Genomic DNA, 56,973 nt, shown 5'->3' with positions numbered 1-56,973 from the left:
GCCGTCGTACCGCCGGGGTGGCCGCGGTGACGGCGCTGGCCGGGCTCGGCGTCGTGGGTGCCGTCGGGCTCGGCGGTGCCGTGCGACCGCCGGCCCCGCACCCGCCGTCCGTGGTGGCGGCGCCGACCGCCGTCACGTCGACCGCCGCCGGGGCCTCGCCGGTCACCTGTGCGGCTTCGTGGTTGCCGCAGCCGATCGGTGGTCCGATCGCGGTGGCGAACGGGGTGGACCCCACCGGGCGGTACATCGTCGGTGACATCGGCACCGGTGCGGAGGACGGCAGGGTCGTGCTCTGGGCCGACGGCGAGGCGACGGTCCTGCCTCCCGGGGCGCGGCACGCGGCGGCGGTCAACGCCCGGGGCGACGTGGTCGGCACCGGCGGCAACGGCGTCGGCTGGGTCTACCGGGCCGGAAAGCTGCGGTTCCTGACCACTCCGCCGGGGTACCACGCGGTTCTCGTGCAGGCGGTGAACGGCCGGGGTGACATCGTGGGCACCGCCCGTGGGGCGCGCGAGTCACATCAGGCGGTGCTGTGGTCGGCGGACCGGCCGCAGGACTACCGGCTGGTCGGGCGGCCGGGGTCCGCGGCGACCGCGGTCACCGAGGACGGTTCGGTGGTCGGCGCGATCGGCGATCTGCCGTACCGCTGGACACCGGGGGGCACCGCTGTCGCGTTGGCGGTGCCCGACGGTTTCCCGCGCGCCTCGGTGGAGGCGGCGCGTGGCGGGTGGGCGGTCGGCATGGTTCCCGGTGAGCGGCAGGACGATGCGGTGCGGATGCTCCCGGTGCGGTGGGATCTCACCACCGGTGCGGTGAGCCTGTTGCCGTTCCCGGGGATCCGTGGGGTCTCCGGCACCGGCGAGGTGCTGGCGGACGACGGCGCGCCGCTGCTCGTCGCCCCGGACGGCACGTCCCGCCGGTTGCCGGGTCGGCCGGAGGTCCGGGCGGACGAGGCGGGCACCTACTCGGCGAACGGGATCAGCGACGACGCGATGACGGTGGTCGGTGCCGTCTACGAGAAGAAGGCGTACCGCCCGTTGGTCTGGCGCTGCCAACGCTAGGGTCTGCTCCGTGCGGACGGTGCCCGCCGACCATCGGGTCGGCGGGCACCTCGTCGGGGACCGGTTACCGGCCGCAGGTCCCGCACGCGCGGCGGGTGCGCAGGTGATAGTCGCTGGATGCGGTGACCAGGCCGAGCCCGATGACGCAGTACGCCGACATCGCCGCCCAGAGGAACGCGTCGGAGAACTCGCTGTCCGATCCCGTCGCCACCTGCGCCAGCCCCATGCCGAAGTAGGCCACGATGCCCGTCCCGAGGCCGAAGCCGGGCACCAGCAACAGCAGGCGAGGAATCCGATGACCGGCGAGCAGCGGCACCCAGCCCGGCCAGACCTCGCCCCACCTGTGCACCAGCGCCAGCGGTAGGAGCGCACCGGCCAGCACCAGGCCGACCTCCAGGCCGATCACCGAGGCGTCCTCGGTGAGGCCGTCGAATCCCACGACGGCCTGGGCGGCGAAGCGGGCGACGAGGCCGACCACCGCGGCGTAGGCGGCCCAGCGTGCCCACCGCGCGGGGGTCCTGCGTCGCGGTCCGGGGCGGGTCGTGCGGCAGCACGCCGGGCAGTCGCCTCGGGTGCGCCGCTGGTAGCGGGCGGTGGCCAGCGCGAGCAGGACCGCCCCGGTGACACAGCCGAGCCGGCTGGCGAACCCGACCGGGTCGACGTGCGGGCCGACCGCGAGCAGCAGGAGACCCACCACCTCGGGTAGCAGGATCGCGGCTGCGGCGACCAGTGCCGCGGCGGTCGTCCAGGCGACCCCCGCGAGCACCGGCCGCCAGGTGCGCTGTCGGTCCAGAGCGACCGCCACCACACCCGCTGCCACGCACAACGCCACCGACCGCCAGCCGGTGAAGCCGAGCAGGTCCGACCCGAACCGCCCGGCGTCCGGTGCCTCGCCCACCGTCCACGTCAGACGCACGCCCCCGTATGCCACGGCCCAGCCGAGCACTGCGTACGTCAGGCCGTGTCCGGCCCGGCCGACGATCGGAGTCGATGTCGTCATGCCTTCAGATCGTCGCGGCGTCGGGCTGCGGTCGGTTCCCGCCGACAGGGGAGGGCCCTCCCTCGCGGGAGGGACTCAGGTGGCCGGGCCGGAATCCCGGCCCTGGTCGGTGCCGGTGATCCCGGCGGCCTGGCCGTGGGCTCGATTCAGGATGGTCTCCGCCTCCTGGCGGGCGGCAGCCACCATCTCCTCGCACTCGCGTGTCGCTTCGGCGCGGTGGTCGTTCGCCTGCTCCTCGGCGAGTCTGAGGATCTGTTCCACCCGGGGGGCCAGGCCGGTGAGGGTGGGTCGTTCATACAGCTGCCTCCGCGATTCGGCCGAGGTGTCCGCGCTCGTGCCCTTCCCGTCGCGGTCCACCATGCCGTCGGCCACCAGGTCGGGCTCGCTCTCGCCGACCAGGGAGAGGCCGATCCCGAGCACGGCCACCGCTATCCCGGACCACAGGGCGGCCGTCCCGAGGGACGGCCCGACGGCCGCACCGACACCGAGTCCGACCAGGACGGCAGCGGTCTTGACTGGCTTTCGCATGGCTGGACCTCGCGGCTACGGGGAGGAGGGCTTCTGGTTCCAGCATGCTGAGCCAGTCAACCCGTGGCCCCGCACGCGGACCGCCGGGGCCCGAGCTACCCGGCCCCGTGCTCGGTCGGCGGAAGGACGCTGCGCACCGCGACGCAGGGGTCCGTCGCCGGCGCGGCGGCGTGGATCGCGTCGGCGGCGCGGGCGGCGAAGTCGCGGAAGGTGTCGCGTTGGTCCTCGGGCAGCCCGCCCAGCACGTGGTCCTCGGCGTGCGCGACCCGCCGCTCCGCCTCGGCGAGTGCCGCACGCCCCCGGTCGGTGGCCACCACCCGGCGGGCGCGCCGGTCCTGGGGGTCGAGTCTCCGTTCGATGAGACCGGCGTTCTCCAGGTCGTCGATCACGTAGGTCAGGACGCTGCGGTCGATGGCCAGGCGGGTCGCCAGGGCACCCTGCGTGGGCACGTCCTCGTGTACGACGACGGCCAGGATGTGGTAGCCCCGGCTGCCGTGCGGCAGGTCGTCCAGCACCTCCTCGACGTACTCGTGCCAGCGGCGTAGCACCACACCCAGGGACCAGCCGAAGGTCGAACCGCGCTTGCGGTCGGCCGGCAGTTCGCACGGGTCGGTGGCGGACATGCACCGGACGCTAACAGGCGAGGTGGTGATCGAAACGACGTTCCGAAGCGGCCGGAATGCGGGGGTCGGCAACTACGTTGTGGGACATACGATCTGCTGAACAGATCATATTCTGGCAACATGACCACGGAGATGCTGACGCGATGCCTGATTACGGTCACGAAATCCAGTTCGGGACGTTCCTGACACCCGCTGCCCAGGACCCGGATCACGTGGTGGCGCTCGCCGAGCTGACCGAGGCGGCGGGCCTGGATCTCGCCACCTTCCAGGACCACCCGTACAACGCCGACCACCTGGACACCTGGACCCTGCTGAGCTGGGTCGCCGCCCGTACCCAGCGGTTGCGGATCTCGGGGAACGTCCTCAGCCTCCCGCTGCGCCCGCCGGCCGTCCTGGCCAGAGCCGCGGCGAGCCTGGACCGGTTGTCCCACGGCCGGTTCGAGCTGGGGCTCGGCGCGGGCGCGTTCTGGGACGGTGTCGAGGGCATGGGCGCCCGTCGGCTGACGGCGGGGCAGGGCGTCGAGGCGCTGCGCGAGGCGATCGACGTCCTGCGCGGGGTGTGGGACGACACCGCACCCGGGCCGCTGCGCCGCGAGGGGAGGTACTACCCGATCCCCGGCATGCGGCGCGGCCCCGTGCCGGCACACGACATCGACATCTGGCTCGGCGCGTACCAGCCGAAGATGCTCGCCTTGACCGGTCAGAAGGCGGACGGCTGGCTGCCGACGCTGGAGTACCTGCGGTCCCCGGACCGGGTGACCGCCAACCGGCTCATCGACGAGGCGGCGGTCGCGGCGGGACGCGACCCACGGCAGATCCGCCGGCTGCTCAACCTGTTCACCGTCGACGTGTCGTCGCGAAGTCGTGGCTTCCTTCAGGGGCCACCGGAGCAGTGGGTCGACCAACTCCTCCCGCTGGTCCTCGAGGAGGGTTTCAGCACCTTCCTGATCGGCCGCGACGACCCGCGACTGATCCAGGCTCTCGGGCAGGAGATCGCCCCCGCGCTGCGCGAGGCGGTCGCCAGGGAGCGTACGTCGAACGGGCCCGACACCGGGCGGACCGGCGCTGTCGCCGTCCGGTCCGAGCGTCGTCCGGGCCTGGACCGTGAGGCGCTGCCGGCATCGCTGGCCGCCCGGACCGTCGAGCCCGGCGACCGGGAGTACGAGGGTGTCCGCCACAGCTACAGCTATAAGGGGGCGCCGGCGCTGGTGATCCGACCGGAGAGCGCCGCCGAGGTCGCCGACGCCGTGTCCTATGCGCGGACCCAGGACGTCCCGTTGTCGGTGCGCAGTGGCGGGCACGGCATCAGCGGCCGGTCGACGAACGACGACGGGATCGTCATCGACCTGTCCAGGATGAATCGGGTGGAGGTGCTCGACCGGCCGACCCGTCGGATCCGGTTGGAGCCGGGTGCCCGCTGGGGGCAGGTGGCCCAGGCACTCGCTCCGTACGGCCTGGCGATGAGCTCGGGCGACTACGGCGACGTGGGCGTCGGTGGTCTCGCCACCACCGCCGGCATCGGATACCTGGCGCGTAAGCACGGTCTGACGATCGACCACGTCGTCGCCGCCGAGATCGTCACCGCGGACGGCAGCCTGCTGCGCGTGGACGACGAGCATCACCCCGACCTGTTCTGGGCCGTCCGGGGCGCGGGCGGCAACGTCGGCGTGGTCACCGCCCTCGAACTGGAGGCGTACGAGGTCGACACAGTCGTCTTCGCCCAGCTCGTCGTCGACGCGAGCGACGCCGCGCAGTTGCTCCGCCGGTGGGGTCGACTCGTCGAGGACGCCCCGCGGGAGCTGACGAGCTTCCTGTCCCTCTTCCCGGGGCGCCGGGGTGACCCGCCGATGGCCCAGGTCACCCTGGTCTACGCCGGTGACGACGTCGAGGCGGCCCAGTCCGTCCTGAGCCCGTTCCTGGAGATCGGCCCGATCCTCGATCAGCAGGCGCAGCTCGTGCCGTACCCGGCGGTCGTCGTCCCGCCCGGCAACCAGCATCGAGGTCAGGGGCTGCGGGACACCCGGAGCGGCCTGGCGCACCACATCACCCCGGAGGCGGCCGACCTCATGGCCCACATGATCAACTCCGGTGATGTGATGATCATGCAGTTCCGGTCCGTCGGCGGCGCGGTCAACGACGTCCCCCGCGACGCGACCGCCTACCCGCACCGGGACCAGAACTTCTCGGTGCTCGCCGCCACTGTCGAGGACCGCAGGCCCCAGCTCGACAAGCTGTGGGCCGAGCTGTACCCGCACCTCGACGGCATGTATCTCAGCTTCGAGTCCGACACGGACCCGGCGCGGCTGTTGGACGCCTGGCCCGAGCCCACCCTGGGTCGACTGCGCGCCATCAAGGCCACCTACGACCCGGACAACGTCTTCAACCGCAACTTCCCGATCCCACCGGCAGGCTAGAGCGCGCCGGACAGGTAGTCCCGGCGTCGCTGCGGTTCGAACTTCTCGATCGCGTACCGCAGCATCACCCGGGGCATGACGCGGTAGCGGCGGAGCAGGAACTCCTCCTCCGCCGCTCGGTCCCGGTTGCCCACCTCGCGCAGCATCCAGCCCACCGCCTTCCGGACGAGGTCGTGCGGGTCGTTCAGGAGCCGGTCGCTGAGGTGGAAGGTCCAGTGGAAGTCGTCGGCCCGGATGAAGGCGAAGCTCGCCATGATGGCGATGCGCCGGTCCCACACCAGGCTCGACCCGGCCAGCCGATCCAGGACGTCGCGCTCCTTGTCGGCGAGCCAGGGGCCGACGATGTACGGCGCCGACGAGTCCACCAGGTCCCAGTTGTCGAGGCGGCCGGTGTTGGCCAGGACGAGGCGGAAGATCTCGCCCCGTTGCCGCTCGTCGCCCTCGGCGAACTTGCGGACCAGGATGAGCAGCGACGTCAGCCGCTCCTCGTGCACCTCACCGTGCAGCAGGTCGGTCGTCTCCTCCAGGGAGAGGTCGCGCCAGTACCGGGCGGCGATCCGACGCTGGTCCGGCACGGTGACGCCGATGGCCCGGTCGCCCTCGCCGTAGCCGCCGGGGACCATCTGCAGGTATCGCCTCGACGCCTCGGCGCGACCTGGGTCGGCGAGGTCGGCGAGGTCTCGACGCACCTCGACGCTCGTGGCCATGACGTGCAAGCTACTGCCACCAGCGACAGTCGGTGGCCCTACCCGCCGCGGACCGCCGCAAACCAGGCCGTCGGGATGACGCGCCCGGGTATGGGCGCTCGCCCGAGGGGTACGGCCTCACCATGCTGAAACGAGCGGTGTGGCAGGGGTTGGCGGCGGGTCTGGCCGGCGCGGCGGTGATGACCGTCGCGGAGAAGGTGGAGCAGCGGGTGACCGGCCGGCCCGACTCGTACGTGCCGGCCCAGGTGCTGGCGCGGCTGGCCGGTCTGCCGGAATCCTCCGGGCAGCAGCAGCCCCGCTGGCAGAACCTGGCGATGCACTACGGCCAGGGAGCGGTGGTCGGCGTGCTGCGCAGCGTGATGGCCCAGGCCGGGCTGCGGGGCGTCTGGGCGTCCAGCGTGTTCACGGCGCTGCGACTGGCCAACGACCAGATCCTGGAGAACGCCACGGGTGTGGGGGCACCGCCGCTGACCTGGCCTCGCGGGGAACTCGCCATCGACGTGTTGCACAAGTCCATCTACGCGTTCGCCACCGGAGCGGTGGCGGACGCGCTCGCCGCCCGCGACGGCGCCGGTCCCGGGCAGCGGCACGCGGCGTTGCGCCCCGGTCGCCGGTCGGACGTCGGCCCCCTCCCGTACGAGCGGCGGCGCGACGGCCGCGTGCCGGCCGGGCCGAGATGACGTCGGTGCGGCGGTAGCCGGGTTCGGGGAAGGGCTCTGGCGGGCCCTTCCCCGAACGCTGCCGGTCAGACGGTGGCGAAGTGCTCGCGGTGGTCATCGGCGAACTCGGCGAAGCTTCGCGGTGCCCGGCCGACGACCTGCTCGACGTGGTCGTTGGTGAAGTCGCCCCAGCCGGAGCCGTAGGCCACCCGGTACTCGGCGAGGACCTCCGCCGACCACTCGTCGAGGCCGGCCTGGAGCAGGCCGTCGCGCGCCTCGTCCGGGCTCTGCGGCACGTACCGCACCGGCTTGCGGGTGGCGCGGGCGATGTCCTCGGCGGCCTGGTAGAGGGTGATGCTCTCCGGACCGGTGGGCGTGTAGATCCTGCCCTCGTGCCGCTCGGGCGCGGCGAGGATCGCCGCACCGGCCGCGGCGATGTCCCGGGCGTCGATCAGGCCGACCTTGGCCTCGCCGAAGAGCCCGTAGAGGTGTTCACCGACCTTGGCGGCGAGCAGGTTCTGCATGAAGTGACTCGGGCGCAGGATCGTCCAGCCGATGCCGGACTCCTGCACCTCGGCGTCGGAGAGCGCGTGCAGACGGCCGTTGCGGGTGGGCGCGTCGTGCGCGGCGCCGATCGCCGAGAGCCGGACGATGTGCCGCACTCCGGCCTGCCGGGCGGCCCACACCGCGTTCATGCTCTGGCTCGGTGCCATCGGGCCCATCGGGGTCAGCAGCCAGAGCGTCGTCACGCCCTCGAACGCCGGGGTGAGCGTGCGGGGGCGGTCGAGGTCGCCGACGACGACGTCGACGCCGTCGAGCCGGGGAGCGCGGGCGGGGTCGCGCACGAGGGCGCGCACCGACTGCTCGCCGGCGAGTTCGCGCAGCACCTCCCGCGAGACGGTGCCGTTGGCTCCGGTGATCAGAATGGTCATGTCGTCCTCCGGTGGGGTGGACCGCGGTCGGGCTGGCCGCTGGTCGACGCCCGCCACGTTATAGTCCAAAACTTGTACAGTCCAATGATTGGACCACTTTATGAAGCGCAGCACACTCAAGGAGCAGGACCCGGACCTCGGCATCCTGGCCGTGCAGCTCTCCGCGCGTGTTCAGCGGGAGATCTTCCGGCGGTCGGCGGAGCACGGGTTCGACGACGTCCGGCCCCGGCACGGGGCGGTGCTCGCCTACCTCGACGTCGAGGGCACCCGTCCCGGCGAACTGGCCCGGCTGGCCGGACGCAACAAACAGACGATGGGCGCGATCCTCGACGAGCTGGAGCGGCTGGGATACGTCCGGCGTACGCCCGACCCCGCCGACCGCCGGGCGAAGCTGATCGTGCCGACGGACCGGGGCCGCGAATTCATCGAACTCAGCGACGGCATCGTGGGCCAGATCGAGCGGCAACTCTCCGACACGCTCGGCGTCGAGCAGTACCGGGCCTTCCGGAGCGCACTGGGCCATGGCGTGACGGCCCTCCCGGCCACCGGTCCCGACACCGAGGGCTGAACAGGGGCAGCCCGTCGCGTCGGCATGTGACAGCGCAGATCGGGTAACCGGCCGTCGCTCACCAGCGGAACCCCCGGGTTCCACCGTCGTCAGCGCAGCCCGAGGAGCATCGACATGCCGATCGCCGGGAGGGCCCGACTCTCGCCGAGGGTCTCCCTGCTGCTGTTGGCGTCGATCCTCGTGTCGTTCCTGGCCGCCTCGGCCGCCCCGACGCCCCTCTACGGCACCTACCAGGAGCGCTGGCACTTCTCACCGGTCACGACCACCGTGGTGTTCGCCGTCTACGCGCTCGCCGTGCTGGCGTCGCTGCTGACGTTCGGCAAACTGTCGGACCACGTGGGTCGCCGCCCGGTCCTGGCCGTGGCGATCGCCGTGCAGATGCTCTCGCTCGTCGTCTTCATCTTCGCCAACGGCGTACCCACACTGCTCGTCGCCCGTCTGCTCCAAGGTCTCGCGGCCGGTGCCGCCACCGGCGCCGTCGGGGCCGGGATGCTCGACATCGACCGCGCCCGGGGCACGCTCGCGAACTCCATCGCGCCCGGCATCGGCACCGGGAGCGGCGCCCTGCTCTCGGCGTTGCTCATCGACTTCCTGCCCGCGCCGACGCGGCTCGTGTACGTCGTCCTCCTGGTGATCCTCCTGATCCAGCTCGTCGGGATCGCGCTGATGCCGGAGACGGTCACGCCGATGGCGGGCGCACGACGCAGCCTCCGACCGGAGATCAAACTGCCGCGCGCCGTACGCGAACCGTTGCTGGTCGTCGTCCCGGTGCTGTTCGCGGTCTGGGCGCTGGCCGGCTTCTTCGGGGCGCTCGGCCCGGCGCTGGTGCGCAGCCTCATGAACACGTCGATCGTGGTCGGCGGTCTGGTCCTCTTCGTCTTCGCGGTCTTCGGGTCGGTCGCCGTCCTGCTGATGCGCAACACCGCCGCCCGGACGGTGATCCTGGTCGGGATCGTCGCCCTCGTCCTGGGCATGGTCGTCACGTTGGTGTCGGTCATGGCGGAGTCCGTCCCGGGATTCTTCGTCGGCCTCGCGCTCGGCGGCATCGGCTTCGGCGGCGGCTTCCAGGGCAGCCTCAAGACGATCACGCCCCTGGTGGAGGCGCACGAACGCGCCAGCGTGCTGTCCGTGCTCTACATCGTCTGCTATGTCGGGTTCGGCCTCCCGACGGTGATCGCCGGCTTCCTCGTGGTCTACGCCGGTGGCCTGCCGCAGACCGCCGACGAGTACTCCGTCGCCGTCATCCTGCTCGCCCTGGTCGCCCTGTTCGGGGTGCGCAGGGCCACGAGGACCAGTCAGCCAGCAGCAGCGACCGGGAGGGGAACGCGATGAGCCCGAAGAGCGCCCAGGGGGACGCCGGCATCGAGAACGTCGACGTCAAAGTCGAGGTGATCGTCATCCCGGTGTCCGATGTGGACAGGGCGAAGGAGTTCTACCGACGCCTCGGGTGGCGGCTCGACCAGACACCGCCCGGCATCGTGCAGTTGACGCCGCACGGCTCCGGATGTTCCGTACAGTTCGGCCCGGGGCTCACCCCGGCGGCGCCCGGCTCGGCCATGGCGTACCTGGTCGTGTCCGACCTCGAAGCGACCCGCAACGCCCTGGTCGCCGCCGGTGTCGAGGTGGGCGGGCTCTTCCACGTCACCCCGGACGGGCCGGTCGACGGGCTGGACCCGGAGCGGCGCAGCTACGTCTCGCGCGCCACCTTCCGCGACCCGGACGGCAACACCTGGCTCATGCAGGAGATCACGACCAGGCTGCCCGGGCGCATCGAGGGCGGGCTGACGTCGTTCGGCTCGGCGAGCGACCTGGCCGGCGCGCTGCGGCGCGCGGCCGCCGCCCACGGCGAGCATGAGGAGCGCACCGGGCAGCGGGACGAGAACTGGCCCGACTGGTACGCGACGTACATGGTCAGCGAACAGTCGGGAGCCGAGCTGCCCGAGTAGGTTTCGGCTCCTCCCCGTCGATCGGCGCGATGCCGGTGGGTCATTCCGATGACCCACCGGCATCGGCGTCTGCGCATGTCGCCGCACCTCGCACACCGTTCGTACGCGCGATGTACACGGGTTGTACGCCGAGGGCCGTACCATCCCCGGACGCGATGATCTCCATCAATGCGGCGGACCCGGCTTCAGAGCCGAAGTCGGTGGACGTGCCGTACCTCGTCGCCTGTGCGCGGTCGCCCCGGCCGCCGATAGGGAGGAGACCTCGATGACGAGTCCTGGTGCGGGCGGTGCGATGCCGTGACGCGGGTACGGTTCCTCGCCCTGGGCCCACTGCACGCCGAGGTGGGCAGGACGTTGCTCGATCTCGGTCCCGTCCGGCAACAGGCGGTGTTCGCGATCCTGCTGTTCAACGCGGACCGGGTGGTCACTCCGGCGACGATCCTGCAGGGCGTCTGGGGCGAACAGACCCCGCCGACCGGCGCGAAGGTGATCCCGCCGTACATCTACCGGCTCCGGCGCACCCTGCAGGCGGCAGGCGTCGGCCACGACGGCCCGGCGATCGACAGCCTGCGCATCGGCTACCGGCTGCGTCTCGGGTCGGCCGGTACCGACGTGGCGGACTTCGACGAGGCGGTCGACCGGGCCGCGGCGGCCGAGCGGGCCGGGGACCTCGCGGGCGCCGCCGAGCTGCTGGCCGAGGCCGAGCGGAACTGGGCGGGCGAACCGTTGGCCGGCCTGACCGGGCCGTACGCCCAGAGTCGCCGCCAACACCTGCTCGAACGCCGCGTCGTCTGCCTGGAACACCGGCTGGAACTCCATCTGCGGCTCGGAGACAGCCGTCGGGCCATTCCCGCGCTGGTCGCGTTGCAGGCGGAGTACCCCCTGCGGGAACGGCTGACGATCATGCTGATGGCCGCCCTGTACCAGGCCGGTCGGCAGGGTGAGGCGATGGATGTCTTCAGCGCGTTCCGGACCCGTCTGGCCACCGAGTTGGGCGTCGAACCGACCCCGGCGCTGGTCGCCGCGTACACCTCGATGTTGCACGGAGCCCTGGGCCTGCCCCCGATGCCCGGCGGCCCTGCGGAAGGAAATGCCCGCGCGCGGGCGGCCACCACCACGTGAGCGCGGCGACGCCGCGCAGTGAGGCGGAAGCAGATGGACGACGGCCCTGCCCCGGTGCAGCCGGGGGATGCCGCATGGTTTCTGGGTCACTCCCTCGGGGAGCGGCTGACCGGCACGGAGCCGCTGGGCGCCGTCGACGAGGATCTCGGCCGCATCCGGCTGAAGATGTGGTTGGACGAGCCCGTCCACAGCAGACGGCCGGAGCTGTTCGCGCAGCGGTTGGCGCAGCACGGCCTCGACGAGGGCGAGCTGGTCCGGATCCTGGGTGAGCGGCCGGACACGGTCCGATCCCGGTTCGACGAGGCCCCGGACTACGCCCGCCGGTTGGTCGACGCCTGGCGCCGACACCCGGACGCCACGGCCGGTCCCGACCACACGGCCGGTCCCGACCACACGGCCGGCCACGACGAGGCGGCCGGGCACGACCACTCAGCCGGGTCCGACGAGTCCACCGGGTTCGCGGTCGTCGTCGCGCCGCTGATCGCCGAAGCGCTCGAACGGCTGGCCGCACGGGTGCGCGAGCTGGTCGGCAGCCACCGGCACCTGACCGCCGAGGCGCTGATCACCAGGCTGGGCGGCGGCCCGGTGGACACCGTCAACATGCTGGTGGCCCGGACGATGGCGTTGGAGCTCAACGTCCTGCGCATCCAGGGTGAGCTGGCCGGCGACACCCCGCACGAGCGTTTCCACACCTTCCTGCACCGGCTCCGGCAACCGCGGCACGCGTTGGGCGTCCTGCGCGACCACCCGGTGCTCGCCCGTGACCTGGTGCGGACCGTGGACGACTGGGAGGCCAGCCGCCTGGAGTTCGCCGAGCGCGTCGTCGCCGACTACGCGGAACTGGCCGACCGCTGCGGCGGCCCGGACTCGCTCGGCGACCTGGCCGACGTGAGCTTCGGTGCGGGCGACAACCACCGGGGCGGTCGCTCGGTGGCGGTCGTCCGGTTCGCGACCGGCGCGAAGGTGATGTACAAGCCCCGGCGGCTGTCCGTCGACGGCCACTTCCAACATCTACTGGCCTGGCTCAACGAGCGCGGTACGCATCCCACGCTGCGTACCTTCTGGCTGATCGAGCGGGGCGGGTACGGCTGGACCGAGTTCGTCGAGAGCGGACCCTGCGCGGACCGCGACGCCCTCGGCCGGTTCTACCGACGGCAGGGCGCACTGCTGGCCCTGCTCCAGGCTCTCGGCGCGACCGACTTCCACCTGGAGAACGTCATCGCCTGCGGCGAGCACCCGATGCTCATCGACCTGGAGGCGATGCTGCACAACTGGCAGTGGGAACGACCCGTCGGCGATCAGGCGGGCTATCTGCAGAGCGTCGCGGTCGAGTTGATGAGCAGGTCGGTCGTCACCGTGGGGCTGCTGCCCTCGCCCGTGCTCTGGGCCGAGGGCAACCAGGTCAACCGGTTCGACATGAGTGGGATGTCCGGCGCGGGTGGCCAACTGACCGCCCGACCCGTCACCGTCTGGGACGGCTTCGGCACCGACGAGATGCGCCTGGACCGGCGACGGGTGACGATGCCCGGCTCGGGGAACCTGCCCACCCTCGCCGAGCGGCGTCCGGACGTGACGGAGTTCGCGGTCGAGATCGGCGACGGATACCGCACGCTCTACCGGACCCTGCTGGAACACCGGGACGACCTGGTGGCGCCGACCGGCCCGTTGGCCGCGTTCGCGCACGACGAGGTACGTGTGGTCCTGCGCGCCACCGAGTCGTACGTCCGGTTGCTCGCCGAGGCGCAGCACCCGGACCTGCTGCACGACGCGCTGGACCGGGACCGGTACTTCGAGAACCTGTGGGCGGGCCACGACGGGCGCGAGCACCGGGACCGCCTCATCGCGGCGGAACTGACCCAGATGTACGCCGGTGACGTCCCGATCTTCGTCACCACACCGTCGTCGACCGATCTCGTCGGTGGGGACGGGACCGTGTTGGCCGGCGCACTGCGGCGCACCGGGCTGGAGGCCGTCCACGACCGCCTGCGGGGCATGTCCGAGGACCACCTGGCCCAGCAGAGCTGGATCATCGACGCCTCCCTCACGGCGTTGATCATGGGTGATCCGTCGCGGTGGCGTACGCGGAACCGGCCGAATGTCGCGCTGCTCCCACCACCGACCGTGCCGTCGACGGTCCGGCCGTCGGAGATCGTGCCCGAGCGCTTCGTCGACGCGGCGCGCGTCATCGGCGACCGCCTGCTGGCGATCGCGCTCACCGAGGACGACCGGATCTCCTGGCTGGGCCTGAGCCTGATCGCCGACAAGGTGTGGATGCTCGGACCGAGCGCCATGGACCTCTACAACGGCATCAGCGGCATCGCGTTGTTCCTCGCCCGGCTGGCCGAGGTCACCGGCGACGCGGCCTACCGGCAGGCCGCCGACCGCTCGGCGACGATGATGCTCCGTGAGGCGCGGAGTTGGCTCACCGGCCCATCCGAGGCCGCCGTCGGCGTCGGCGGCTTCGACCACCTCGGTGGTTCGGTGTACGCCCTGAGCCACCTCGCCTCCGTCCTGGACCGCGCGGACCTGGTCGACACGGCCGCGGGGCTGGCCGCGTCGATGGTCGCGCACGCGGCCGACGCCCGCGAGTACGACATCATCAGCGGCAGTGCCGGCGGGCTGCTCGCCCTGCTGTCGCTGCACCGGGTCACCCGCGACCCCGGTCTGCTCGACGGTGCCCGAATGCTGGCCCGGCACCTGCGCGACGGCGCGCAACCGGCCGGCCCCGGCGTCGGCTGGTGCGGCACGCTCTACACCGAGGCACCGCTGGCCGGCTTCTCCCACGGCGCGTCGGGTATCGCGACGGCGCTGGCCAGGTGGGACCGGCACAACGGGGCACCCGAGCATCGCGATCCGGTGGACGCGGCGCTGCGCTACGAACGCACCGTCTACGACGAGGCGACCGGCAACTGGCGCGACCTTCGACCGGACACGCCCGAGGGTGCTCCGATGGTCGCCTGGTGCCACGGCGCGGCCGGCGTCGCGTTGGCACGGGCCGAGCTGTCCGGCTACGCCACCGACGACGGGTCGCTGCGCGAGGACCTGCGGCGTGCGCTCACGGCGACCCTCGATCCCGGCAGCCTCCTGCACAACCACTCGATCTGTCACGGGGATCTCGGCAACGCCGAGGCGGCGCTGGCCGCGGCACGGGTCCTCGGTGACGACAGCGCGGCCCGGCGGGCTGCGGAGATCGCCGTCGCCGCCGTGGTCGACGTGGAGAACCGCGACTGGCGGTGCGGCGTGCCCCGGGGCGTCGAGACGCCGGGCCTGATGAGCGGCCTGGCCGGTATCGGCTACGCCCTCCTGCGCTGGGCCGATCCGGCACGCGTGCCGTCGGTGCTGCTGCTGCAACCGCCGACCGACCATCGCGGTGCCATCGATCTGCCATAGCGCGGTCCTACGGTTCCGCCCGTGGAGGCCCATCCAGGTATCGCGCTTCACCTATAGATCGGAGTTGTACATGGACTACATCAGGGCGTGGAAGGACCCGGTCTACCGGGCGTCTCTCAGTGCCGAAGAGCGTGCCGGCCTGCCGGCGAACCCGGCCGGCATCGTCGAGCTGAACGACCAGGAGCTCGACGGGGCCGACGGCGGCACGTGGACCCCGACTCCCACGATCACCGTGGTCACCGGGGCCGCCGGCTGCTTCTCCTTCAACGGCACCTTCTGCAACGGCACCTGCGCGGCGTTCACCGCCGGCTGCTGCGGCTGACCGATCCACCCCGGCGGGAGGACACGGCCCGTCCTCCACACCTGTGTCCTCTCGCCAGCGCATCCCCAATCCCCTGAGGAGAGCCCTTCATGAACATCGTGCAAGCCTGGAAGGACCCCGAGTACCGGGCGAGCCTCTCCGCCGAGCAGTTGGCGGCGCTGCCGGAGCACCCGTGCGGCGTGGTCGAGCTCGGCGACGACGTCCTCGCGCACATCGCCGGCGCGCGCACCGAGGGCCTCTGGACCCTCGGCTGCTGCGGCGGCTTCACCGCCCGCGAGACCCCGTGCGGTTCCTGCGGCGCGACGTGCGGCGGGACCACCTGTGGCACCTGCCAGACGCAGTCGACCTGCGGTCTGTGCACCGCCTGATCCACCCGCTCCATCGGCGGTGCCCGGACGCCCGAGGTGTCCGGGCACCGTCCCCCGCGAGACCCGACCGCTGCGCGAGAGAGAGCACCCCCGATGACGCAGTCGCACCAGCCCGGCCCTGACCCGGTGGACGTTTCGAACCCCTGCTGGTACCTGGCGTACTCGCTGCCGGAGAGGCTCGGCGTCGCGGTGCCGACGGGCTCGGTGGACGAGGACCGGGGGCGGCTCCGGCTCGAACGGTGGAAGAACGAGCCGGTCTTCGCCGGTGACACGGAGCTGTTCGAGAGCTGGCTGCGCGCCCTCGACCTCGACGAGCCCACCCTGACCGCTGTGCTCGGCGAGATGCCGGAGACGGTCCGCAGCAGGTTCGCCGACGTCCCGGACTACGTGCGCACCATCGAGCGGGCCTGGCGGGAGTACCGTCCGGGCGAGGCCGTCGAGCACCACGACCGAGACCACGATCACGACCACGATCACGACCACCACCACGACCCGCATCCGCACGCCGCGTTCGTCGAGCTGGTGCGCCCGCTGGTGGACGACGGCGTACGCCGGGTGCGCGCGGCGGTGCACGCGGCCTGCGCGGGCACGCCCGGACCGCAGGTCGACGCCGACCTGCTCGCCGACCAGCTCGCGGAGCCGCCGTACGGCGCGATCAACCTGCTCGTCGGTCGGGTGCTCGTGCTGGAGCTCAACGTCCTGCGGATGCAGGGGCAGTTGGAGGGGGAGACCCCACAGCAACGCTTCCAGGACTTCGCCCGACGCCTGCACGACCCGAAGTACGCCCTCGAGATCCTGATGGAATACCCGGTGCTGGCCCGGGACGCGACCATCCTGATCGACAACTGGGTGGACGCCCGGGTCGAGTTCGCCCGACGTCTCGTCGCCGACGCGACCGCGTTGACGACCAAGCTGGGCGACCCGGCGCAGCTCGGCACCGTGGCGGAGGTGTCGTTCGGGGCCGGTGACTCGCACCGGGGCGGACGCTCGGTCGGGTTCGTCCGCTTCGCCAACGGCGCCCGGGCCGTCTACAAGCCCCGAGGGTTGCAGGTCGAGCTCCACTTCCAGCAACTGCTCGACTGGCTCAACACGCGCGGCGCACAGCCGCCGTTGCGCACCATGTGGGTGCTCGACCGCGGCGAGTACGGCTGGTCGGAGTTCGTCAGCGCCGGGCCGTGCACCGACCACGAGGCGCTGCGCCGCTTCTACACCCGCCAGGGCGGTTACCTCGCGCTGCTGCACAGCCTCGCGGCCGTGGACTTCCACCTGGAGAACATCATCGCCGCCGGTGAGCATCCGATGCTCGTCGACCTCGAAGCGCTCTTCCACCCGCAGGGCGAGCAGGCGGACCGGCAGATCGGCGTCTCGGCGGAGTCGTTCCGGACGATGCGGGAATCGGTGCTGGAGGTCGGTCTCCTGCCCCGGCCCATCATCTACCAGGACGACGACGGGGTCGGTGGTGTCGACTTCAGCGGCCTGGCCGGTTCGGCCGGTCAGCTCACGCCCACCCCGGTCGCCACCTGGGAGGAGTCCGGCACCGACGAGATGCGCCTGGTCCGTAAGCGGATCGAGATGGGCGGCGGGCAGAACCTGCCCAGCCTGGACGACGGGGCGCACCACACGCTCGACTTCAGCGCCGACATCATCGCCGGGTTCGAGCAGACCTACCGGCTGCTGCACCGCCACCGCGACGAGCTGCTGGCCCCGGACGGGCCGGTGGCGGCCTTCGCCGGCGACGAGGTACGCGTGATCCTGCGCGCCACCCGCACCTACGGCAAGCTGTTGCAGGAGAGCCGCCACCCGGACCTGCTGCGCAACGCGCTGGACCGGGAGCGCTTCTTCAGCTTCCTGTGGTTGCAGGAGGAGTGGCCCGGCGCCGAGGCGCGCATCGCCGCAGCCGAGCAGGCGCAGCTCAGCCGCGGCGACATCCCCTTCTTCAGTACGACCCCCGCCTCGCACGACTTCGTCGCCGGAGACGGCTCGGTCGTCGCCGGGGTGCTGCCCACCAGCGGCCTGGAGCGGTCGCGGCACCGCATCGAGGCTCTCTCCGACGCCCACCTGGCACAGCAGACCTGGATCCTGCGCAGCTCGCTCGCGGCGCTGACGATGGGGGTCGAGAGTCAGGGTCAGTGGTCGGAGTACCAGGTGACCGCGGCCACCGTCCCGGCCGGAGCGGACCGGTTCGTCGCCGCCGCGTGCGCCGCCGGCGACCGGCTGCTGCTGACCGCGGACACCGGGGAGGACTCGATCGCCTGGCTCGGGCACACCCTGGTGGCCGACCGGATCTGGCAGCTCGGCCCGGTCGGTATCGACCTGTACAGCGGGCTGTCCGGGATCGCGTTGTTCCTCGGCTATCTCGGCGAGGTCAGCGGCGAGCAGCGTTTCCGCGGCGCGGCCGAGGTCGCCGCGGGGATGCTGGTGCGGCAGATCGACCTGCTCGACGAGACCCCGGCGGAGACCCTGGAGAACTTCACCGTCGGCGCCTTCAACGAGCTGGGCGGGCCGCTGTACGCGCTGAGCCACCTCGGCGCGCTGTGGGAGCGCGACGACCTGTTGGACGCCGCCGAACGCGTCGTGCCCGTCCTGTTGCACCTCGCGCCGCAGGACGAGGCGTACGACGTGATCAGCGGGGCGGCCGGAGCGATCCTCGCGCTGCTGGCGTTGCACGCCGCGCGGCCGTCGGAGCAGCTCCTCGACGCGGCCCGCACGTTCGCCCGGATCCTCGAGGACACCGCCGAGCCGGTGGGCGACGGGATGGGTTGGGCGGGCGCGGTGAACCCCGGCCGTCCACTCGCCGGTTTCTCGCACGGGGGGTCCGGTATCGCGGTGGCCCTGGCCCGGCTCGACCGGGCGCTCGGCAACCGGGACCACCTGCCGCTGGTCGAGGGCGCGTTGCGCTACGAGCGTTCCGCCTTCGACCCGGAGCACATGTGCTGGCTGGACCTGCGGGACACCACGCCGGAGCGGTACTCGATGGTCGCGTGGTGCCACGGCGGGCCGGGCATCGCGCTCGCCCGCGCCGACCTCGCCGACTACGTCGACGACCACGAGCTGCTCGACCGCGACCTGGCCGACGCCACCACCGGCATGCTGCGGTTCGGTCTGACCGGCGAGGTCATCACGGGCACCGGCAACCACAGCATCTGCCACGGCGACCTCGGCAACACCGAGGCACTGCTGGCGGCCGCCCGGGTGCGCGGTGACGAGGACGCCGCCCGGCAGGCCGAGTTGGTGGCGGCGAGCATCCTCGACTACATCGACCGGGACGGCTGGTTGTGCGGGGTGCCGCTCGGCGCGGAGACTCCCGGCCTGATGAGTGGCATCGCCGGCATCGGTTACAACCTGCTGCGTCTGGCACTGCCGGAGCGGGTGCCGTCGATCCTGCTGGTCGAGCCCCCGTCCTCCACTGCGGATGGTGAGGCGCGTGGCTGAGGAGCAGGTCTGGCCGTACCGTCCGCAGGCGTTGACGAGCTACCGCGGTGGCCTGCACGACGGCCCGGCGCGCAGCCCGATCCGGTCCTCCCGCCGGCCACTGGTCGCGCTGGCCGCGCTGTTGGTGGTCTGCCTGGGCTTCGCGGCGGTCATGCGGGTGCCGCAGGCCGTCGAGGGCGCCGTGATCGGCGCCGACGGGTCGTACCTGGTCTCCCTGTTCGCCGGCCGTCTCGACCCGCAGCCGGCGCAGGGCACGGCTGTCACCCTGGCCCAGGCGGACGGCCGGACGACACTGCGGGTCGTCCGGGCCGAGGTCGTGGTCGACGACGCCGCCGCGCGACGGTGGAACATTCCCGCGGAGGTGGCCCGGCCGGTGACCGTCGTCCTGCTGTCCGGGAACGCGGCGCAGAGTTTCGGCCGCCTCAGTCTCGTGGTCGCCAACCCCACCCTGCTGGAGCTGGTGCCGGGCCTTGAGGGGGTTCTGTAGATGACGCTCAGTTGGCTACGGCCGCACCGTCGGGTGCCGATCATGCTGCAGATGAGCGCCACCGAGTGCGGTGCCGCCTGCCTCGCCATGGTCTTCAGCGCCTACCGGCGATGGACCTCCGTCGCCGAGTGCCGGGCACAGCTCGGCATCGGTCGCGACGGTGCCACCGCGTTGCAGATGGCCCAACTCGCCCGCCGGACGGGCATGCGGGCCCGGGGCGTCAGCGTCGACCTCGACGGCCTGCCGCAGCTGCGGTTGCCCGCGATCGTGCACTGGAACTTCCGGCACTACCTGGTGCTCGAACGGTGGGACCGGCGCGGTGCCGTCGTCGTGGACCCCGGGATGGGCCGGCGGCGGTTGAGTCGCGACGAGTTCGGTGAGGGGTTCACCGGCATCGCCATCGAACTCACCCCGGGTGCGGAGTTCGAACGCCGCCCCGGCCCCGGAAAACTGGCCTCGCTGCGGTTCGCGCGCAGCATGCTGACCTTCTCACGCCCGCTGCTCGGCCTGGTCCTGGTCGTCTCGCTGCTGCTCCAACTGGCGGTTCTGCTGCCGGCGCTGATCACCAAGTTCGCTGTCGACACGGTGATCGGGAAGGGGCAGGTCGAGGCCCTGACGGTCCTCGGGCTGGGCATGGTCCTGCTACTGGGCACCCAGGCGGTCGGCAGCTACGCCCGGGGCGTGGCCCTCAACGTGCTGCACGCCCGCATGGACGACACCATGATGAGGCGCTTCTTCGACCACCTGCTCGCGCTCCCGTACTCGTACTTCCAACTGCGCAGCAGCGGTGACCTGTTGATGCGGATGTCCAGCAACACCGTCATCCGCGACCTGGTCACCAGCCAGACCATGTCGCTCGTCCTGGACGGCCTGTTCGTCGTCGTCTACATCGGCATGCTCCTGGCGTTCACCCCGCTCTACGCCTGGCTGGTGCTCGGCCTCGGCCTGCTGCAACTCGCCACGATCGTGGCGACGTACCGGGCCATGCGGGAGCGCACGCACCGCGACATCGCCGCGCAGGCCGAGGAGCAGAACTACGCGGTGGAGGTGTTGGCCGGTGCCGAAACCGTGAAGGCGATGGGCGCCGAGCAGCAGGTCCTCGGCCGCTGGTCGGGGCTGTTCCAGACCCGGCAGTTCGCCTCGCTGCACCGCCGTCGGCTGGAGACCGGCCTGGAGGCGGTGCTCGGGGCGTTCCGGATGGGCTCGCCACTGCTGCTGCTGTGGGTCGGCGCCCACCAGGTCGTCGGCGGTCGGATGTCGCTGGGCACCATGCTGGCGCTCAACGCGCTCGCCGCAGCCGTCCTCACCCCGCTGATGGGCCTGGTCAACACGGCCCGGCAACTCCAGACGGTCGGCACCCACCTGGAGCGGATCCGGGACGTCATGGACGAGGCCGCCGAGCAGGACCGGTCGGTGTCCGAGCCACCCGGGCGCATCTCCGGCGAGGTGACGCTGACCGGCGTCGGCATGCGCTACAGCGCCAACGCCGACTGGGCCGTGCGCGGCATCGACCTGACCATCCCCGCCGGAGCGAAGGTCGCGCTGGTCGGAAGGACCGGTTCGGGCAAGACGACACTCGCCAAGACGCTCATCGGGCTGTACGTGCCCACCGAGGGCGAGGTCCGCTTCGACGGGCGGCTCCTGCAGGACCTCGACTTCCGTGAGCTGCGCCGCTGGTGCGGCATGGTCACCCAGGAACCGGCCCTGTTCGCCGGGTCGGTCCGCGACAACATCTCTCTCGGACACCCGGCGGCGACCTACGACGAGGTGGTCCTGGCCGCCGAGCGCGCGCAGATCCACGACGAGATCATGGCGATGCCGATGGCGTACGAGACGCGGCTCACCGAGGGCGGGGGAGGGCTGTCCGGCGGCCAACGGCAACGACTGGCCCTCGCGCGTGCCCTGGTGCACAACCCGCCGCTGCTGCTGCTCGACGAGGCGACGAGTCACCTGGACGTGGTCACCGAACGCCGGGTGGACGAGGTCCTGTCCGCGTTGTCCTGCACCAGGATCGTCATCGCACACCGGTTGAGCACCGTGCTCAACGCCGACCTGATCGGGGTGATGGAGGAGGGGCGGCTGGTGGAACAGGGCACCCACGAGGAGTTGATCGCACACGGACGCTATTACGAGGCGCTGATCCGCGACCAGCTTCAGACCACCCGGACGCCATAGGAACTGGTTACGAGGCCGGGTCGACACGGGCCAGTAGTTGCCGGACCTCATCGGCCGCCGGGTCGCCCAGGTCGTCGTAGATCCGGATCGCCCGCTGCCAGGCCTGCGCGGCGGCGGGCGGGTCGGCCATCGCCTCGCGCGCCTCGCCGAGCCGGATCAACGTCAACCCCTCGTGATATGTGTTCGCGGATTCCTGGAAGCGTTGGACGGACTGCTCGTAACAGACCGCGGCCCGGGCCGGGTCGCCGAGCCGGTGGTACGCGAAGCCGAGGCTGTCCAGCGTCGCGGCCTGCCCCACGCGGTCGTCGATCGCCTCCTGCTCGGCCAGCGCCTCGGCGCAGTCGACGACCGCCTGGTGGTAGTCCCCGGTCAGCGCGTGCAGGTAGCCCTTGACGTTGAGCGCGCGGGCCTCGGCGTACCGGTTGCCGACGAGCCGCGAGACGCGCAGCGCCTCGACACTGTGCTTGAGCGCCTCGTCCAGCCGGCCGTACTGGGTGCAGTGCTCGGTGTACTGACGAAGGATCAGCGCGAGGCTGTCCAGGTCGTCGAGCTGCTCGTACAGTTCGAGGGCCCGCTGGACGTGGTGCTCGGCGGCCTCCTGGTCGCCGAGCCGCATGAGCGCGCGGGCGAGCATCCGGTGGGCCTGCGCCTGCGCGTTGGCGTCGCCGCTCCGCTGGGCCGCGGCGAGGGCCGCCTGCTGGGCCGCGAGCTGCTCCTGGAACATGCCCCGGGGCGCGAGGTACGCGGCCAGGGCCCAGGCGAGCTGCCAGGCGTACCGCTCGAAGCCCGTCTCCGCGGCCTGGCGCAGCACCCGCAGCAGCACCGGGTGCTCGGCGTGGAACCAGGCCGCGGCGGCGACCCGGTCGGGCATCGGCACGTGGACGTTGGTCGGCACCGGAGGTTCCGTGTCGATGGGTGTCCAGGTCGGCTGGAGCAGCATGGCGCCGGGGTGCGCGCTGTGCAGGTAGTGGTCGTACATCCGGCGGGCGGCGGCCTGCCGTTCCTCGGCCCGGTCGGACGCCTGCGCCAGCTCGGCGGCGTACGAGCGGAGCAGGTCGTGCAGCGCGAACCGTTCGGGCAGGTGCTCGGTCAGCAGGTGCAGACGGGTCAGCTCCTGCAGCAGCGGGGTGACCGCCGCCCGGGGTCGGCCCAGCAGCACGGCGGCGGCGTCCGCGGTGAGGTCGGGCCCCGGATGCAGACCGAGGAGGCGCAGCAGGCGGGCGGCCTCGGTGCTCAGCGCCCGGTAGGACCAGGAGAAGACCCGGCGGACGTCTCCGTCGGCCAGCAGCTCCAGCCGGGATTCGGAAGGGCGCAACTGGGCCGCGACGGCCTCGATCGGGAAGGTGGGCCGAGCGGTCAGCCGGGCCGCCACGATGGAGAGGGCGAGCGGAAGGCGACCGGTGGACTCGATCATCTCGGTGGTCGCCTCCGGCTCCGCGGCGACCCGGTCGTCACCCAGCCGGCTGCGCAGCAGCCTCGTCGACTCGGCCGCCGTCAGCACCTTGAGGATCACCGGTCGGGCGCCCTGGGCCACGGTGAGGCTGCTGAGCTGGTCGCGGCTGGTCACCAGGACCGCGCACTGGCCCGCGCCGGGCAGCAGCGGGCGTACCTGTTCGCCATCTCGTGAGTTGTCGAGCACGACGAGCATCCGGCGCGAGGCCAGCAGGCTGCGGTACAGCGCGGCCCTGGCGTCGACGCTGCTCGGGATCCGGCCGATCGGTGCGCCGAGCGCGTCGAGGAAGTCGACCAGGGCATCGGCGGGGGACACCGCGTCGGCGTCGTCGTAGCCCCGGAGGTTCACGTACAACTGCCCGTCGGGGAAGCGGTCGACCGCCCGGTGGGCCCAGTGCAGGGCCAGCGTCGTCTTGCCCACGCCGGCCATTCCGCTGATCGTGACGATGTCCACCGTCCCCGGCCGTTCGGGCCGGACGCCGAGGGCAGCGTCGAGGACGGCCAGCTCCTCGGTGCGTCCGACGAAGCCGGGCAGCGCGAGCGGCAACTGCTGTGGACGGGCCGTCGCCTTGGGCTGCGCCTCGTCCGCCAGGCCGGTCGTGGCGGGTTGCTGCCCGAGTCGGTGGTGCAGGATGTCGTCGTGCAGCCGCAGCAACTCGGGGCCGGGGTCCATCCCGGTCTGCTCGGCCAGCGACCGTCTGGCCTGCTGGAAGGCCGCCAGCGCCCCGGCGACGTCGCCGATCTGGTAGAGGCCGGTCATGAGCTGGGCCCAGGCGCGTTGGCGCAGCGGGTGGCGGTCGAGTAGCGCCCGCAACCGTGGGATCACCTGGGCTGCCGCGCCGAGCGCGAGTCGCGCGGCGGCGTGGTCCTCCTCGGCGAGCAGCCGACGTTCCTCCATCCGCGCGACCCGGCCGGTGAGGAGCCGGGGTAGCGGCAGCCCGGCGAGGGCGGGGCCGCGCCACATGCCCAGCGCGGCGGCCAACTCGGTGTGCGCGGTCTCCGGGTCGCCGGCGGCCAGGGCGGCCCGTCCCCGGGTCGCCGCGACGTCGAAGCGGTCGAGGTCGCGTTCGCCCGGCTCCACCCGCAGCAGGTAGCCGCCAGTCGTGGTGCGGATCCGGCGGTCGACGCCCGTGCCGTCGCCGAGCGCCTGGCGTAGCCCGCGCAGGTAGGAGCGTAGGTTGGCGGCGGCCGAGGCGGACGGCTGGTCGCCCCACACCATGGCCGTCAGTTCGTTGGCGGAGATCGCCGCACCCGGTCGCAGCAGCAGGGCGGCCAGCACGAGCTGCTGTTTCGTCGAGCCGAGGGCGACCGGCCGGCCGTCACGGGAGACCATCAGCGGCCCGAGCAGGCCGAAGTGGAGAGGCATCCTCACCTCTGCGTGCGGTGCCGGCCGGCGGAGCCTGACGATCGTGTGACGACGTGATTAGGCATCGACCAATGACGTTAGCACCGATGAACATGATCTTCATGTTGGTCGGTCCGCGCCGGTGATCACCGTCTGGTGCTGTCCCAGGCCCGTACCAACTGCATCCGGTTGTGGATCCCCAGCTTGTGATAGATCGATCGGAGCTGCGTGTCGACGGTGTGGAAGGAGACGAAGAGGCTCCTGGCCGCCTCCTTCTTCGTGGCGCCCGAGGCGAGCATTTCGGCCACCCGCTCCTCGGCCGGGGTGAGCGCCTCGATGCCCGTCCGCACTGCCTCGTCACCCGACGGCCGGTGACGCGGGGTGGTGCCGAGCTCGGCGCACCGGCTGTCGGCCGTCGCCTGGTCGCCCGGGGCCCCGATCCGGGCGTAGAGGGCCGCCGCCTCGTGCGCGGCGTCGCGTGCCTGCGCGGCCCGCACCCCCGGGCTGTTCGCCAGGTCGAGCAACGCGTCGGCGAGCGCCGGCCAGGCGGCGGTGGTACGCAGACCGTCGACCGCCGCCCGCAGTGCGTCCGGGTCGCTGTCGCGCAGCCCCCTGGTCTGGTCGGCGAGTGCGCGCCACAGCGGTACCGGCGTGCGCGTGGCCACCGACTCGACCAGTTCGGTGACCCGACGGGAGGCCGGGGTGTCGCCGGCGGCCACCGCGGCGCGTACCAGCCGGGGGCCGAAGTGCGGCACGGGCAGGAGCGACCGCACCGACCGGTGCAGGTCGGCGACGACCCGGGTGAGCAGGTTCGCCGCCACGCTCAGGTTTCTGTCGCGGACGGCGACGCAGAAGGCGGGTGTCCACAGCGCGCTGTCGGGCCAGCGGCTCTCCGCGAGGCACGGGCGGAGGACGGCGCGGGCGTCGTCGTGCTCACCACGGCGGTAGCGAACCTCGCCGATCACCGCGACGAACAGCGCACGCACCTGCGGGCTGAGATCCACCGGGCCGGAGCTGAGCGTCGTGACCGCGAGGGCCGCCGCCTCGGGCAGCTCTCCCACGGCGACCATCCGCAGGCAGTCCAACGCGGTCAGCCCGCTGCTGAACAGGGAACCGGATTCGTTCGGCGTCGGGTGGGTCGCGGTCCACGCGTCCTGGTGCCGGCCCAGGCCGAGCTGCACGAGGATTCGCTCGGCCCGGATGGACGGAGCATCGCCTCGGGCCCCCGGCGAATCGGGGTCCAGAGCCGCCAGCACGGCGTGGGCGCCCGGCAGATCGCCGTGCGACAGCGAGCGGGCGGCCCGCCCGAGGGCGAGGTGGCGAGCGGACCAGTGGTCCCCGGACGCGGCGTGCGCGGTCCCCGCGTCGCGGAGCATCGCGTCGGTGTCCGGATGGCCCACCCGGGCGGCGACCGTGGCGACCAGCGCGAGCAGGGTGCTGCGGCTGCGGGCGTCCAGCGGTCGGTCGAGCGCCGCGCGCAGACCGGCGAGAGCGACAGTGGGCTGCTCCAGCGCCATGGCCCGCGTGAGATGACCGAGCAGACGGGTACGGTGGCGCTCGCCGTGCCGGTTCCCGGCGAGTTCCGCCGTCAGGACGTCGAGCGCCGCCGTCGGGCGTCCGCCGAGTCGCAGCTGATCGGCCGTGGCGAACACCTGAAGGCGTCGTCGCTCGGCGTCGTCGTGGTCGGCCGGGTACGTGCCGGCGTCGAAGGATGATCCGGACAATGGCGTTCTCCCCGGTTGTTACCCGGCGCGTCGAATTGCCGTCCTGCGACCGAGCCTAGCCACGGCGGCAGGGGCGGGCGCCCAGATCGACGAAGCGGCGGGAGTGCGCTGATTCGCCCACGGCGTCCGGGATTCGCCGTGCCGCAATGGCGCGATCACGTGATGCGACGACGACGTCCGGCCGCCGACCATCGAAGGTATGGCCCACTCGACCGAATGTCCCGGCCTGCACCGGCTCCGCGTCGTACTGCTGATGTTCGTGCTCTTCGCCGGGGCCGGTGGTCAGGCCCCGCTGTGGACCCGTCTGGTGCTGGTGGCGACCGCGGCGGCGATTCCGGTCGCGATCGCGGCCCAGTACGGCTGGACCGGGGTGCGCGCCCTGCTGGGGCTGTCGTCCCGGCTACGACGGCGGGACGACTCGGTTCCCACGCCCAGTCCGATCAACCCGAGTGAGGGAGTCAGCGATCATGGTGAACAGCGATCCTCAGCCGCGGCGCGGTGATCAGGGCGCCCCGCCGTTCGCGGGCCGCAACGTCGAACTCGAACGGCAGAACCCCGACCTGTTGGTGCCACCGACCACGGACAGCCGGCTGGTGCCCAATCTGAAGTTCTCGTTCTCCCAGGCGCACACGCGGGTGGAGAAGGGCGGCTGGACCCGTGAGGTCACCAACCGCGACCTGCCGATCGCCACCCAACTGTCCGGCGTCCAGTTCGGGTTGGAGCCGGGCGCGTACCGGGAGATCCACTGGCATCAGCAGTCCGAGTGGGCGTACGTGCTCAGCGGCAGTTGCCGGATCAGCGCCGTCGACCACGAGGGGCGCAACTTCATCGAGGACGTGAAGGAGGGCGACCTGTGGTTCTTTCCGCAGGGCATCCCGCACAACATCCAGGCCCTCGATGACGGCTGCCAGTTCCTGCTGGTCTTCGACGACGGCGCGTTCTCGGAGAACAACACGTTCCTGCTCAGTGACTTCTTCGCCCACACGCCCCGCCACGTCCTGGCCAAGAACTTCGGCTGGACGACGGAGCAGATGGAGAACCTGCCCGAGCGGGAGAAGTACATCTTCCAGGGCGACGTGCCGCCGCCGCTGCAACAGGACCGGGTGGTCAGCCCCACCGGCGACATCCCGCGAAGCTTCAAGCACCGGATGCTCGCGCAGACCCCGCAGCGTTTCCGGGGCGGGACGGTCCGGGTCACCGACTCGACCAACTTCGCCGCGTCGGTGACCACCGCCGCCGCCCTGGTGGAGGTGGAGCCGGGCGGGATGCGCGAGTTGCACTGGCATCCCACCACCGACGAGTGGCAGTACTACATCTCCGGCACCGGCCGGATGGGCGTCTTCGCGTCGCAGGCCGCCGCCCGGACTTTCGACTTCCAGGCCGGCGACGTGGGGTACGTGCCCTTCGCCTACGGCCACTACATCGAGAACACCGGCGACGAGCCGCTGGTGTTCCTGGAGATGTTCCGGCATCCGCGGTTCGAGGACATCTCGGTGATGCAGTGGATGGCGAACACGCCCCACGAGGTCATCGCCGACACGATCAACGTGCAGAAGTCCCTGGTCGACGCGCTGCCGGCGACCAAACAAACGGTGATCTGACCGCGGTGACCGGTTCTCGCGCGGCCGCCCGTCCGGTCCTGACGACCTGGTCGGTCACGGCATCCGACCGCCCGTCGTCGGACGGGCGGCCGGACCGGTGGATCAGGAACCGGCGGGTGCCGGAGACGTGGGCGCCTCGACAGGTCGTCGGCGTGGGGACACCGCGCCGACGACGACGTCGATGACGAGGAAGGCCAGCAGGGTGAGCCCGAACAACGGCAGTGCCCAGCCGACCGCCACCACCACCGGTACGCCGATCAGCAGTGCCCGCAGCGGCAGGCCACGGACGCCACCACGGGCCGGTGGTGTGCCGGCGAGGGCACGTCGGTCGGTGCGGGTGGGACGCCGCTGCCACCACATGCGGTAGCCCCAGACGATGACGCAGAGCAGCCCGATGGCGATCGCCGCGAGCAGGATCTGGTTGACCGGTCCGAAGAGGATGCCCATGTGCGCCTGGATGCCCAGGCCGCTGAGCTTGGCCAGCAGGGGCCAGTCGGCGAAGTCGCTGCGGGCGGTGATCGTACCTCCGGTGGGGTCGACGGCGACCCGGTCCTTCGCGACCGGCCAGGTGTTGTCGACCTGGGTGACGGTCCACGCCGAGCCGGGCTCGGCGGCCGGGGCGATCTCGACCGGACCGTCGAGACCGGCGCCCCGCGCGGCCGTCACCACCCGGTCGAAGGCCGCCGACTCGACCACCCCGCCGCCGCCCGAGGAGCCGTGGTGGCCGCCCCCGGCGGCGGGCGGTGCGCCGTCGAGGCTGGTGGAGATGACCGGGGTACGCGCGTCGAGCGCGTCGAGGCCCGCGCTGAAGTTCGCCCCGGCGTAGCGGGACCAGGTCAGCCCGGTCGCGGAGAGGAAGAGCAGGCCGACGGTGAGCCAGATGCCGGTCGTGGCGTGCCACCCCCGGGTGCGCCGCACACCCTTGCCGGCGGACAGGTCCGGCACGAGCAGGTGGCGGGCGGTGGCGCGGGCGGCGCTGCGGCGACGCCACCACAGGACCACCCCGCCGAGGGCGAGCACCCAGAGCCAGCTCGCGGCCAGCTCGGAGTAGTGCTCGCCCACCGCGCCGAGGTGCAGGTGGCGGTGCAGGTCGTCGAGCCAGGTGGTGGCGGGGGTGGAGCCGAACCAGGTGGTGAGCTGCCCCTGCGACTCGGCGGTGTACGGGTTGATGTAGACGGTGTGCTGGTTCTCGCCGAGTTCCGGCAGGGAGAACGTCACCCGGGTGGTCTGGTCGCCCTCGCCCGGCTGTACGGCGGTGATGCTGCCCTCGGGATGGGCGTTGCGGGCGGCCCCGACCTGCTCGGCCAGGGACACGGGACGGTCACCCACCTGCGCCACTGTCAACTGGTCGCCGTAGAGGAACTGGTCGAGTTGCGGGGTGATGGTGAACGCCAGTCCGGTCAGGGCGGCGGTCACCAGGAACGGCGCGACGAGGATGCCGGCGTAGAAGTGCAGCCGCAGCAGCAGCGCCCCGAACGGCGACGTGCGCCGGAGCGGTCGGGCCGGGGTTTCGGCGCTGGTGGAGGGCTCCGGCGTCGCCGCGCCGGACAACTCGGTGAGAGACATGGTGATCCGATCGGGATAGTCGAGAGAAACCCCTGGTGGTGTCTCCCGTACTGACGTGGTCGCCCGGTGGTGGTGTCGCATCGGTTCCGGCCCTGACGTGGTAGTCGGACAGCGGGAGCCATTGGTTCCCGCTGATGCTCAGGGCGTCGGCGGATCGGATCGGCGGCGGGCCGCCCGCCGCCGCAGGAGCACCGCCGCCACCGCGACGAGTGCCACACCCGCGACGAGTACGCCGATGTTCGGGCCCCCGTCGCGCCGCGCCGCCGCAGCGGTGGACGGCGTGGTCGACACGGCGGGCTCGACGACCGGCGCGGCGCTGGACGTGGGGTCGGCGACGGTGAACGGGTACGACCCCTGCACCGGGTGCCCGTCGGCGGAGACGACCCGGTAGGCCACCGTGTACGTTCCGTTCGGCAGGGTGTCGGTCACCTGGACGGTGCTCTTCGCCCCGGCGACCACCGGCTCGCCGGTGACGACCTTCCGCTTGGCGGCGTCGGTGAGCACGATGGTGGTGAACGTGGGGTCGAGCCGGGACATGAATTCGAGCACGATCTCCGTCGGTGCGCTGGTCACCGTCGACTGCTGCACCGGTGTGGCCGCCCGCAGCGAGTTGTGGGCCCACGCCGGGCTCGCCGGAACGAGCGACGCGACGAGGACGGCGAGCACCGCCGCCCCGAGTCGCGGGCTCATCCGAGCACCTGCTCGCCGATCCACCCGCCCGGTCGACAGCCGGGAGGGATGGCGAAGACCGCCGACCCGATCGGGGTGGTCCACTCGTTGAGCAGGTCCCGCTCGGCCAGGCGACGCTGGATCGGCAGGAACTGCCGGCCGATGTCCGCCTGGTACGACGTGAAGACCAACCCGCTGTCCGCGTGGCCCTCGGTAGTCGGCACACCGTCGTAGTTGTACGGCCGACGCAGGATCTTCAGCCGGTCGTCCGTCACGTGGGCGCGGGTCAGGTGGGAGAAGTCGGGGATGACGGTGAGCCCGTCCGGGCCGGTGGCGGTGAAGTCGGGCTCGTCGTGTTCGGCGGTGCCGGTCAGTGGGGCGCCGGTGTCGAGCCGCCGGCCGACGGCGAGTTCCCGGTCGGTGCGGCCGAGCAGGTCCCAGGTCTCCATGTTCATGCTGATCCGGCGTACGACCACCGTGGTGCTGTCGCGCAGCCATGCCGGGCCGTCCGGCACCCAGACGGCGGAGTCCATCGGCACCCCGGGTCGGGGGTTGGCGGTGCCGTCGAGTTGACCGAAGAGGTTGCGTTGGGTGTGGCCGCCCGGCTCGACGCCGGGACCGCGCCGGAAGCCCTGCTGCACCCACCTGACGGTGGCGAACGGCCGGCTGTCCTTGATCAGGACCCGTTGGGCGTGGGCGACGCTGACCGGGTCGTCGGCGCAGATCTGGAGCAGCAGGTCGCCGCCGGACCAGGCCGGTTGGAGCCGGTCGACGCGGAACGGCGGCAGGTCGGCCACCGAGGCCGGCCTACGGTCGTCGACGCCTCCGGCCCGGTACAGGCCGGGGCCGAAGCCGAAGGTCACGGTCAGCCGGGCGGGCAGCAGCCCGAGTTCGGCCTCGGTGTCGGCCAGCGCCGGCTTGCCCTGGGTGAGGCGGGCGGCGTCGTCGGTGAGCAGCCGCAGCATCCGACCCAGCGCGGCCCGGTCGGTGCCGGCTCGCAGCGTGAACGCGACGAAGGCCGCGTGGGCCTGCGGTTCGGTGGTCACCCCGGCCTGCCGCGCGCCGTGGAACGGCTCGACCAGCGCGCCGACGCTCGCCACCGGCGTGGTGTCGGCGGCGGCCCGTGGCTGCCCGCCGTCGGTACGGGTCGCGGCGACGGCCGCACCCCCGGCGAGGGCTCCTCCGGCGGCCAGAGCCCCGCCGGTGAGCAGGCCGCGCCTGCTCACCGGCCGGGTGGGTGGCGTGTCGGTCACGATGCCGGGCTCATGCTCGTCTCCGGCGTGGCGCTCATGCCGGGCATCGGCTGGCCGTGCCCGGGGGCGTAGCTCTCCTGCGCGCCGGTGAACGGTTTGGCCACCGCGGTGAACTGCTGGGTCCTGCCGTCGGCGAACGTGAGGGTGAACGTCAACTCGTCGCCGGCCTGCACGGGCTTGGCGAGGTTCATCAGCATCAGGTGGTCACCGCCGGGCTCCAGCGCGTGCGTGCTCTTCGCCTTGATCACGACGCCGCCCTGCTTGGCCCGCATGACCATCGTGCCGTCCTTCATGGTCATCTCGTGCAGCTCCATCGGCGACACCGAGGTCGCGGCGCCGGTCAGCGTGACATCGCTGTCACCGTCGTTGACCAGGGTGCCGAAGGCCGCCGTCATGCCCTTGTCGGCGGCCTTCACCCACGGGTCACGAATGCCGAGCACTCCGGCGTCCGGGTTGGCCGAGGCCGACGCGGACGGGTTCGCCTGCCCGGTCGACGGGGAGCCGGACGATCCGCATCCGGCGGCGCCGACCGCCAGGACGGCGGCGGCGAGGACGGCGGCCGAGCGGCGGCGCGGACCGAGCGGGCTGGTGCTGAGCATGTGTTCTTCCTCCGATGGTTGCTGCTGGCTGAATGGTCGGCCGCAGCAGGGAGAAAGTTCCGGGCTCAGGGCACGTTGATCGTGTACTCGGCGGTGTGCACCTTGCCCTCCACCTGGAAGTCGAAGAAGGCCCGGTACCGGCCCGAGCTGGGCGCGGTCAGCCAGAACTGGACCGTCCCGTCGACCAGTTCCTGCTCCGGGTGGACGTGCACGTAGCCGAGATCGCCCTCCCGGACGACGACCAGGTGCCCGTACGCGCCCAGGTAACGCTCCAACTGCACGGGCGCGGCCGCGTCGGTGCGCTGGACCTGGAACTGCATCGGCGCCGTCACCCCCACCGTCGGGGTGCCGCTCATCGACACCGCGTACGGCCCGGCCGTCGCCTGTGCCTGCGCGGGCGGCAGCGCGGCGGGGGTGTGCGCCCCGGCCACGGTGTGGTCGACGCCCAGCACGAGAGGCACCTGCGCGCCGTTGGGCGCGGTCACCGAGAAGTCGGCGTAGACGCGGTAACCGCCCGGTCGGGCCAGCGTCAGGGGGACGCTCCAGGTGCCGTCGGCGGCCATCGTCGGGTGTACGTGCTGGTAGCCGGTCAGGTCGCGGCCCACCACGATCATGTGCAGCGGCTTGTCGTGGACGACCGCGAAGCGGGTCGCCGGTTGCCGGTCGGTCCCGACGATCCGGAAGCGGTAGTCGGCGCGTACCCCGGCGGGTTGGGACCGCTCCAGCGGTTGCAGCGTGTAGCCACCGGCGCTGACCGTCGTCCCGGTCGCCAGCGTCTCGCCCGTCGCGCCGTCACCCCGGTGCGTGTGCGGACCGGTGCCCGCCGGGTGTTGGTGCCCGTCGGTCGCGGACATCACCTGCCCGGAGGCGGGCGGACCGCCCGCCGGCTTCCGGGCGTTGCCGGCGGGGCTCTGGTCGCCGGTGCCGATGCGGGCCAGCCCGAACCCGGCCAGCAGGGCGACCACCAGCCCGCCGACGAGCAGCGCCAGGTGGCCGTTGCTCAACCGGGACCCGGGTGCGACGGCGGTGAGGTCCGAGTCGGACCGTGCTCCGGCGTCGACGGCCGCCTCGTCGTCGGTCGTGGCGAGGGCCTCGGTCGTGGCGAGGGCCTTGGGCTCGGGATCGGTCGGCGTCGGGTCGACCGCCACGCTCGTGCGGGCCGTGACGACCGCGTCGCCGGTACGCGCCGCCGGCACGGTGGCCGGTCGCCTCCTGCCACCCGTGGGCTGCGCACCGACGCCGCTCACCGCACCGGCCTTGCCCGCGGCGGTCTTGCGAGCGCCGGTCGCGGCAGCGCCGCTCTTGCCTCCGCCGGTCGCGGCAGCGCCGCTCTTGCCTCCGCCGGCCTTGGCTCCGCCGGTCCTGCCGGTGGAGGGCCGCTTCGTGGTACGGGCACCGCCGCCGCGTCGACCGGAGCCCCCCGGTGCGGTACGGCCCCGGCCGGTGGGTCTACCGGTGGACGCCGTCCGACGACGCCAGACGACGAAACCGGCCGCCGCGACGGCCGCCGCGATCGCCGCCGCCCAACCGGCCCAGGCCAGCGCTCCGGAGCCGCTCTCGTCGGCTGATTCGGTCGGCGGGGCCGCCGCGGCCCCGGACGGCGGGATCACCGGCTGGGCCGAGGTGGTCGGCACCGCCGACGCCTGCCCGGACGACCCGTGCTGCTCGGTGGCGGCCACCAACGCCGGGTCGGGCTGCGTCGTCGGCGGGCTCCACCCCTTGGGTGCCGCCGTCACCCGCCCGTTGTAGCGGAACGTCAGCGTCCCGCGCACGGTGTCGCCGTCCGAGGCGACCGACAGGTAGCTCACCGAGTACTGGCCCTTGGCCGGCAGGTGGGTGACGGCCACCGTCGCGGGGAACCCGGTCGTGTACTCCCGTGGCTCGAACTGACCGTTGACCAGGAAGTATTCCCGTACCGGCTTGTCCAGCGGCTTCGGCTCCCCGTACGACCAGCCGTTGTCGACCCGGACGCCGCCCGGGGCGGTGACCGTGAAGAACGCGTTGGGCGCGGCCTTCTCGGTGAAGAAGAGCTGCACCGCCGTCAACGGCTCGCTCACCGTGGCCCCACTCGCCGGCGTGGACATGGCGAGAGTCCCGTGAGCCGAGGCGGGTTGGGCGGACGCGAGGAGAGCGACCGCCGAGGCGAGGAGGAGCGCGAGGGCGCCCGAGAGCACCCGCCCCGGAGTCTGAGGGAGACGACGCATCTGAATATCCTGACCCGAGTGAGGCATTTTTCAAGAGCTGGCGATCTTTTTCCTCACACTCGGGCTGTCCGTCACCACGGTCAGCGCGTATCTCGCCGATCGTCGTCCGCCGTCCCCCGGATGTCGCCCGGGCGGCGACCCCGGTTGGATAGCGTCCACGTGATGTCTCGATCACGGAGGGTGTGAATCGTCATGCGTGCTGCGGTGCTGCGGGAGTTCGACAGCCCGCTGACGGTCGAGGAGATCGATCAGCCCACTCCCGGGGCGGGGCAGGTGCTGGTGCGGATCGTCGCCAGCGCGGTCAATCCACTGGACACGAAGATCCAGGCAGGACAGGCCGCGCATGCGCGGGTCCAGCCGCCCGCGGTGCTCGGGCTGGACCTTGCCGGGGTCGTCGCGGCGGTCGGCGAGGAGGTGACGGGGTTCGCGCCGGGAGACGAGGTGTACGGGCTGTGCGGGGGAGTGGGTGGGCTTCCGGGTTCGCTGGCCGAGTACGCCGCCGTGGACGCCCGGTTGCTGGCCCGCAAGCCCGGCGGCCTCTCGATGCGCGAGGCCGCCGCGTTGCCGCTGGCGGCGATCACCTCCTGGGAGGGGCTCGTCGACCGCGCCGGGGTCCGCCCCGGGCAGAAGGTGCTGGTGCACGGCGGTGCCGGCGGCGTCGGTCACGTGGGCCTGCAACTCGCCCAGGCGAAGGGCGCCGAGGTGTACGCCACCGGCGGGCCGGCGAGCGCACCGGTGATCGAGAGCCTGGGCGCCGTGCCCATCGACTACACCTCGACCAGCGTGGAGGAGTACGTCGAGAGGCACACCGGTGGCGAGGGGTTCGACATCATCGTCGACAACGTCGGTGGCGCGACGCTCGACGCGTCGTTCGCTGCGGTACGCACCTATCACGGGCACGTCGTCAGCGCGCTCGGCTGGGGCACCCACGCGCTCGCCCCGCTGTCGTTCCGTGGCGCGACCTACTCCGGCGTGTTCACCCTGCTGCCGATGCTCACCGGTCGGGGCCGTGAACACCACGGCGACATCCTGCGGGAGATCGCGAAGCTGGCCGATGCCGGTGCGCTGCGCCCACGACTGGACCGGCGTCGGTTCACGCTCGACACCGTCATGGACGCCCACCGTCTGGTCGCCGAGGGCATCGCCGAGGGCAAGGTCGTGGTGGACGTCGCCGACTGACCGGCCGGTGCGTCAGGCCCGCGTCGGCGCCCTGCTGTTCAGGTCGACGATCCGGTCGGCCCAGCGGTCCAGCAGGGTCTGGTCGTGGCTGACGACCAGGACACCGGCCCGCTGGGTCCGCTGGTAGTCGCGGATGACGGCGGCGACGTGCGCCTGGGTCGAGGCGTCCAGCATCGCCGTGGCCTCGTCGCAGAGCAGGTAGTCCGGGCGGTGGACGAGGGCCCGGGCGAGGCAGGCGCGTTGCAGTTGCCCGTCGGACACCGCGTGGGGCCGTCGGCTGCGCAGGTCGGCGGTGAGGCCGACGAGGTCGGCGAGTTCGGCCACCCGCTCCCGGACCGTCGACTCGGGCGTCCGGACGGCGCGCAGCGGTTCGGCGATCAGGTCGTCCAGGCTCAGCCGGGGGTCGGCGGCGGCGCGCGGGCTCTGGAACAGCACGGCGACGCGGGTCCGCAGGTCGACTGGCACGGCGTACCGGACCCCGTGGACCGCCGTGCCGTCGATGCTGACCCGGCCGTGGTCCGGGCGGTGCAGGAGGGCCAGGACCCGGACCAGTGTCGACTTGCCGCACCCGGACGGGCCGCGAAGCCCGACCGTCTCGTCCCGGCCGACCCGCAGTGTGACGCCGTCGAGCACGACCTGACGGCCGTACCCGACGGTGACGTCGTCGGCGAGCAGGTGCTGGGGGCTGGTCACGTGACGGCTCCGTGGCGGATCGGGTGGTGGCAGGCGACAGTGCCGTCACCGGCGACCGGCGTCGGCGGCGGTTGACTCGCGCAGGTGTCGGTGCGGTGCGGGCAGCGGGGCGCGAACGCGCAGCCCGGAGGCAGCGCGGTGAGCATCGGCGGGTCGCCCGGCACCGGCCGGAAGGCGCGGTCCGGTAGGGCATCGAGGAGCGCCGCGGCGTACGGGTGGGTGGGCGCGGCGAAGAGCCTGTCGGCGTCGGTGTGTTCCACGATGCGGCTGGCGTACATGACGGCGACGGTGTCGGCGACCCGTTGCGCGGCGGCCAGGTCGTGCGTGATGAGCACGACTGCCGAGCCGTTGTCGCAGCGGCGGCGCAGCAGGTCGAGGGTGTGGTCCACCAGCGGCCGGTCGAGGCCGGTGGTGGGTTCGTCGGCGATGAGCAGTGCCGGGTCCGGTGCCAGGGCGAGCGCGGTGACCAGCCGCTGGGCCATGCCGCCGGAGAGTTCGTGCGGGTAGCGGTCCAGGTCGGCCGGGTCGAGCCCGACGTCGACGGCGAGCCGTTCGACGTCCGCCCGGTCCCGACCGTGTGCCCGCAGCGTCTCGGCGAGCAGTCGCCGTCCGGTGCGGACCGGGTTCAGCGCGGTGGCCGGGCTCTGCGGGACCAGCCCGACCCGGCGGCCGCGTACCCGGCTGGCCAGGTGACGCTGACCGCAGGTGACCAGGTCGACCGGGTCGCCGGCCGGGTGGTGCAGGACGGCGTGGCCGGTGACCGTGGCGTTGCCCGGCAACAGCCCGAGCAGCGCGTGGGCCAGGACGGACTTGCCGCAGCCGGACTCGCCGACGACGGCCAGCAGTTCACCGGCCCGTACCGTCAGGTCGAGGTCGGTGACCGCGCGCACCGTCGTGTCGCGCAGCCGGAACTCGACGCCGAGGCCGTCCACGGCGAGCAGCGGGCGACCCACGGCGGTGCGGCCGGGCGTTTCGGCGGTGACGCGTTCGGTGGTGGTCACAGGTGCAGCTCCGCTCGGACCCGGGGATCGAGGCGGTCCCGCCAGCGGGCGGCGAGGACCGCGATGGCGAGGGTGACGACGACGATGACCGCGCCCGGTGCCAGGCTGGCCCACCAGGCGCCGGTCAGCAGCGACCCCTGACCGTCGTTGATCATGTTGCCGAGCGAGGCGAGGTGCGGCGGCAGGCCGAGGCCGAGGAAGGACAGCGCCGTCTCGTGCCACACCGCGTGCGGGATCATCAGGGTGGTGGCCAGCGCCAACCGGGGCAGCACGTGGGGCAGCAGGTGGCGGGTCAGGACCCGGCCCCGACCGGCCCCTCCGCTGATGGCGGCGTCGACGAACGGCCGGGTACGAAGGCTGAGCAACTCGGACCGGACGATGCGCGCGGTGGAGAGCCAGTGGGTGAGCCCGACGGAGGCGATCACCGCGCCCAGGCTGGGCCGCAGCATGGCGACGATGAAGATGCCCAGCAGCAGGTGTGGCATCGCGGCGATGGTGTCCACGATCCGCATCAGGATCCGGTCCACCCGGCCGCCGAGCGTGCCGGCGATTCCGCCGACGACGCCGCCGAGGACGGTGGCGACGAGCGCGGCGACCGCACCGACGAGCAGCGACACCCGCAGCCCGTAGACGGCGCGGTGCGCCACGTCCCGCCCGAGGTCGTCGGTGCCGGCGAGGTGGGTCCAGGACGGTGCCAGTCGGGTCTGGTCCAGGGCCACCGCGCTCTGATCGAGCGGCCAGACGAGCGGGGCCAGGAGCGAGCCGACGACCGCGACGAAGAGGACCAGACCGGCGACGGCGACACCGGTCTGGCCGGGGCGCAGTCGCAGTCGGGACCGGGCCGAACGCAGCAGCGGCGGTCGGGTAGCCAGATCAGCCATCGAGTCGCACCCTCGGGTCGGCGGCGGCGTACGCGAGGTCGGTCGTGAGGTTCGCGGCCAGCACCACCGCGGTGGTGACCAGCGTGATCGCCGCCAGCAGCGGGAAGTCGCTGCCCAGCGCGGCAGCGACCGTGACGGCGCCGAGGCCGGGGAGCGAGAAGACCGTCTCGACCAGCACCGCACCGCCGACCAACTCCGGCAGGTGGGTGCCGACCAACGTGAGGAACGGCAGCAGCGCGGTCCGCAGCGCGTGCCCGAACAGCACCGTCCGCCCCGGCAACCCGCGCGCCTTCGCGGCGAGCACGTGGTCGTCGCGCATGCTCTCCGCAACCGCGTCGCGGACGAACAGCACGAACCACGGCGCCTGCGACACGGCCAGCACTCCCACCGGCAGGATCAGGTGATGCGCCACGTCGACCCAGGACGTGCTGGTCGCGGTGACGTCGGTGAGCCCGCCGGCCGGCACCCAGCCGAGCGCCAGCGCGAACACCGCGATCGCGGCCAGCCCCAGCCAGAAGACCGGCATCGACTCCACCGCGTAGGCCGCCGCCCGCAAGCCCCGGTCGAACAACCCACCCCGGCGGTACGCGGCCAGCGCACCCAGCAGCAGACTCGCGACCAGGACCAGGGCGAGAGTCACACCGATCAGCAACAGCGTCCAGCCGGCCCGGGCGGAGAGCACCGAGGCGACCGGCTCGTGTCGACTCGTCGACCAGCCCAGGTCGCCCTGGACCAGATTGCCGATCCACCGCAGGTACTGCACCGGCAGCGGGTCGTCGACACCCCAGTTGGCGCGGATCTGCGCCAGGTTCTCCTCGCTGGCGGTGAACGCCGCCGCGCCCGCGTACTGCTTGGCCGGGTCCACCGGGGAGGCCGCGCCGAGGGCGAACATCCCGATGCTGGTGGCGGCGAGCACCGGCACGGCGACCAGGAGGCGGCGTCGGACCACCGCCCCCGCCCCGGCGAGTCGACCGGGGCGGGTCACGAGCGCGTCCAGGTGTGGATGTTCCACCAGATGCTGTTCGCCACCCCGTGCTCGTGTGCCTCGACCCGGGGGGTCACGCCCCGCACCGAGGACTTGAGCACGTAGGTGTGCCGCAGGTAGGTGAGGAACAGCCACGGCACGTCGGCGTTGAGCTGCTTCTGGAACTGCGCGTACGCGGCCTTGCGGCGGGTCGGGTCGATCTGGTCGCGGCCCTCCTGCAGGGCGCGGTCCACCGTCTCCGAGCGGTACGAGCCGGGGTTGAAGTAGCCCTGCCCCGCGAACCGGGAGCCGAACAGCTTGTACGAGACGAAGTCCGGGTCGTACGGCGTGCCGTAGCCCATCAGCAGGGCGTCGGACGTCATCCGCGGGTCGATGGCGTCCCAGGTGAGCCCGGCCGGGGTGACCTCGATGCCGATCTTCTTCGCGTCGGCGGTGACCGCCAGGGCCAGATCCTTGCGCAGGGTGTCGGTCGCCGGATACATCAGCGTGAACCGGGCCGGGCGGCCGTCCTTGACGCGCACCCCGCCCGCGCCGGGCTTCCAGCCGCCCGCGTCGAGCAGCGCACCCGCCGCCGTCGGGTCGGCGGTCGGCGCGCCGACCACCGAGGGCTCGGCGAACTCGGAGGTCGGGGGGACCGGCCCGAACGCCGGCTCGCCCGCGCCGCCCAGGATGCCGGACACCATCGCGGCGCGGTCGACGGCGACGTTCAGCGCCCGGCGGACCGCCGGGTCGGCGAGGACCGGGTTGCCCATCGGCAGCATCACGCCCCGGTAGTCGGCGGTCGGCACCCGCTGCACCCGGTACGCCGTGTCGGAGTCGAACCCGGAGGCCAGCTTCGGCGGCAACTCGGCGGCGTCGAACTCGCCGGCCCGCATCCGCTGGGCGCGGACGTTGTCGTCGGCGACGAACGCCACCACCACCCGGTTGTTCGCCGGTCGCCCACCGAAGTAGCGCTCGTTGGCGGTGAGCACCAGCCGGTCGCCCGGCGTCCAGGACTCGACCCGGTACGGCCCGGTCCCGATCGGCTTGCGGTTGAACCCGGTGGTGTTGATGTCCTGCCCGCTGAGCAGCTTCGACGGCACGATGCCGAGGGTGAGCCGCTGGAGGAACGGCGCGTACGGGTAGCGCAGCGTGAACACGACTGTGGACGCGTCGGGCGCGGTCACCGACTCCACCATGTCGAGGTCGGAGCGCAGCGTGGAGTCGACCTTCGGGTCCAGCACCGCCTGGTACGTGAAGACGACGTCCGGCGCGCTCAGCGTGGTGCCGTCGTGGAACTGCACGCCGTCGCGCAGCTTGGCGGTCACGGTGCGCCCATCGGCCGACACGGTCGGCAGGGCTTCGGCGAGACCGGGGACGAGGCGGTTGTCAGCGTCGCGGGCGACGAGCCCGTCGAAGATCAGCGCGGCGCCGTCGACGCCGAAGTTGAGCACCGGGTTCAGGGCGTCGGGCTCGTCGGAGGTGGCCACGACGAGTGTCGCGCCGCCGGCTGGACTGTCCGGGGTGCTCGGGGCCGAGCAGCCCGCGAGGACGAGCATCCCGGCCGCTGCGGTCGACGCCACGAGGCGTCGGAAGGTCGGACGGATCCGGGTCACGGAGCGCTCCTGTGGTGTGGGGAACGGGGCGTGGACGTGCAGGTGCAGCCGCCACAGTTGATGATCACGGTGGCACAGTTGCAACTCCTTGGCAATTGCGAGTTACCTGCATCATGAACACGAGGACCTGCGTGTCCATGCCGATCACTGAGTTGATCAACTAGCTGTTCACATCGTCGTTTCGTCCCACACACCGGCCCGGACCTGTGCGTTCGCCGGCGGTGAGCAGGGTTGCAGCGAATGTGTGATCGCAATCCTGGAGCATTACTTGTCAGTGCATGCACGTCGCCGACGACGAAACGCGGTGATGGTGATCCCGCTGGTGGCCCTCTCCGTCGCCGCAGCCGTCCTGGCCCTGCCGTCCCCGGCGGCGGCGCACCCGTTCGGTGATCCGCAGACCGTGTCCATCACGCCCGACGAGCAGCGGCCCGACGTCGTGCGGGTGCGGTGGCGGGTCGGCGGCCCCGACGACCTCACCCTGCTCGGCGTCTCGCTCGGCCTGCTGCCGGCCGACCGCGTCCTGCTCGACGGCGCTGTCGACTACCGGACGACCGACCCGGCCGTGATCGCGTCGTCGGCGCAGTTCCCCGCGTACCTGCTCAAGCAGATCACCGTCGCCGACGGGGGGCGGCAGTGCCTCGGCGTCGTCGCGCCGCTGAAGGCGCTGGCGCGGACCGGCGCGACGGTCGACTACACCTGCCCGGGGCCGGTCGACACCGTCACCGTCGCGGTGCGGATGCTCACCGACCTCAACCCGGCGTACCGGGCGATGGCCACCGGCCCCGGTGGGCAACGAGCGGTGTACGGCTCCGGCGAGGACTCCCACGACTGGACCCTCGCCGGTGGTGCGCCGACTGTCGTCAGCGCCGGCACCGGCCGTAGTGCCGCCATCCAGCTCGCCGCCGTCGGCGGTGGTGCGCTGCTGGTGGCGGTTGGCGCGCTGCTGGTGTCGCGGCGGCTGCGACGGCGAGCCGTGGCATGACCGCGACCGCAGTCCTCTCCGCGTCCCTCTCGGATCGGCTGCAGGACATCGTCCACTCGCCGGGCGTACCCCCGCTCGCGTTCGTGTTGGCCTTCGCCGCCGGTGCGGGTCACGCGGTGGCCCCGGGGCACGGCAAGAGCCTGGCCGCCGCCTACCTCGCCGGCTCGCGCGGCCGGATCCGGGACGCCGCCTGGTTGGGCGGTTCGGTGGCCGTCATGCACACGCTGTCGGTCCTGGTGATCGGCGTGGCGTGGACGTTCCTGTCCCTGTCCGAGGTGATCCGGATGCAGGAACTCACGAGCTGGCTGCAACTCGGCGCCGGTCTGATCGTCCTGGCCACCGGTCTGTGGATGGTGCGCCGGCACCTGCACGCCGCCGGCCACAGCCACGGGCACGGCCACGGCCACGGCCACGACCACGGCCACACCCACGGCAAGCGCCCCGGGCTCTTCCTGCTGGGCATCTCCGGCGGGCTGACCCCGTCCCCGGCCGCGTTCCTCGTGCTGGCGACCGGGCTGTTCATCGGTCGCGCCGGCTTCGCCCTGCTGCTGGTCCTGACGTTCGGCCTCGGCATGGCCGTCGTCCTCTTCGGCGTCGGGGTCCTCGCGGTCGCCGGTAGCTCACTGGTCACCCGGGGCGCGCGATCCCACGCCGTCCTCGATCTGGCCACCCGGGTGGCGCCCGTCCTCGCCGCGAGCGGCATCACGCTGGTCGGCGCGGGCCTCGTCACGGTCGCCGCGATCCACCTCCGCACCGCCACCTGAGCGACGGTGGGCGGAGCGGCCGCCGGTGGTGGGGGCCGGGAGTGACCGGCTAGGGTTCCGCTGTGTTTCGCGCCGTCGTGTTGATCGCTGCCGTGGTTCTCGCCTCGGACCAGGCCACGAAGTACTGGGCCGAGTCCGCGCTGTCGGACGGGCAGACCATCTCCATCGTGGGTGACCTGCTGTCCCTGCGGCTCGTCTACAACCCGGGCGCCGCCTTCTCGATCGGGTCCGCGTACACCTGGATCTTCGCGGTCTTCGCGGCGGCGGCCGTGGTCGCGGTGACGGTCGTGGCGCGGCGGGTCACGTCGCGTCCGTGGGCGGTGGCGTTGGGCCTGGTGCTCGGCGGCGCGACGACCCACCTGCTGGACCGGCTCTTCCGCGAGCCGGGTTTCGCCCGCGGGCACGTGGTCGACTTCATCGACTACGCCGGGTTCTTCGTCGGCAACGTCGCCGACATCGCGTTGGTCGTCGGTGTGGGCATCGTGATGCTGCTCAACCTGCGGGGCATCCCGCTGCGCGAGACCGCCCCGTCGGGCGAGCAGGTGTCGTCCTCCTGAGGTCAGACCACTACGACGTCCAGTCGGCGCGGGCCGTGCACACCCTCGACCCGGTCGAGTTCGATGTCGCTGGTCGCGGACGGGCCGGAGATCCAGGTCAGCGGCGCACGCGCGTCCAGCCGGGTCAACGCCTCCGGCAGGAGCCCGACGACCTGGTCGGCGCGGACGACGCAGATGTGCCGGTCCGGCACCAGGGTGAGCGCCCGCCGACCCTGCGCCGGGCCGGCGTCGAGAACGATGGTGCCCGACTCGGCGATCGCCACGGCGCAACCGGTCAGGACCGCGTCCGTCTCGTCCAACTCGGCCGGTGACAGCGGGGGAGCGTCGCGGCGTACCTGCCCGGTGTACCCGGCCAGCCAGTCGGCGGGGACGTCGGTGGGGACGGCGAGTCGACCCACCTCCGCCAGCAGCCCGGGCAGGGCGTCGATGCCGTGGTGGACGACCGCCCGGTAGTCCTCCAACCGGTCCACGAGGACCGCGACCAGGTCGGAGCGGTCGCCGACGCGGCGGTACTCGCGGGGCACCGGCACCGGCGGCGGGTCGTCGGCCAGGGCCGTGCGGAGCCGCGCCAGGATCTCGTCGCGTGCGCTCACTGCTGGTTCCACCATTCACGGAAGGTCTGCGGCGCGGGCAGCGGCACGTCCCGCGACCGGGTCCACGCCGAGGCGGGCCAGGGCAGTTTACGCAGCGTACGGGCACCGGTGCGCCGCTCGCGGTACGCGCCGAGCGGACCCGCGCCGGTCCGGGCCAGGCGCAGGGCGGCGGCCCAGCGCCGAGGGCTGCGCATCACCCAGGACAGGACGCGCATGGCGGCCCGTTCCGCCGGTGGGTGCGGTGCCTCCTGCCGGAGGTGTACGAGGATCTCCGGAATATTGATCTTCACTGGGCAGACGTCGTAACAGGCGCCGCAGAGGGTCGACGCGTACGGCAGGGAGGCGTTGTCGGCCACGCCGGTCAGCTGGGGCGACAGGATCGCGCCGATCGGCCCCGGATACACCGACCCGTACGCGTGCCCGCCCGCCCGCTCGTACACCGGGCAGACGTTGAGGCAGGCGGAGCAGCGGATGCAGGACAACGCCGGCCGCCCGACCGGGTCGGCCAGCACCGCGGACCGGCCATTGTCGACGAGCACGACGTGCACGTCCTGCGGGCCGTCGCCGGGAGTGACGCCGGTCCACATCGAGGTGTACGGGTTCATCCGCTCGCCGGTCGAGGAGCGCGGCAGCAGTTGCAGGAAGACCTCCAGGTCACCGAAGGTCGGCAGCAGCTTCTCGACGCCGACGACGCTGATCAGCGTCTCCGGGAGGGTGAGGCACATCCGCCCGTTTCCCTCGGACTCCACGACGACGAGCGTGCCGGTGTCGGCGATGGCGAAGTTGGCGCCGGACACGGCGACCCGGGCCGAGAGGAAACGTCGTCGCAGGTGGACGCGGGCCGCCTCGGCCAGCGCGGAGGGCTCGTCGGTCAGGTCGGCCGGGACGTCCGGCATCCGACGCTGGAAGATCTCCCGGATCTGTGCGCGGTTGTAGTGGATCGCCGGCACCAGGATGTGCGAGGGGGTGTCGTCGCCGAGCTGCACGATCAGCTCCGCCAGGTCGGTCTCGTACGCAGCGATCCCGGCCGCCTCCAGGGCCTCGTTCAGCTCGATCTCCTGGGTCGCCATCGACTTGACCTTCACGACCTCGTCGGCACCGGCCGCCCGGGTCAGCTCGACGACGATCCGGCACGCCTCGGCCGCGTCCCGGGCCCAGTGCACGGTGGCACCGGCGGCGGTGGCGGACGCCTCGAACTGCTCCAGCAGCTCCGGCAACCGGCGTTGGACGTCCGCCTTGATGGCGGAACCGGCGTCGCGCAGCGCCGCCCAGTCGGGCACCTCGTCGACGACGCGGGCGCGCTTGCCGCGGATGGTGCGAGTGGCCCGGTGCAGGTTGGCGCGCAGTTGCGTGTCGGCGACCGCCGGTCTGGCCGCGGTGGGGAAGGGCAGCGGCGTGCGGATGCGTCCGTCGCCGGTGGCCGGTGCGATCGGGGGGTTCACGAGGTCGCCCCGGTCGAGGCGAGGATCTCCGCGTAGTGCATGGCCCGTACGCCGGAGCGGTGCCGGTCCAGGCCGCCTCCGATGTGGGCCAGGCAGGAGTTGTCGGCGGCGGCGAGCACCCGCGCGCCGGTCTCACCGACCCGGGCGCACTTGTCGGTGAGCATCGCGGTGGAGACGTCGGGGTTCTTCAGCGCGAACGTGCCGCCGAAGCCGCAGCACTCCTCGGCGTCGCCCAGCTCCACGAGGTCGATCCCGCGGACCTGGCGCAGCAGCGTCAGCGGCCGGTCGCCCAACCGGAGCATGCGCAGACCGTGGCAGGTGGGGTGGTAGGTGACCGTCTCCGGGAACTCCGCACCGACGTCGGTGACGCCGAGGATGTCGACGAGCAGCTCGGACAACTCGTAGGTGCGCGCGGCCACCGACGCGGCGGGTGGGTGCAGGCGCGGGTACTGGTCGCGGATCATCGCGGTGCACGACCCGGACGGCGCGACGACGGCGTCGTAGCCGTCGAACACGTCGACGTAGTTGCGCACCATCGGCATCGCCTCGGCCCGGTAGCCGGTGTTCGCGTGCATCTGCCCGCAACAGGTCTGCCGGTCGGGGAACTCGACGGTGTGGCCGAGCCGCCGCAGGATGCGGGTGACCGCGATGCCGGTGGCCGGGTACGCGACGTCGTTGACGCAGGTGATGAAGAGGGCGATGCGCACGGCGGCTCCTCGGACGGGTCGGGGGTGTTCACGCCGGGTCGCGGGGTGCCCCGGGTGCGGGAAGCTGGTCGAAGGCGGGCAGGTGGCGTTCCCGGGCGGCGATCAGGTGGGCCCGCATCGCCTCGGTGGCGGCGTCGGGGTCACCGGCGGCGATGGCGGCGGCGATGCGTTGGTGCTCGGTGTTGGTGTCCGGCGCGCCGGTGACCGGGAAGTACAGCCGGTGCAGGTGCAGGTGGGAGTGCAGCCGCGTGATGCTGTCGCGCAGCAGTGGGCTGCCGGAGACCTCGGCGATCAGGTCGTGGAACCTGGCGTCCAGCGCGGTGAACGCGGCGTGTCGGCGGTATCCGTCGCCGGCCTCCACGTCGATGCTCGCCGCCGCCTCGACGCCGATCCGCTGCCGCTCCTCGGTGCAGGCGTGGGCGGCGGCCCGACCGGCGGCGGCCCCCTCCAACAGCAGCCGGACCTCGAACAGGTCGTCGAACTCGGCGCGGGTCAGCAGCGGCGTGGTGGTGTAGCCGGAGAGCGGGCGTTTGCGGACCAGTCCGTCGGCTTCCAACCGGGCGAGCGCCTCGCGCACCGGAGTGGGGGAGACGTCCAGCTCCCGGGCGAGAGCGTCGATGTTGACCCGCTCGCCGGGCGGCAGGATGTGGTCCATCACCAGGGTCTTGATCGACTCGTAGACGTCCTCGGCGAGGGTGAGTCGACGGGCGGGACGGAGTCGGCCCTCGCGAGTCTCCTGCTGGGCCATCTCGTCTCCTCAACAACCCCTTGACTGCGCTCGTGTGAGCCGGTACACCAGCACAGGCAGCATCCTATAGGAAATAGGCGTACCTGCTCTGGAGGTTGGTTCGTGAAGTTCATGCGCGTCGGGCCCGTCGGGCAGGAGCGTCCCGTGCTGTACGCCGACGGTCGGCACTTCGACCTCTCGTCGGTCACCGACGACATCGACGGGGAGTTCCTCGCCGGTGACGGCGTCCAACGGGTCCGTGCGGCCACCGACCTGCCGGAGATCGACGTGACCGGCCAGCGGGTCGGCGCGCCGCTCGCCCGGCCCGGGGTGGTGCTCTGCGTCGGGCAGAACTACGCCGCGCACGCCGCCGAGTCGGGCGCCGAACCACCGACCGCGCCGATCATCTTCTACAAGGCACCCAACACGGTCGTCGGGCCGTACGACGAGGTCCTGATCCCGCGCGGTTCCACGAAGACCGACTGGGAGGTGGAGCTGGCGGTGGTGATCGGGCGGCGGGCCCGCTACCTCGCCTCACCGGCGGACGCCCTCGACCACATCGCCGGTTACGCGCTCTCCAACGACGTGTCCGAGCGCGACTTCCAACTCACCGCCTCCGGCGGCCAGTGGTCGAAGGGCAAGTCCTGCGAGACGTTCCAACCGCTCGGGCCCTGGCTGGTCACCGCCGACGAGGTCGACGACCCGCAGGCGCTTCGGCTGCGCTCCTGGGTCAACGGCGAGCCCCGGCAGGATTCCAGCACCAAAGACATGATCTTCGACGTGGCGCACCTGGTCTGGCACCTGTCGCAGTACATGGTCCTGGACCCGGGCGACGTCATCAACACCGGCACCCCGGAGGGGGTGGCGCTCTCCGGCCGGTTCCCGTACCTGGCCGCCGGCGACGTGATGGAGGTCGAGATCGAGGGCCTCGGCCGGCAGCGCAGCACGCTCGCGAACGCCTGATGGCAGGGGAGGGAAGCATGCGGTGTGCCGGCCTCGTGGCGGTGGTGACCGGCGGCGGCTCGGGTATCGGGGACGCCTGCGTACGGGCTTTCCTGGACGCCGGCGCCCGGGTCGGTGTCCTCGACCTGGACGTATCGGGCCTGCCCGAGGACCCTCGTATCCACGGCGTACGGGCCGACGTGGCCGACCGGTCCTCGCTGCGCGCGGCTGTCGCCTCGGTCGCCGAGGCGTTCGGGGGCGTCGACATCCTGGTGAACAACGCCGGCATCTCGGCGGTGGGCACCGTGGAGGAGGACGACGACGAACAGTGGGGCAGGGTGCTCGACGTCAACGTCTCCGGCGTGGCCCGCACCAGCGCCGTCGTCCTGCCGTACCTGCGCCGGTCGTCGTCCGCCGCGATCGTCAACATCTCCTCGATCGCGGCGACCGTCGGCCTGCCCCGACGGGCCCTGTACTCGGCGTCGAAGGGCGCCGTGCACGCCCTCACCCTCGCCATGGCCGCCGACCTGGTCACCGAGGGGGTCCGGGTCAACTGTGTCGCCCCCGGCACCGTCGACACCCCATGGGTCGCCCGTCTGCTCGCCGGGGCGGAGGATCCGACGGCGGAGAAGCGCCGGCTCGCCGCCCGCCAGCCGACCGGCCGCCTGGTGACCGCCGACGAGGTCGCCGCCGCCGTCGTCTATCTCGCGTCGCCCGCGACCGGCTCGGTGACCGGCACGTCGCTGGCGGTGGACGGTGGCATGTCCGGCCTGCGGCTACCCGCGCCCGCCGGTGGCGGACGGGGTGCGTGACATGATTGCCCGATGGGGAATCAGCAGGACGTCGGCGCGGCCGACCGGCACAGCGGGTCCGGCACCACCGCCCACCGTCCGATCGGTGGCGACGCCGACGCTCGGCTCGCCCTCGCGCAGGACCCCACCACGCCACAGATGACCCTGATCGACCTGGCCTCCGACCCGTCGGCAGCGGTCCGCAAGACGGTCGCCGCCAGGCCCGACGCCCCCGCGCAGGCCCTGCGACCGCTGACCCGGGACCACGATCGCCAGGTCCGCGAGGCCGTGGCGAGGAACCCGTCCGCCTCGATCGGCAACCTCACGCGCCTGGTCAAGGACGCCGACCGCTGGGTGCGCTGGGCGGTCGCCGGCAACCCGGCCTGTGACGAGTCGATCCGCCGCATCATGTCCGAGGCGTCGGACAAGGAGCTACGCGGTCTGCTCGCCGAGACCCGGCGACTGGAGCCGGAGTTGGCCGCCAAGCTGACCGACGACCCCTCACCCGAGGTGCGCGAACGGCTCGCCACCCACACCCACGACCCCGACGTGATCACTACCCTGCTGGCCGATCGCACCGCCCGCGTACGCAAGGGGCTCGCCCGCAACCCGCGGACCACCGCCGACCAGCGCAGCGCGCTCGCCGCGGACCCGGTGGTCGACGTCCGGGCCGCGCTGGTCCGCGCCCTCGAACTGGACGAGGCGGACCTGGAACGTCTGGTCGACGACCGTTCGGTGCAGGTCAGACTGGCGATGGCGACGTCCGAGGTGGTCCCACCGCACGTTCGGGCCGCACTCACCCGCGATCCCGACGAGACCGTGGCCACTGCCGCCCGGGATTTCCGGCCCGGCTCTGGCACCTCGTCGGCGGTGCGTGCCCCCCGCATCGGCCACCGCCCCTCCGCCACCGGCCCGGGGCGCCGGGGCGCTGGTCGTTAGCGCCGGGACCGCCCCTGCCCATGATCAAGTGATGGAAAACAGCTCCCAGGGCACTCCCGGACCTACTTTTCATCACTTGATCATCGTGCGCCGTCGGTGGCCCGCCGGCTGATCCGGCAGCGGCGGGTATCGCTCGACGGCCGGGTCGGCCGCCGGGCCGACCCTCCTGTCGTCTGACAGTTCGTACGGGGTGTGGTCCACTCGGCTCCCGGGACGCGTCGATGCCGTCCCGCTGCGCAGGGTCATGGTCTGGGTGGCGCCCATCCGGCCGCAACACCGGGGGACCTTAGGGGCGAGGTTTGCCAAGGTCGACATCGGGCGTGACGGTCTGCTCCCACAGTGACCTCATCTCGTCGAACGCCTGCTCCATCAGCTGCACCATCGCCTGCCGGGCGCGGTCGCCGTCGCGCCGCTGGATCGCCTGGGCGACGTCGGCGTGCATCTGCAGGGCCTGCCGGTGCGGGTGGTGCGGCATGAGGTGGTGCTTGTGTCGGCCGGTCAGCACCTCCGCGACCAGATCCTGGAGCCGGACGAACATCTCGTTGCCGGAGGCGAGCAGCACCCGCCGGTGGAACTCGATGTCGAGGTGCAGGAAGCGTTCCTCGTCGCCGGCCTCGCCGGCCGCCCACATCTTCGCGGCCAGCCCGACGAGGTCGCTCGCCTCGTCGTGGCCGATCCGCTTCGCCGCCAGGGAGGCCGCGTGCGGCTCCACGGCGGTGCGTAGCTCGGTGATCGACCGGAGCTGGGCCATCCGGCCGGCCGACGCGAGACGCCACCTGATGACCTGCGGGTCGAAGACGTTCCACGCGCTCGCCGGCAGGATCATCACCCCGACGCGGCGGCGTGCCTCGATGAAGCCGATGGAGGCCAGGACCCGCAGCACCTCGCGGACGACCGAGCGGGAGACGGCGTACCTGTCGACCAGCTCGTCGATGTTGAGGACCGCCCCGGGTGCCAGCTCGCCGCCGCAGATCGCGGTGCCGAGATGGTCGAGGACGCGGGCGTGCAGGCCTGACTCGGCAGGGACGGTTGCAGCCTCTAGTGAGGACGGTTCCACGCAAAGATCGTATCAGTTAGATGTACCTCTTGAAATAGTCTGCTTTTTGCGCCTAGCATCCCGATGTTAAGCGGATGTAACGCCGAGGTAGCGGCTCCCTCGGGGGCGGTGACCACGACAGAAGGTGAGACAAGCGTGCGACGTCGATCGATAATCGGCACTTCTCTGGCCGTGGTCGCTGCCATGGGCCTGACCGCCTGTGGCGGCGACGACGGCGGCGAGGGCTCGAAGACCGTTCGCGTGACACTGGTCAACCACGTCTGGACCGAGAACATCAAGAAGGCCCTGCCGGACTTCGAGAAGCAGACCGGGCTGAAGGTCGAGGTCACCCAACTCGGCGAGGACCAGCTCTCCGACCAGTACAACGTCAAGCTCAACGCCGGCTCCGCCGACCTCGACGTGATGATGTACCGGCCGTTGCAGGAGGGGAAGCTGTTCGGCAAGAACAAGTACCTCGCCGACCTGGGCAAGAAGGCCAAGGCGGACAGCACCTTCGAGCTCGGTGACTTCCAGGCCGGGCCGATGCAGGCGACGACCTACGAGGACACGGTGGTCGGGGTGCCGATCATCACCGAGCAGGAGGTCCTCTACTACCGCAAGGACCTGCTGACGAAGTCCGGCTTCACCGCTCCGCCCAAGACGCTCGACGAGCTCAAGACGCAGGCGGCGAAGGTCGAGGCCGACAACCCCGGCGTCGCCGGCTTCGTCGCCCGTACCGGCAAGGCCGCCGCCGTCACGCAGTTCTCCAGCTTCCTCTTCAGCTTCGGTGGCGACTTCGTGGACGGTAGTGGAAAGGCCACTGTCAACACCGAACAGGCCAAGCAGGCGTACGCCTACTACGGCGGGCTGCTGCGCGACCACGGCCCGGAGAACATCAGCACCGACATGAGCTGGTCCGAGGCGATGGCCATCTTCACGCAGGGCAAGGCGGCCTTCTACACCGAGGCCAACTCGCTCTACAAGAACGCCACCGACCCGACCAAGTCCAAGGTCGTCGACACCGTCGGCTTCGCGGCCTTCCCGGCCGGACCGGCCGGGTCGAAGCCGTACAACATCCCGTCCTGGGCGCTCGGCGTGAACGACAGCTCGGAGAACAAGGACAACGCCTGGAAGTTCATCCAGTGGGCGGCCGGCAAGGAGCAGGCGCTGGCGCAGCAGACCGCCGGCGTTCCCGGTGCCCGCACCTCGGTCTGGGCGAACCCGGCGAGTGCCGCGACCCTGCCGAAGGACCTCGCCGAGGCCAACACGGTCAGCACCGCCAACGGCGTCGGCCACGACCGCCCGCTGGTGGTCAAGGTCGCGCAGGCGCGGGAGATCGTCGGTCAGCCCATCGTCGACGCGATCACCGGCAAGGACGCCGCCGCCTCGGCGGACGCGGCCAACGCGGCGTTCCAGAAGTTCCTCGACGACGAGGCGAAGTAGCCCGACCGCCGGGCGGCGGAGCCGACAGGCTCCGCCGCCCCGCCGGGACCTGACCTGCGAACCCGGAGACCCCTCATGTCAGCCGTCATCACCCCCCGCACCGACACGTCCGAGGCTCCTGCCGCGCCCCCGGTGGACTCCGCCTGGTCACGCTGGGCCAACGAACACCGCAAGTGGCTCTTCGCAGCGCCCGCCATGGCGTTCGTCGCCCTGCTGATCATCTTTCCGGTGGCGTGGACCGGGTACCTGAGCCTGACCGACGCCGAGGGTTCGGTACGCGCCGACTTCGAGTTCATCGGCGTCCAGAACTACGCCGACGTGCTCACCGACACCGAACGGTTCTGGCCGGCGGTCTGGCGTACGGTCCTGTTCACCGGCGTCGTGCTGTTCTTCGAGGTCGTCCTCGGCATGGCGATAGCCCTGCTGCTGTGGCGACCCTTCCGCGGTGAGAAGTGGGTGCGGGTCGCGATCCTCCTGCCGCTGGTGGCCACCCCGGTGGCGGTCGGCATGATGTGGCGGCTGATCTTCGACCCCAACATCGGCATGGCGAACCAACTGCTCGGCTGGGTCGGCATCGGCCCGCAGCCCTGGCTGGCCGGTCAGCACTCGGCCCTGCCGACGACGATGTTCATCGACATCTGGCAGTGGACCCCGATGGTCGTGCTGATCCTGCTCGCCGGGCTCACGTCGCTGTCCGACGAACCCCAGGAGGCGGCCCGGATCGACGGTGCCAGCAGTTGGCAGCGGTTCCGGCACGTGACCCTCCCGCTGCTGATGCCCACGGTGATCGTGGCCATCCTGCTGCGCGGCATCGACGCGCTCAAGACGTTCGACATCCTCTACGCCACCAAGGGGCGCGGCGGCGGGTCCTTCCACGAGGTCGAGACCCTCAACGTGTACGCGTACGGCCTGAGCTTCGATTACAACGACTACGGCGTCTCGTCGACAGTCCTCATCATCTTCTTCCTGATCATCATCGGGGTGATGTGGGCCCTCACCTATCGCAAGAAGGGGCTGGGCCGATGAAGCCGAGCAAGCCGTACCAGGTGTTCCGTACGTCGGCTCTCGTCGTCGTGGTGTTCGCGCTGATGGCGCCACTGCTCTGGATGATCGCCGCGTCGTTCAAGACCAACGTGGACATCTACGACACCGCCAAGACGTTCGCCTTCTCGCCCAGCCTGAAGAACTACGAGACGGTGCTCCAGCAGGCGAACTACCTCCAGTTCATCGGCAACAGCCTCTGGGTGGCGTTCGCGGCCACCACGCTGTCGTTGCTGCTCGGCGTGCCGGCCGCGTACTCGATGAGCCGTTTCGCCATGAAGAAGTCCGCGCTGGTCGTGCTCATGGCCCGGGTGATCCCCGGCGTCTCGCTCCTGGTGCCCTGGTACTACGTCTTCTCGAACCTGAAGATGGTCGGCGGGTTCACCGTGCTGATCCTGAGCCACATGTTCGTGTCGCTGCCGCTGATCGTCTACATCATGATGGGCTACTTCGACGGCCTGCCGACCGACTTGGAAGAGGCCGCGCTCGTCGACGGCCTGACCCATATCGGCGCGTTCCGGCGGATCACCCTGCCGCTGTCGGTGCCCGGCGTCGCGACCGCCGGCATCCTCTCGTTCATCTTCTCCTGGAACAACTTCATGTTCGCCCTGGTGCTCTCCGGCGCCGACACGAAGACGCTCCCGGTCGCGATCTTCGACTTCGTCGGCTACGCCAGCATCGACTGGGGTGGCCTGATGGCCGCGGCGACGGTGGTCACCCTTCCGATCATGCTCATCGCCCTGTTCGTGCAGAAGTACGTCGTCTCCGGCCTCACCGCCGGTGCCACGAAGGGCTGACCGCTCCATGACGAAGATCGCACTGGTGGAGACCTTCCTGGTCGCGCCGCGCTGGCTGTTCGTCCGGATCGAGACGGAGTGCGGCATCGTCGGCTGGGGCGAGGCGACCTGCGAGGGTCGGTCCGAGACCGTCCGCACTGCCGTGCACCAGCTCGGCGAGCTGCTGACGGGTCGGGACGCGCTGCGCATCGAGGACCACTGGCAGGTGCTGACCAAGGGCTCCTTCTACCGGGGTGGGCCGATCCTGGCCAGCGCGGTGTCCGGTCTGGACCAGGCGCTCTGGGACATCGCGGGCAAGCACTACGGCGCCCCCGTACACCAGCTCCTCGGCGGGCCGGTCCGTGACCGGATCCGGGTCTACGGGTGGGTCGGCGGCGACGAGCCCGCCGAGATCCGCGACCAGATCAGCGCCCGCATCGAGGCGGGTCTGACCGCCGTGAAGATGAACGCCTCCGGGCGGATGGGCTCGCTGGCCTCGGTCGCCGAACTCGACGCGGTGGTGCGGCGGGTGGCCGTCGCCCGCGAGGTCCTCGGCGACCAGCGGGACGTCGCCGTCGACTTCCACGGGCGGTTCACCCTCGCCAACGCCCGGCGGGTCGCCCCGCTGCTGGAGCCGTACCGGCCGTTCTTCCTCGAAGAGCCGGTCGTGCCGGAGAATTCGCACCTGATCGGCGAGGTCGTCCGCTGCACGACGACCCCGGTCTCGACCGGGGAGCGGCTCTACAGCCGGCAGGAGTTCCTGCCCGTCCTGCAGGCCGGCATCGCGGTGGCCCAACCGGACCTCGCGCACGCGGGCGGCATCACCGAGGTGCGCAAGATCGCCACGTTGGCCGAGGTGTACGACGTGCAGCTCGCCCCGCACTGCCCGCTCGGGCCGATCGCCCTCGCCGCGTGCCTCCAGGTAGGCTTCGCCACCCCCAACTTCCTGATTCAGGAACAGAGCATCGGCATCCACTACAACCTGGGCGCCGAGGTGCTCGACTACTGCCTCGACAAGACCCCGCTGACCTTCGTCGACGGGTACGTGTCCCGGCTGACCGCACCCGGTCTCGGCATCGAGGTCGACGAACACGCGGTACGGACAGCCGACAAACGCGGTCACGCCTGGCGCAGCCCGACCTGGCGGCACTCCGACGGCTCCTTCGCGGAGTGGTGAGACCACCCCCTCGACCGGCACCAACGGAAAGGCACCCCGTGAAGATCGTCGCCGCGGACGTCATCGTGTCCAGCCCCGACCGGAACTTCGTCACGCTGAAGATCACCACCGACGACGGCATCACCGGCCTGGGCGACGCCACGCTCAACGGTCGTGAGCTGTCCGTCGCCTCGTACCTGCGCGACCACGTGGCCCCGCTGCTGATGGGGCGCGACGCACACCGGATCGAGGACACCTGGCAGTTCCTCTACCGCTCGGCGTACTGGCGGCGGGGGCCGGTCACCATGGCCGCCATCGCCGCCGTCGACGTCGCGCTGTGGGACATCAAGGCCAAGGCCGCCGGCATGCCGCTCTACCAGCTGCTAGGCGGCGCGTCCCGCACCGGCATCATGGCGTACGGGCACGCGTCGGGGCGGGACATCCCCGAGCTGTTCGACTCGATCCGCCGCCACCTCGACGAGGGCTTCCGGTCGATCCGGGTGCAGACGTCGGTGCCGGGGATCAACGCCGTCTACGGGGTGGCCGCGCAGCCCAGCGCCACCGGCCAGCGCTACGACTACGAACCCGCGCAGCGCACCCCACTGCCCGCCGAGGAGGACTGGGACACCCGCGCGTACCTGCGCCACCTGCCCACGGTGTTCGAGGCGGTCCGTGCCGAGTTCGGCCCGGAGCTGCCGCTGCTGCACGACGGTCACCACCGGATGACCCCGATCCAGGCCGCGAAGCTCGGCAAGTCCCTCGAACCGTACGACCTGTTCTGGTTGGAGGACTGCACCCCGGCCGAGAACCAGGAGGCGTTGCGGCTGGTCCGGCAGCACACCACCACCCCGCTGGCCATCGGCGAGGTGTTCAACACGGTCTGGGACTACCAGACCCTGATCCGCGAGCAGCTCATCGACTACGTCCGGTCCGCGGTCACCCACACCGGCGGCATCACCGCCATGCGCAAGCTGCTCGACTTCGCCGCCCAGTACCAGATCAAGTCCGGCATCCACGGCCCCACCGACATCTCCCCGGTGGGCATGGCCGCGGCGCTGCACCTGGACCTGGCGATCCACAACTTCGGGATCCAGGAGTACATGAAGCACACCCCGTCGGCCAACGAGGTGTTCCGGCAGTCGTTCACGTTCACCGACGGCTACCTGCACCCGGGCGACCAGCCGGGGCTCGGGGTGGAGCTGGACGAGGAGGCGGCGGCCCGGTTCCCGTACGAGCCGGCCTACCTGCCCTTCAACCGACTCAAGGACGGCACGGTCCATGACTGGTGAGCCGCGTGGCCGGCACGTCGTGGTGATGGGCGTCTCCGGGTCCGGCAAGACCACTGTGGCGCGCGGGATCAGCGCGGTGACCGGGCTGACGTTCGTCGAGGCGGACGAGTTCCACTCCCCGGAGAACGTGGCACTGATGCGCTCCGGCGTACCCCTGGACGACGGCAACCGCCTCCCCTGGCTGGCCGACATCGCCGGGTGGATCGCCGACCGCGCGGCCGAGGGCCGGTCGACGGTGCTGGCCTGCTCGGCCTTGCGACGGTCGTACCGCGACGTGCTCCGCCGGGGCGCGCCGCAGGTGGACTTCGTGCACCTGCACGGGCCGGCCGAGGTCATCCGGGAGCGGATGGCGCGACGCGAGGGGCACTACATGCCGACGAGCCTGCTCGACTCCCAGCTCGCCACGCTGGAACCGGCCGAGCCGGACGAGTCGGTGCTCGTGCTCGACGTCTCGCTCCCGCCGCGAGCCCTGGTCGCGATAGCCGTCCGGCGGCTCGGCCTGCCCGTCTGGACGCCGGTGGGGGAGCGGTAGCCGCCGTCGGCGCGGGCCGCCCGCTCTCGGGGCAGGGCGGCCCGCGTCGGCGCACTCCGCCCGCTCCGACCCAGTGAGGGCATGTTAGGTTAGCCTGCCCTCACCTACTGGAGTCCCCGCCATGCCCCCATCGATCCGAGCATGACAGTCGCCGAGATCAGCGGGAGCGTGGTGCTGCGCCGCGGCCTGCGCCGACAGCGCCGCCGGGTGGTGCTCGGCATCGTGCTGCTCTGCGCCCACCAGGCCACCGAGGCCCTCGTCCCGGTCGCCATCGGCGTGGTCATCGACCGGGCGGTGGCCACCGGGGACGTCGCCGCGCTGCTGCTCTCCCTCGCCGGTCTCGCCGCCCTGTTCACCGCCCTCGCCTTCGCCTACCGGACCGGCGCCCGGCTGGCCTACGCCGCCGTCGAACACGAGGCGCACACGACCCGTGTCGAGATCGTCCGGAGCGCCCTCGACCCGCGCGGACACCGCTCCGGCATGCGCGACGGAGAACTGCTGTCCGTCACCGCCTCCGACGCCGAGTTGTCCGCGCTCGTCGTACGCGTCGCCGGGCTCACCGCCGCGGCGCTCACCGCGATCGTGGTGGCGGCCGTCGCGCTGCTCGTCGTCGACGTCCCCCTCGGGCTCGGCGTGCTCGTCGGCGTACCGCTGCTGGTCGTCGCCCTCCAGCGGATGGCACCGCTGCTCACCCGACGCAGCACGTCGCAGCAGGAGGCCCTCGCGGCCACCACCGCGCTCGCCGTCGACCTGGTCAGCGGGCTGCGCGTGCTGC

51 protein-coding genes (2 of these 51 running past the window's edge) are annotated in these 56,973 nt (G+C 72.0%); 29 read left to right on the top strand and 22 right to left on the bottom strand.

Translation table 11 applies throughout. The features are described from left to right. Positions 1-1,061 carry the 3' portion of a hypothetical protein gene (locus O7616_RS24285; RefSeq protein ID WP_282304114.1) on the top strand. Its footprint begins 109 nt before the window's first position, so 1,061 of the gene's 1,170 nt are visible here — the last part of the coding sequence; its start codon lies off the left edge, out of view; it ends in the stop codon at positions 1,059-1,061. Positions 1,062-1,125: 64 nt separating this feature from the next. Here the strand turns inward: O7616_RS24285 and O7616_RS24280 are convergent, their stop codons facing one another. From O7616_RS24280 to O7616_RS24270, 3 genes are all read right to left on the bottom strand, one after another. Continuing rightward, complete coding sequence (locus O7616_RS24280) at positions 1,126-2,061, bottom strand: hypothetical protein (protein WP_282304111.1); 936 nt, start codon at positions 2,059-2,061, stop codon at positions 1,126-1,128. A 75-nt stretch (positions 2,062-2,136) separates the two neighbouring features. Continuing rightward, complete coding sequence (locus O7616_RS24275; RefSeq protein WP_282304110.1) at positions 2,137-2,589, bottom strand: hypothetical protein; 453 nt, start codon at positions 2,587-2,589, stop codon at positions 2,137-2,139. A gap of 95 nt (positions 2,590-2,684) precedes the next feature. Next, the gene (locus tag O7616_RS24270; protein WP_282258644.1) at positions 2,685-3,212 is read right to left on the bottom strand and encodes a MarR family transcriptional regulator; all 528 of its coding nucleotides are present in this window, start codon (positions 3,210-3,212) and stop codon (positions 2,685-2,687) included. Between the two features lie 143 nt (positions 3,213-3,355). Between O7616_RS24270 and O7616_RS24265 the strand changes: the two genes are divergently transcribed. Further along, positions 3,356-5,626, top strand: a complete 2,271-nt coding sequence (locus tag O7616_RS24265) for an LLM class flavin-dependent oxidoreductase (RefSeq protein WP_282304109.1) — start codon at positions 3,356-3,358, stop codon at positions 5,624-5,626. On the opposite strand, the gene O7616_RS24260 is transcribed toward O7616_RS24265, so the two are convergent. Continuing rightward, positions 5,623-6,333, bottom strand: coding sequence for a DNA alkylation repair protein (locus O7616_RS24260; RefSeq protein WP_282304107.1), 711 nt, complete (start codon positions 6,331-6,333; stop codon positions 5,623-5,625). The two genes, O7616_RS24265 and O7616_RS24260, sit on opposite strands and share 4 nt — an antisense overlap. Before the next feature lie 122 nt (positions 6,334-6,455). Between O7616_RS24260 and O7616_RS24255 the strand changes: the two genes are divergently transcribed. Beyond that, positions 6,456-7,013, top strand: a complete 558-nt coding sequence (locus O7616_RS24255) for a hypothetical protein (RefSeq protein ID WP_282304105.1) — start codon at positions 6,456-6,458, stop codon at positions 7,011-7,013. A 65-nt stretch (positions 7,014-7,078) separates the two neighbouring features. On the opposite strand, the gene O7616_RS24250 is transcribed toward O7616_RS24255, so the two are convergent. Then, the gene (locus tag O7616_RS24250; protein WP_282304104.1) at positions 7,079-7,924 is read right to left on the bottom strand and encodes an NAD(P)H-binding protein; all 846 of its coding nucleotides are present in this window, start codon (positions 7,922-7,924) and stop codon (positions 7,079-7,081) included. Between the two features lie 100 nt (positions 7,925-8,024). Here O7616_RS24250 and O7616_RS24245 point away from each other — a divergent pair, with 100 nt between their 5' ends. The 10 genes from O7616_RS24245 to O7616_RS24200 all read left to right on the top strand — a co-directional run bounded on the left by O7616_RS24245 (position 8,025) and on the right by O7616_RS24200 (position 21,734). Then, a complete protein-coding gene (locus O7616_RS24245) occupies positions 8,025-8,492 on the top strand; it encodes a MarR family transcriptional regulator (RefSeq protein ID WP_282304103.1) in 468 nt (155 codons plus the stop codon). Positions 8,493-8,606: 114 nt separating this feature from the next. Then, complete coding sequence (locus O7616_RS24240) at positions 8,607-9,824, top strand: MFS transporter (RefSeq protein ID WP_282304102.1); 1,218 nt, start codon at positions 8,607-8,609, stop codon at positions 9,822-9,824. Next, the gene (locus tag O7616_RS24235; RefSeq protein WP_282304101.1) at positions 9,821-10,438 is read left to right on the top strand and encodes a VOC family protein; all 618 of its coding nucleotides are present in this window, start codon (positions 9,821-9,823) and stop codon (positions 10,436-10,438) included. The genes O7616_RS24240 and O7616_RS24235 overlap by 4 nt, the downstream gene beginning before the upstream one ends. 297 nt (positions 10,439-10,735) lie before the next feature. Beyond that, entirely contained in the window at positions 10,736-11,560 is an 825-nt protein-coding gene (locus O7616_RS24230; RefSeq protein ID WP_282304100.1) for a BTAD domain-containing putative transcriptional regulator, read from the top strand. A 33-nt stretch (positions 11,561-11,593) separates the two neighbouring features. Further along, positions 11,594-14,950: a type 2 lanthipeptide synthetase LanM family protein gene (locus O7616_RS24225; protein WP_282304099.1), complete on the top strand. Its 3,357-nt coding sequence runs from the start codon at positions 11,594-11,596 to the stop codon at positions 14,948-14,950. A 70-nt stretch (positions 14,951-15,020) separates the two neighbouring features. Further along, positions 15,021-15,272, top strand: coding sequence for a mersacidin/lichenicidin family type 2 lantibiotic (locus O7616_RS24220; protein ID WP_282258654.1), 252 nt, complete (start codon positions 15,021-15,023; stop codon positions 15,270-15,272). Positions 15,273-15,361: 89 nt separating this feature from the next. Continuing rightward, positions 15,362-15,640, top strand: coding sequence for a mersacidin/lichenicidin family type 2 lantibiotic (locus tag O7616_RS24215; protein WP_091399738.1), 279 nt, complete (start codon positions 15,362-15,364; stop codon positions 15,638-15,640). A 93-nt stretch (positions 15,641-15,733) separates the two neighbouring features. Continuing rightward, a complete protein-coding gene (locus O7616_RS24210) occupies positions 15,734-19,072 on the top strand; it encodes a type 2 lanthipeptide synthetase LanM family protein (protein WP_282304098.1) in 3,339 nt (1,112 codons plus the stop codon). Next, a complete protein-coding gene (locus tag O7616_RS24205; protein ID WP_282304097.1) occupies positions 19,065-19,559 on the top strand; it encodes a hypothetical protein in 495 nt (164 codons plus the stop codon). Before O7616_RS24210 ends, O7616_RS24205 begins: the two co-directional genes overlap by 8 nt. Then, the gene (locus O7616_RS24200) at positions 19,560-21,734 is read left to right on the top strand and encodes a peptidase domain-containing ABC transporter (RefSeq protein ID WP_282304096.1); all 2,175 of its coding nucleotides are present in this window, start codon (positions 19,560-19,562) and stop codon (positions 21,732-21,734) included. Between the two features lie 7 nt (positions 21,735-21,741). On the opposite strand, the gene O7616_RS24195 is transcribed toward O7616_RS24200, so the two are convergent. Both O7616_RS24195 and O7616_RS24190 read right to left on the bottom strand, forming a co-directional pair. Continuing rightward, entirely contained in the window at positions 21,742-24,552 is a 2,811-nt protein-coding gene (locus O7616_RS24195; RefSeq protein ID WP_282304095.1) for a BTAD domain-containing putative transcriptional regulator, read from the bottom strand. A gap of 125 nt (positions 24,553-24,677) precedes the next feature. Beyond that, positions 24,678-26,255, bottom strand: coding sequence for a helix-turn-helix transcriptional regulator (locus tag O7616_RS24190; protein WP_282304094.1), 1,578 nt, complete (start codon positions 26,253-26,255; stop codon positions 24,678-24,680). A 199-nt stretch (positions 26,256-26,454) separates the two neighbouring features. Between O7616_RS24190 and O7616_RS24185 the strand changes: the two genes are divergently transcribed. Continuing rightward, the gene (locus O7616_RS24185) at positions 26,455-26,757 is read left to right on the top strand and encodes a hypothetical protein (RefSeq protein ID WP_282304093.1); all 303 of its coding nucleotides are present in this window, start codon (positions 26,455-26,457) and stop codon (positions 26,755-26,757) included. Beyond that, positions 26,723-27,856 carry an oxalate decarboxylase family bicupin gene (locus O7616_RS24180; RefSeq protein WP_282304092.1) on the top strand — a complete coding sequence of 378 codons (1,134 nt, stop codon included), beginning with the start codon at positions 26,723-26,725 and terminating at the stop codon, positions 27,854-27,856. Before O7616_RS24185 ends, O7616_RS24180 begins: the two co-directional genes overlap by 35 nt. Positions 27,857-27,958: 102 nt before the next feature. Here the strand turns inward: O7616_RS24180 and O7616_RS24175 are convergent, their stop codons facing one another. From O7616_RS24175 to O7616_RS24155, 5 genes are all read right to left on the bottom strand, one after another. Beyond that, the gene (locus O7616_RS24175; protein ID WP_282304091.1) at positions 27,959-29,422 is read right to left on the bottom strand and encodes a PepSY domain-containing protein; all 1,464 of its coding nucleotides are present in this window, start codon (positions 29,420-29,422) and stop codon (positions 27,959-27,961) included. A gap of 138 nt (positions 29,423-29,560) precedes the next feature. Continuing rightward, the gene (locus O7616_RS24170; RefSeq protein WP_282304090.1) at positions 29,561-30,112 is read right to left on the bottom strand and encodes a copper resistance CopC family protein; all 552 of its coding nucleotides are present in this window, start codon (positions 30,110-30,112) and stop codon (positions 29,561-29,563) included. After that, positions 30,109-31,344 carry a Dyp-type peroxidase gene (locus tag O7616_RS24165; RefSeq protein WP_282304089.1) on the bottom strand — a complete coding sequence of 412 codons (1,236 nt, stop codon included), beginning with the start codon at positions 31,342-31,344 and terminating at the stop codon, positions 30,109-30,111. The genes O7616_RS24170 and O7616_RS24165 overlap by 4 nt, the downstream gene beginning before the upstream one ends. Beyond that, positions 31,341-31,943 (bottom strand): copper chaperone PCu(A)C, encoded by a 603-nt coding sequence (locus O7616_RS24160; protein ID WP_282304087.1) that lies wholly within the window; start codon positions 31,941-31,943, stop codon positions 31,341-31,343. The genes O7616_RS24165 and O7616_RS24160 overlap by 4 nt, the downstream gene beginning before the upstream one ends. Positions 31,944-32,008: 65 nt before the next feature. Then, on the bottom strand, positions 32,009-34,147 hold the full coding sequence (locus O7616_RS24155) for a copper resistance protein CopC (protein WP_282304086.1): 2,139 nt from the start codon (positions 34,145-34,147) through the stop codon (positions 32,009-32,011). Positions 34,148-34,339: 192 nt separating this feature from the next. On the opposite strand from O7616_RS24155, the gene O7616_RS24150 reads away from it, so the two are divergent. Beyond that, positions 34,340-35,326, top strand: coding sequence for a zinc-dependent alcohol dehydrogenase family protein (locus O7616_RS24150; protein WP_282304085.1), 987 nt, complete (start codon positions 34,340-34,342; stop codon positions 35,324-35,326). Between the two features lie 12 nt (positions 35,327-35,338). Here O7616_RS24150 and O7616_RS24145 read toward each other — a convergent pair whose 3' ends face one another. From O7616_RS24145 to O7616_RS24125, 5 genes are read right to left on the bottom strand one after another with little or no spacing between them, the layout of a single operon-like run. Beyond that, positions 35,339-36,019, bottom strand: coding sequence for an ATP-binding cassette domain-containing protein (locus O7616_RS24145; protein ID WP_282304084.1), 681 nt, complete (start codon positions 36,017-36,019; stop codon positions 35,339-35,341). Continuing rightward, positions 36,016-37,020: an ABC transporter ATP-binding protein gene (locus O7616_RS24140; protein ID WP_282304083.1), complete on the bottom strand. Its 1,005-nt coding sequence runs from the start codon at positions 37,018-37,020 to the stop codon at positions 36,016-36,018. The genes O7616_RS24145 and O7616_RS24140 overlap by 4 nt, the downstream gene beginning before the upstream one ends. Further along, positions 37,017-37,901 carry an ABC transporter permease gene (locus tag O7616_RS24135; RefSeq protein WP_282304082.1) on the bottom strand — a complete coding sequence of 295 codons (885 nt, stop codon included), beginning with the start codon at positions 37,899-37,901 and terminating at the stop codon, positions 37,017-37,019. The genes O7616_RS24140 and O7616_RS24135 overlap by 4 nt, the downstream gene beginning before the upstream one ends. Next, positions 37,894-38,913, bottom strand: a complete 1,020-nt coding sequence (locus tag O7616_RS24130; RefSeq protein WP_282304081.1) for an ABC transporter permease — start codon at positions 38,911-38,913, stop codon at positions 37,894-37,896. Before O7616_RS24130 ends, O7616_RS24135 begins: the two co-directional genes overlap by 8 nt. Beyond that, positions 38,883-40,481 carry an ABC transporter substrate-binding protein gene (locus O7616_RS24125; protein ID WP_282304080.1) on the bottom strand — a complete coding sequence of 533 codons (1,599 nt, stop codon included), beginning with the start codon at positions 40,479-40,481 and terminating at the stop codon, positions 38,883-38,885. Before O7616_RS24125 ends, O7616_RS24130 begins: the two co-directional genes overlap by 31 nt. Before the next feature lie 307 nt (positions 40,482-40,788). Here O7616_RS24125 and O7616_RS24120 point away from each other — a divergent pair, with 307 nt between their 5' ends. From O7616_RS24120 to O7616_RS24110, 3 genes are all read left to right on the top strand, one after another. Continuing rightward, positions 40,789-41,463, top strand: a complete 675-nt coding sequence (locus O7616_RS24120; protein WP_282304079.1) for a hypothetical protein — start codon at positions 40,789-40,791, stop codon at positions 41,461-41,463. Continuing rightward, a complete protein-coding gene (locus O7616_RS24115) occupies positions 41,460-42,227 on the top strand; it encodes a cobalt transporter (protein ID WP_282304078.1) in 768 nt (255 codons plus the stop codon). The genes O7616_RS24120 and O7616_RS24115 overlap by 4 nt, the downstream gene beginning before the upstream one ends. Before the next feature lie 62 nt (positions 42,228-42,289). Beyond that, complete coding sequence (locus O7616_RS24110) at positions 42,290-42,784, top strand: signal peptidase II (protein WP_282304077.1); 495 nt, start codon at positions 42,290-42,292, stop codon at positions 42,782-42,784. Between the two features lie 2 nt (positions 42,785-42,786). Here the strand turns inward: O7616_RS24110 and O7616_RS24105 are convergent, their stop codons facing one another. Genes O7616_RS24105 through O7616_RS24090 form a run of 4 tightly spaced genes read right to left on the bottom strand, consistent with a single transcriptional unit; the run spans position 42,787 to position 46,274 of the window. After that, positions 42,787-43,377 (bottom strand): LUD domain-containing protein, encoded by a 591-nt coding sequence (locus O7616_RS24105; protein ID WP_282304076.1) that lies wholly within the window; start codon positions 43,375-43,377, stop codon positions 42,787-42,789. After that, on the bottom strand, positions 43,374-44,819 hold the full coding sequence (locus tag O7616_RS24100) for a lactate utilization protein B (RefSeq protein ID WP_282304075.1): 1,446 nt from the start codon (positions 44,817-44,819) through the stop codon (positions 43,374-43,376). Before O7616_RS24100 ends, O7616_RS24105 begins: the two co-directional genes overlap by 4 nt. Continuing rightward, positions 44,816-45,526 (bottom strand): (Fe-S)-binding protein, encoded by a 711-nt coding sequence (locus tag O7616_RS24095; RefSeq protein ID WP_282304074.1) that lies wholly within the window; start codon positions 45,524-45,526, stop codon positions 44,816-44,818. Before O7616_RS24095 ends, O7616_RS24100 begins: the two co-directional genes overlap by 4 nt. A gap of 28 nt (positions 45,527-45,554) precedes the next feature. Beyond that, the gene (locus tag O7616_RS24090; protein WP_282304073.1) at positions 45,555-46,274 is read right to left on the bottom strand and encodes a GntR family transcriptional regulator; all 720 of its coding nucleotides are present in this window, start codon (positions 46,272-46,274) and stop codon (positions 45,555-45,557) included. 102 nt (positions 46,275-46,376) lie between these two features. Here O7616_RS24090 and O7616_RS24085 point away from each other — a divergent pair, with 102 nt between their 5' ends. The 3 genes from O7616_RS24085 to O7616_RS24075 are packed head-to-tail and all read left to right on the top strand — an operon-like array spanning position 46,377 to position 48,925. After that, positions 46,377-47,216, top strand: a complete 840-nt coding sequence (locus tag O7616_RS24085) for a fumarylacetoacetate hydrolase family protein (protein WP_282304072.1) — start codon at positions 46,377-46,379, stop codon at positions 47,214-47,216. A gap of 17 nt (positions 47,217-47,233) precedes the next feature. Further along, positions 47,234-48,007 (top strand): SDR family oxidoreductase, encoded by a 774-nt coding sequence (locus O7616_RS24080; protein ID WP_282304071.1) that lies wholly within the window; start codon positions 47,234-47,236, stop codon positions 48,005-48,007. A 12-nt stretch (positions 48,008-48,019) separates the two neighbouring features. Further along, entirely contained in the window at positions 48,020-48,925 is a 906-nt protein-coding gene (locus O7616_RS24075; protein WP_282304070.1) for a hypothetical protein, read from the top strand. A gap of 286 nt (positions 48,926-49,211) precedes the next feature. Here O7616_RS24075 and O7616_RS24070 read toward each other — a convergent pair whose 3' ends face one another. Beyond that, complete coding sequence (locus O7616_RS24070; RefSeq protein ID WP_282304069.1) at positions 49,212-49,982, bottom strand: FCD domain-containing protein; 771 nt, start codon at positions 49,980-49,982, stop codon at positions 49,212-49,214. Between the two features lie 183 nt (positions 49,983-50,165). On the opposite strand from O7616_RS24070, the gene O7616_RS24065 reads away from it, so the two are divergent. The 7 genes from O7616_RS24065 to O7616_RS24035 form a co-directional block, all read left to right on the top strand. Continuing rightward, positions 50,166-51,404 (top strand): sugar ABC transporter substrate-binding protein, encoded by a 1,239-nt coding sequence (locus O7616_RS24065; protein ID WP_282304068.1) that lies wholly within the window; start codon positions 50,166-50,168, stop codon positions 51,402-51,404. A gap of 75 nt (positions 51,405-51,479) precedes the next feature. Next, complete coding sequence (locus tag O7616_RS24060) at positions 51,480-52,430, top strand: sugar ABC transporter permease (protein ID WP_282304067.1); 951 nt, start codon at positions 51,480-51,482, stop codon at positions 52,428-52,430. After that, positions 52,427-53,242: a carbohydrate ABC transporter permease gene (locus O7616_RS24055; protein WP_282304066.1), complete on the top strand. Its 816-nt coding sequence runs from the start codon at positions 52,427-52,429 to the stop codon at positions 53,240-53,242. The genes O7616_RS24060 and O7616_RS24055 overlap by 4 nt, the downstream gene beginning before the upstream one ends. A gap of 7 nt (positions 53,243-53,249) precedes the next feature. After that, on the top strand, positions 53,250-54,398 hold the full coding sequence (gene dgoD, locus O7616_RS24050) for a galactonate dehydratase (protein WP_282304065.1): 1,149 nt from the start codon (positions 53,250-53,252) through the stop codon (positions 54,396-54,398). A 38-nt stretch (positions 54,399-54,436) separates the two neighbouring features. Beyond that, positions 54,437-55,666 carry a D-mannonate dehydratase ManD gene (gene manD / locus O7616_RS24045; RefSeq protein ID WP_282304064.1) on the top strand — a complete coding sequence of 410 codons (1,230 nt, stop codon included), beginning with the start codon at positions 54,437-54,439 and terminating at the stop codon, positions 55,664-55,666. Further along, positions 55,656-56,198 carry a gluconokinase gene (locus O7616_RS24040; protein ID WP_282304063.1) on the top strand — a complete coding sequence of 181 codons (543 nt, stop codon included), beginning with the start codon at positions 55,656-55,658 and terminating at the stop codon, positions 56,196-56,198. Before manD ends, O7616_RS24040 begins: the two co-directional genes overlap by 11 nt. Before the next feature lie 141 nt (positions 56,199-56,339). Beyond that, a protein-coding gene (locus tag O7616_RS24035; RefSeq protein WP_282304062.1) for an ABC transporter ATP-binding protein crosses the window boundary here: on the top strand, positions 56,340-56,973 show its start. It continues 1,073 nt past the right edge of the window; 634 of the gene's 1,707 nt are visible here — the first part of the coding sequence; the start codon lies at positions 56,340-56,342; its stop codon lies off the right edge, out of view.

This window comes from Micromonospora sp. WMMD964 (assembly GCF_029581455.1).
Classification (GTDB): Bacteria; Actinomycetota; Actinomycetes; order Mycobacteriales; family Micromonosporaceae; genus Micromonospora.
Note: the sequence above shows the minus strand (reverse complement) of the source record. Positions and strands in the feature narration are given on the sequence as shown.

Excerpts from the sequence above, each read along its gene's own strand:
- O7616_RS24280 (WP_282304111.1), bottom strand. The coding sequence starts at position 2,061 with ATGACGACATCGACTCCGATCGTCGGCCGGGCCGGACACGGCCTGACG.
- O7616_RS24275 (WP_282304110.1), bottom strand. The coding sequence starts at position 2,589 with ATGCGAAAGCCAGTCAAGACCGCTGCCGTCCTGGTCGGACTCGGTGTC.
- O7616_RS24270 (WP_282258644.1), bottom strand. The coding sequence starts at position 3,212 with ATGTCCGCCACCGACCCGTGCGAACTGCCGGCCGACCGCAAGCGCGGT.
- O7616_RS24265 (WP_282304109.1), top strand. The coding sequence starts at position 3,356 with ATGCCTGATTACGGTCACGAAATCCAGTTCGGGACGTTCCTGACACCC.
- O7616_RS24260 (WP_282304107.1), bottom strand. The coding sequence starts at position 6,333 with ATGGCCACGAGCGTCGAGGTGCGTCGAGACCTCGCCGACCTCGCCGAC.
- O7616_RS24255 (WP_282304105.1), top strand. The coding sequence starts at position 6,456 with ATGCTGAAACGAGCGGTGTGGCAGGGGTTGGCGGCGGGTCTGGCCGGC.
- O7616_RS24250 (WP_282304104.1), bottom strand. The coding sequence starts at position 7,924 with ATGACCATTCTGATCACCGGAGCCAACGGCACCGTCTCGCGGGAGGTG.
- O7616_RS24245 (WP_282304103.1), top strand. The coding sequence starts at position 8,025 with ATGAAGCGCAGCACACTCAAGGAGCAGGACCCGGACCTCGGCATCCTG.
- O7616_RS24240 (WP_282304102.1), top strand. The coding sequence starts at position 8,607 with ATGCCGATCGCCGGGAGGGCCCGACTCTCGCCGAGGGTCTCCCTGCTG.
- O7616_RS24235 (WP_282304101.1), top strand. The coding sequence starts at position 9,821 with ATGAGCCCGAAGAGCGCCCAGGGGGACGCCGGCATCGAGAACGTCGAC.
- O7616_RS24225 (WP_282304099.1), top strand. The coding sequence starts at position 11,594 with ATGGACGACGGCCCTGCCCCGGTGCAGCCGGGGGATGCCGCATGGTTT.
- O7616_RS24220 (WP_282258654.1), top strand. The coding sequence starts at position 15,021 with ATGGACTACATCAGGGCGTGGAAGGACCCGGTCTACCGGGCGTCTCTC.
- O7616_RS24215 (WP_091399738.1), top strand. The coding sequence starts at position 15,362 with ATGAACATCGTGCAAGCCTGGAAGGACCCCGAGTACCGGGCGAGCCTC.
- O7616_RS24210 (WP_282304098.1), top strand. The coding sequence starts at position 15,734 with ATGACGCAGTCGCACCAGCCCGGCCCTGACCCGGTGGACGTTTCGAAC.
- O7616_RS24200 (WP_282304096.1), top strand. The coding sequence starts at position 19,560 with ATGACGCTCAGTTGGCTACGGCCGCACCGTCGGGTGCCGATCATGCTG.
- O7616_RS24195 (WP_282304095.1), bottom strand. The coding sequence starts at position 24,552 with ATGCCTCTCCACTTCGGCCTGCTCGGGCCGCTGATGGTCTCCCGTGAC.
- O7616_RS24185 (WP_282304093.1), top strand. The coding sequence starts at position 26,455 with ATGGCCCACTCGACCGAATGTCCCGGCCTGCACCGGCTCCGCGTCGTA.
- O7616_RS24180 (WP_282304092.1), top strand. The coding sequence starts at position 26,723 with ATGGTGAACAGCGATCCTCAGCCGCGGCGCGGTGATCAGGGCGCCCCG.
- O7616_RS24175 (WP_282304091.1), bottom strand. The coding sequence starts at position 29,422 with ATGTCTCTCACCGAGTTGTCCGGCGCGGCGACGCCGGAGCCCTCCACC.
- O7616_RS24170 (WP_282304090.1), bottom strand. The coding sequence starts at position 30,112 with ATGAGCCCGCGACTCGGGGCGGCGGTGCTCGCCGTCCTCGTCGCGTCG.
- O7616_RS24160 (WP_282304087.1), bottom strand. The coding sequence starts at position 31,943 with ATGCTCAGCACCAGCCCGCTCGGTCCGCGCCGCCGCTCGGCCGCCGTC.
- O7616_RS24155 (WP_282304086.1), bottom strand. The coding sequence starts at position 34,147 with ATGCGTCGTCTCCCTCAGACTCCGGGGCGGGTGCTCTCGGGCGCCCTC.
- O7616_RS24150 (WP_282304085.1), top strand. The coding sequence starts at position 34,340 with ATGCGTGCTGCGGTGCTGCGGGAGTTCGACAGCCCGCTGACGGTCGAG.
- O7616_RS24135 (WP_282304082.1), bottom strand. The coding sequence starts at position 37,901 with ATGGCTGATCTGGCTACCCGACCGCCGCTGCTGCGTTCGGCCCGGTCC.
- O7616_RS24120 (WP_282304079.1), top strand. The coding sequence starts at position 40,789 with ATGGTGATCCCGCTGGTGGCCCTCTCCGTCGCCGCAGCCGTCCTGGCC.
- O7616_RS24115 (WP_282304078.1), top strand. The coding sequence starts at position 41,460 with ATGACCGCGACCGCAGTCCTCTCCGCGTCCCTCTCGGATCGGCTGCAG.
- O7616_RS24090 (WP_282304073.1), bottom strand. The coding sequence starts at position 46,274 with ATGGCCCAGCAGGAGACTCGCGAGGGCCGACTCCGTCCCGCCCGTCGA.
- O7616_RS24080 (WP_282304071.1), top strand. The coding sequence starts at position 47,234 with ATGCGGTGTGCCGGCCTCGTGGCGGTGGTGACCGGCGGCGGCTCGGGT.
- O7616_RS24075 (WP_282304070.1), top strand. The coding sequence starts at position 48,020 with ATGGGGAATCAGCAGGACGTCGGCGCGGCCGACCGGCACAGCGGGTCC.
- O7616_RS24065 (WP_282304068.1), top strand. The coding sequence starts at position 50,166 with ATGGGCCTGACCGCCTGTGGCGGCGACGACGGCGGCGAGGGCTCGAAG.
- O7616_RS24060 (WP_282304067.1), top strand. The coding sequence starts at position 51,480 with ATGTCAGCCGTCATCACCCCCCGCACCGACACGTCCGAGGCTCCTGCC.
- O7616_RS24055 (WP_282304066.1), top strand. The coding sequence starts at position 52,427 with ATGAAGCCGAGCAAGCCGTACCAGGTGTTCCGTACGTCGGCTCTCGTC.
- dgoD (WP_282304065.1), top strand. The coding sequence starts at position 53,250 with ATGACGAAGATCGCACTGGTGGAGACCTTCCTGGTCGCGCCGCGCTGG.
- O7616_RS24040 (WP_282304063.1), top strand. The coding sequence starts at position 55,656 with ATGACTGGTGAGCCGCGTGGCCGGCACGTCGTGGTGATGGGCGTCTCC.